The 57671-nt window shown below is 57.4% G+C and carries 47 protein-coding genes and 1 pseudogene (1 of these 48 running past the window's edge); 33 read left to right on the top strand and 15 right to left on the bottom strand.

Features of this window, described 5'->3' with window-relative positions:
• Together HZS81_RS14840 and HZS81_RS14835 are read right to left on the bottom strand one after the other, a co-directional pair.
• Positions 1–339, bottom strand: partial view of a PRC-barrel domain-containing protein gene (locus tag HZS81_RS14840; RefSeq protein ID WP_179931292.1) — the 5' portion only. The gene continues 294 nt to the left of window position 1, outside the view; only the first 339 of its 633 coding nucleotides appear in the window; the start codon lies at positions 337–339; the stop codon falls past the left edge of the window.
• 156 nt (positions 340–495) lie between these two features.
• Positions 496–1242, bottom strand: a complete 747-nt coding sequence (locus HZS81_RS14835; RefSeq protein ID WP_179931291.1) for a PRC-barrel domain-containing protein — start codon at positions 1240–1242, stop codon at positions 496–498.
• A gap of 554 nt (positions 1243–1796) precedes the next feature.
• Between HZS81_RS14835 and HZS81_RS14830 the strand changes: the two genes are divergently transcribed.
• The gene (locus tag HZS81_RS14830; protein WP_179931290.1) at positions 1797–2354 is read left to right on the top strand and encodes a DUF305 domain-containing protein; all 558 of its coding nucleotides are present in this window, start codon (positions 1797–1799) and stop codon (positions 2352–2354) included.
• Positions 2355–2443: 89 nt separating this feature from the next.
• Here the strand turns inward: HZS81_RS14830 and HZS81_RS14825 are convergent, their stop codons facing one another.
• From HZS81_RS14825 to HZS81_RS14815, 3 genes are all read right to left on the bottom strand, one after another.
• Positions 2444–2710, bottom strand: coding sequence for a GlsB/YeaQ/YmgE family stress response membrane protein (locus HZS81_RS14825; RefSeq protein WP_179931289.1), 267 nt, complete (start codon positions 2708–2710; stop codon positions 2444–2446).
• 170 nt (positions 2711–2880) lie between these two features.
• A complete protein-coding gene (locus HZS81_RS14820; RefSeq protein ID WP_179931288.1) occupies positions 2881–3069 on the bottom strand; it encodes a CsbD family protein in 189 nt (62 codons plus the stop codon).
• 307 nt (positions 3070–3376) lie between these two features.
• Positions 3377–4687 (bottom strand): DUF2254 family protein, encoded by a 1311-nt coding sequence (locus tag HZS81_RS14815; protein ID WP_179931287.1) that lies wholly within the window; start codon positions 4685–4687, stop codon positions 3377–3379.
• A gap of 205 nt (positions 4688–4892) precedes the next feature.
• Here HZS81_RS14815 and HZS81_RS14810 point away from each other — a divergent pair, with 205 nt between their 5' ends.
• Genes HZS81_RS14810 through HZS81_RS14800 form a run of 3 tightly spaced genes read left to right on the top strand, consistent with a single transcriptional unit; the run spans position 4893 to position 9165 of the window.
• Entirely contained in the window at positions 4893–7247 is a 2355-nt protein-coding gene (locus HZS81_RS14810) for a catalase (protein WP_206679564.1), read from the top strand.
• 30 nt (positions 7248–7277) lie between these two features.
• Positions 7278–7832 (top strand): DUF421 domain-containing protein, encoded by a 555-nt coding sequence (locus tag HZS81_RS14805; protein WP_179931286.1) that lies wholly within the window; start codon positions 7278–7280, stop codon positions 7830–7832.
• A gap of 19 nt (positions 7833–7851) precedes the next feature.
• Positions 7852–9165, top strand: a complete 1314-nt coding sequence (locus HZS81_RS14800) for a DUF2254 domain-containing protein (protein ID WP_241697524.1) — start codon at positions 7852–7854, stop codon at positions 9163–9165.
• Positions 9166–9185: 20 nt separating this feature from the next.
• Here HZS81_RS14800 and HZS81_RS14795 read toward each other — a convergent pair whose 3' ends face one another.
• Both HZS81_RS14795 and HZS81_RS14790 read right to left on the bottom strand, forming a co-directional pair.
• On the bottom strand, positions 9186–10541 hold the full coding sequence (locus HZS81_RS14795) for a diguanylate cyclase domain-containing protein (protein ID WP_241697523.1): 1356 nt from the start codon (positions 10539–10541) through the stop codon (positions 9186–9188).
• Between the two features lie 56 nt (positions 10542–10597).
• Positions 10598–11662 carry an endonuclease/exonuclease/phosphatase family protein gene (locus HZS81_RS14790; protein WP_179931285.1) on the bottom strand — a complete coding sequence of 355 codons (1065 nt, stop codon included), beginning with the start codon at positions 11660–11662 and terminating at the stop codon, positions 10598–10600.
• Positions 11663–11938: 276 nt separating this feature from the next.
• Between HZS81_RS14790 and HZS81_RS14785 the strand changes: the two genes are divergently transcribed.
• From HZS81_RS14785 to HZS81_RS18100, 4 genes are all read left to right on the top strand, one after another.
• Positions 11939–12097 (top strand): YqaE/Pmp3 family membrane protein, encoded by a 159-nt coding sequence (locus HZS81_RS14785; protein ID WP_179931284.1) that lies wholly within the window; start codon positions 11939–11941, stop codon positions 12095–12097.
• A gap of 125 nt (positions 12098–12222) precedes the next feature.
• Positions 12223–13344, top strand: coding sequence for an AI-2E family transporter (locus tag HZS81_RS14780; protein WP_179931283.1), 1122 nt, complete (start codon positions 12223–12225; stop codon positions 13342–13344).
• 166 nt (positions 13345–13510) lie between these two features.
• Positions 13511–13933: a PRC-barrel domain-containing protein gene (locus HZS81_RS14775; protein WP_179931282.1), complete on the top strand. Its 423-nt coding sequence runs from the start codon at positions 13511–13513 to the stop codon at positions 13931–13933.
• A gap of 273 nt (positions 13934–14206) precedes the next feature.
• The gene (locus tag HZS81_RS18100; RefSeq protein ID WP_338401867.1) at positions 14207–14398 is read left to right on the top strand and encodes an MgtC/SapB family protein; all 192 of its coding nucleotides are present in this window, start codon (positions 14207–14209) and stop codon (positions 14396–14398) included.
• Between the two features lie 102 nt (positions 14399–14500).
• Here HZS81_RS18100 and HZS81_RS14765 read toward each other — a convergent pair whose 3' ends face one another.
• Positions 14501–16075: a GAF domain-containing sensor histidine kinase gene (locus HZS81_RS14765; RefSeq protein ID WP_179931281.1), complete on the bottom strand. Its 1575-nt coding sequence runs from the start codon at positions 16073–16075 to the stop codon at positions 14501–14503.
• A gap of 296 nt (positions 16076–16371) precedes the next feature.
• On the opposite strand from HZS81_RS14765, the gene HZS81_RS14760 reads away from it, so the two are divergent.
• From HZS81_RS14760 to HZS81_RS14730, 7 genes are read left to right on the top strand one after another with little or no spacing between them, the layout of a single operon-like run.
• Positions 16372–18966 (top strand): hypothetical protein, encoded by a 2595-nt coding sequence (locus HZS81_RS14760; RefSeq protein WP_179931280.1) that lies wholly within the window; start codon positions 16372–16374, stop codon positions 18964–18966.
• The gene (locus HZS81_RS14755; protein ID WP_179931279.1) at positions 18959–19345 is read left to right on the top strand and encodes a response regulator; all 387 of its coding nucleotides are present in this window, start codon (positions 18959–18961) and stop codon (positions 19343–19345) included. Before HZS81_RS14760 ends, HZS81_RS14755 begins: the two co-directional genes overlap by 8 nt.
• Complete coding sequence (locus HZS81_RS14750; protein ID WP_179931278.1) at positions 19342–22557, top strand: poly-gamma-glutamate biosynthesis protein PgsC/CapC; 3216 nt, start codon at positions 19342–19344, stop codon at positions 22555–22557. The genes HZS81_RS14755 and HZS81_RS14750 overlap by 4 nt, the downstream gene beginning before the upstream one ends.
• Positions 22554–25013 carry a hypothetical protein gene (locus tag HZS81_RS14745; RefSeq protein ID WP_179931277.1) on the top strand — a complete coding sequence of 820 codons (2460 nt, stop codon included), beginning with the start codon at positions 22554–22556 and terminating at the stop codon, positions 25011–25013. Before HZS81_RS14750 ends, HZS81_RS14745 begins: the two co-directional genes overlap by 4 nt.
• Positions 25010–25897, top strand: a complete 888-nt coding sequence (locus HZS81_RS14740) for a hypothetical protein (protein ID WP_179931276.1) — start codon at positions 25010–25012, stop codon at positions 25895–25897. The genes HZS81_RS14745 and HZS81_RS14740 overlap by 4 nt, the downstream gene beginning before the upstream one ends.
• Complete coding sequence (locus tag HZS81_RS14735) at positions 25894–31125, top strand: hypothetical protein (protein WP_179931275.1); 5232 nt, start codon at positions 25894–25896, stop codon at positions 31123–31125. Before HZS81_RS14740 ends, HZS81_RS14735 begins: the two co-directional genes overlap by 4 nt.
• The gene (locus HZS81_RS14730) at positions 31122–35297 is read left to right on the top strand and encodes a HEAT repeat domain-containing protein (RefSeq protein ID WP_179931274.1); all 4176 of its coding nucleotides are present in this window, start codon (positions 31122–31124) and stop codon (positions 35295–35297) included. The genes HZS81_RS14735 and HZS81_RS14730 overlap by 4 nt, the downstream gene beginning before the upstream one ends.
• Before the next feature lie 54 nt (positions 35298–35351).
• Here HZS81_RS14730 and HZS81_RS14725 read toward each other — a convergent pair whose 3' ends face one another.
• A complete protein-coding gene (locus HZS81_RS14725; protein ID WP_179931273.1) occupies positions 35352–35777 on the bottom strand; it encodes an OsmC family protein in 426 nt (141 codons plus the stop codon).
• 198 nt (positions 35778–35975) lie between these two features.
• Here HZS81_RS14725 and HZS81_RS14720 point away from each other — a divergent pair, with 198 nt between their 5' ends.
• The 3 genes from HZS81_RS14720 to HZS81_RS18250 all read left to right on the top strand — a co-directional run bounded on the left by HZS81_RS14720 (position 35976) and on the right by HZS81_RS18250 (position 38463).
• The gene (locus HZS81_RS14720; RefSeq protein WP_179931272.1) at positions 35976–36785 is read left to right on the top strand and encodes an alpha/beta fold hydrolase; all 810 of its coding nucleotides are present in this window, start codon (positions 35976–35978) and stop codon (positions 36783–36785) included.
• 74 nt (positions 36786–36859) lie between these two features.
• A complete protein-coding gene (locus tag HZS81_RS14715) occupies positions 36860–37348 on the top strand; it encodes a hypothetical protein (protein WP_179931271.1) in 489 nt (162 codons plus the stop codon).
• Positions 37345–38463: a diguanylate cyclase domain-containing protein gene (locus HZS81_RS18250; RefSeq protein WP_179931270.1), complete on the top strand. Its 1119-nt coding sequence runs from the start codon at positions 37345–37347 to the stop codon at positions 38461–38463. The genes HZS81_RS14715 and HZS81_RS18250 overlap by 4 nt, the downstream gene beginning before the upstream one ends.
• Here the strand turns inward: HZS81_RS18250 and HZS81_RS14705 are convergent.
• On the bottom strand, positions 38396–40762 hold the full coding sequence (locus tag HZS81_RS14705; RefSeq protein WP_179931269.1) for an ATP-dependent DNA helicase: 2367 nt from the start codon (positions 40760–40762) through the stop codon (positions 38396–38398). The genes HZS81_RS18250 and HZS81_RS14705 overlap by 68 nt on opposite strands.
• Positions 40759–42435: a VRR-NUC domain-containing protein gene (locus HZS81_RS14700; RefSeq protein ID WP_179931268.1), complete on the bottom strand. Its 1677-nt coding sequence runs from the start codon at positions 42433–42435 to the stop codon at positions 40759–40761. Before HZS81_RS14700 ends, HZS81_RS14705 begins: the two co-directional genes overlap by 4 nt.
• 93 nt (positions 42436–42528) lie before the next feature.
• On the opposite strand from HZS81_RS14700, the gene HZS81_RS14695 reads away from it, so the two are divergent.
• The 9 genes from HZS81_RS14695 to HZS81_RS14655 all read left to right on the top strand — a co-directional run bounded on the left by HZS81_RS14695 (position 42529) and on the right by HZS81_RS14655 (position 49498).
• Positions 42529–42942: a DUF2170 family protein gene (locus HZS81_RS14695; protein ID WP_179931267.1), complete on the top strand. Its 414-nt coding sequence runs from the start codon at positions 42529–42531 to the stop codon at positions 42940–42942.
• Between the two features lie 19 nt (positions 42943–42961).
• Entirely contained in the window at positions 42962–43666 is a 705-nt protein-coding gene (locus HZS81_RS14690) for a PspA/IM30 family protein (protein WP_179931266.1), read from the top strand.
• Positions 43667–43722: 56 nt separating this feature from the next.
• Positions 43723–44778, top strand: a complete 1056-nt coding sequence (locus HZS81_RS14685; protein WP_179931265.1) for an ion channel — start codon at positions 43723–43725, stop codon at positions 44776–44778.
• A gap of 10 nt (positions 44779–44788) precedes the next feature.
• On the top strand, positions 44789–45535 hold the full coding sequence (locus HZS81_RS14680) for a DUF2491 family protein (RefSeq protein ID WP_179931264.1): 747 nt from the start codon (positions 44789–44791) through the stop codon (positions 45533–45535).
• Positions 45536–45569: 34 nt separating this feature from the next.
• Positions 45570–45992, top strand: a complete 423-nt coding sequence (locus HZS81_RS14675; RefSeq protein ID WP_179931263.1) for a DUF350 domain-containing protein — start codon at positions 45570–45572, stop codon at positions 45990–45992.
• A 9-nt stretch (positions 45993–46001) separates the two neighbouring features.
• The gene (locus tag HZS81_RS14670) at positions 46002–46640 is read left to right on the top strand and encodes a DUF1190 domain-containing protein (RefSeq protein WP_179931262.1); all 639 of its coding nucleotides are present in this window, start codon (positions 46002–46004) and stop codon (positions 46638–46640) included.
• Positions 46641–46707: 67 nt separating this feature from the next.
• On the top strand, positions 46708–47880 hold the full coding sequence (locus HZS81_RS14665) for a glutathionylspermidine synthase family protein (RefSeq protein ID WP_179931261.1): 1173 nt from the start codon (positions 46708–46710) through the stop codon (positions 47878–47880).
• 218 nt (positions 47881–48098) lie between these two features.
• Positions 48099–49184 (top strand): DUF4236 domain-containing protein, encoded by a 1086-nt coding sequence (locus HZS81_RS14660; RefSeq protein ID WP_179931260.1) that lies wholly within the window; start codon positions 48099–48101, stop codon positions 49182–49184.
• Between the two features lie 173 nt (positions 49185–49357).
• Positions 49358–49498 (top strand): hypothetical protein, encoded by a 141-nt coding sequence (locus HZS81_RS14655; RefSeq protein ID WP_179931259.1) that lies wholly within the window; start codon positions 49358–49360, stop codon positions 49496–49498.
• A 387-nt stretch (positions 49499–49885) separates the two neighbouring features.
• Here HZS81_RS14655 and HZS81_RS18195 read toward each other — a convergent pair whose 3' ends face one another.
• The 3 genes from HZS81_RS18195 to HZS81_RS14645 form a co-directional block, all read right to left on the bottom strand.
• Positions 49886–50008: a hypothetical protein gene (locus HZS81_RS18195; RefSeq protein ID WP_277815003.1), complete on the bottom strand. Its 123-nt coding sequence runs from the start codon at positions 50006–50008 to the stop codon at positions 49886–49888.
• Between the two features lie 101 nt (positions 50009–50109).
• Entirely contained in the window at positions 50110–50571 is a 462-nt protein-coding gene (locus tag HZS81_RS14650; protein WP_179931258.1) for a GNAT family N-acetyltransferase, read from the bottom strand.
• 126 nt (positions 50572–50697) lie between these two features.
• A complete protein-coding gene (locus tag HZS81_RS14645; RefSeq protein WP_179931257.1) occupies positions 50698–51633 on the bottom strand; it encodes a LysR family transcriptional regulator in 936 nt (311 codons plus the stop codon).
• 109 nt (positions 51634–51742) lie between these two features.
• Between HZS81_RS14645 and HZS81_RS14640 the strand changes: the two genes are divergently transcribed.
• The 6 genes from HZS81_RS14640 (at position 51743) to HZS81_RS14615 (ending at position 57556) form a co-directional block, all read left to right on the top strand.
• Positions 51743–53110, top strand: coding sequence for an aminotransferase family protein (locus HZS81_RS14640; protein ID WP_179931256.1), 1368 nt, complete (start codon positions 51743–51745; stop codon positions 53108–53110).
• A 5-nt stretch (positions 53111–53115) separates the two neighbouring features.
• The gene (locus HZS81_RS14635; protein ID WP_179931255.1) at positions 53116–53817 is read left to right on the top strand and encodes a CoA transferase subunit A; all 702 of its coding nucleotides are present in this window, start codon (positions 53116–53118) and stop codon (positions 53815–53817) included.
• Positions 53807–54460: a 3-oxoacid CoA-transferase subunit B gene (locus tag HZS81_RS14630; protein WP_179931254.1), complete on the top strand. Its 654-nt coding sequence runs from the start codon at positions 53807–53809 to the stop codon at positions 54458–54460. Before HZS81_RS14635 ends, HZS81_RS14630 begins: the two co-directional genes overlap by 11 nt.
• A complete protein-coding gene (locus HZS81_RS14625; RefSeq protein ID WP_241697522.1) occupies positions 54460–55677 on the top strand; it encodes an ArgE/DapE family deacylase in 1218 nt (405 codons plus the stop codon). Before HZS81_RS14630 ends, HZS81_RS14625 begins: the two co-directional genes overlap by 1 nt.
• Before the next feature lie 61 nt (positions 55678–55738).
• On the top strand, positions 55739–56929 hold the full coding sequence (locus HZS81_RS14620; RefSeq protein WP_179931253.1) for an acetyl-CoA C-acyltransferase: 1191 nt from the start codon (positions 55739–55741) through the stop codon (positions 56927–56929).
• A 297-nt stretch (positions 56930–57226) separates the two neighbouring features.
• A complete protein-coding gene (locus HZS81_RS14615) occupies positions 57227–57556 on the top strand; it encodes a Na+/H+ antiporter NhaC family protein (RefSeq protein ID WP_241697521.1) in 330 nt (109 codons plus the stop codon).
• A 2-nt stretch (positions 57557–57558) separates the two neighbouring features.
• On the opposite strand, the pseudogene HZS81_RS18090 reads toward HZS81_RS14615, so the two are convergent.
• Positions 57559–57671: pseudogene (locus HZS81_RS18090) on the bottom strand (IS30 family transposase); the annotation flags it as partial.

The raw sequence follows: 57671 nt of genomic DNA, 5'->3' as shown, positions 1-57671 counted from the left end.
AAATGCCGAAGGCTGGTGTCCAATGGACAGCAGGACATCGCTAGGCTCGAAGAGCTTAACCGGCCACTCGACGGTACGGAAACCGCGTTCCACCGCGTTGCCGTTGGAGTAGATCACCAGCGACTGAAGATTGCCTTGATCGTCGAGTATCACGTCGGTGACTTCGCCGACCTCAGTGTTCTCGCCTGCAATTACGTCATCCCCCAACAATTGGGTTATCGTCCAATTCGATGCGGAGTCGCTGCGTTGATTCTGCCAGTCACTCAGATTTTCAGGCGCTGCCATTGCTGTGAAGGGCAGAGCAGCACAGAGCGGGATTAAGCGGTTTAGGCATGTCATAACGGTTTTCTCCAACACTCAAGATTTTAAAATGTTTGAGGTATGGCTGGCCGAGTTTGTCTCATTCCTAATACCCGTAAGGGGAGACCGTGTCTCCCCTTACCAGAACACTAAGTGAGTTGCGCTCGGTTACCTTATGCACTCAAGCTTAGCCATTTAATCCCACAAGCCATCGTACTCGTCGTAGTCAAAGGCAGTTGCATCGTCCAGATCTGCCTCATCATAGGGAAGCGTGTACGTGCTGTAGCTAGGATCCCAACCCGTATCGAACCCATGGAAAGGGTAGGCATAGGGTTCGCCACCGTATGAGCTGTCGGCTTCAATTACGACTGCCTGGATTTCCCCATCTTCTTTAAACAGTACGTTATCTACGTAGCCATAGCCGTTACCTTCTCCGACACTTGCGTAGTCATCCAATAGGTCGGTAAGTTTCCAGATTCTCGTACCGGTGTTGGCGTCATCGTCTATTTGGGATATGTAGGAAAGGTCTGTTTTCGTCACATACTCTTCGTCAAATAGACCATAGTCATCGGCATTGTCTTCATGAACGGGAATCGAAACACCGTCCTCGTTAACGTCAACCTCTTCCCATGGGACTAGAACGTGCGTATCACCAATGTCCCATAAACCACCAACCTGGGCGATAACGGCAACGATTTCGTTCTTATCATTCAGAAGTATATTCTCGACGCTACCAATTTCTTCATCATCGGCACCGAAAACTTCTGTATCCATCAAGCTTTCAGCGGTCATGCCACCTTCTTCATAGAGGGTGTCATAATTCCATTCGCTAATAGCAGTTACATTACCTTTACCTTTATTTTCTTCGGCTTGAGCTTGTGTCGCTACCGTGGCAGAGGCAATTGCTAGGGCTAAAATAGAAGCGGATTGTGAAAGTCTCATATAGTTTCCTCTCTCCTTGCGCATTTTCCTGTATCAGGATATTGCGAAATATCTAGTGAGATGATGGCATCGCAGTCCGTGCGGCACATGGTGCAACTTCGTGTATAGGCGGTTCCTTCGCCTCACCCACATTGAGCATATGCACTCATTGCCTTCGCATCTGTGCGTTGTCGCACATGACGTGGCTTGCTGCTTCCTGGTCGAACGATAAACCCATTGAACTGTGTCACCCCCCACAGCTACCTGATTGTTAGTCACTGTGGCCTGGACAGCAGGGTGGTTCATATTTATTTCCCTACTTAAACCATCTCATTTTTGCTCTGTGCCCCGGCGCACAGAGCACTCCGGGAAATGTTGTTATAAATAATGATGAAGTTGTTTAACTGGGGATAGTGAGATTAATTAAATTCATAGAAAAGGTCGCTGACCACAATAGAGAAGCAAGACGGATTTTCTTTTAATCATTTTAAAAGAAAATCAACAAGCGACGCACATTAGATTCTCTTTGTCTTTTAACACAGGAATCAAACTATATAAACGAAGGAGAACCAACAATGGAACAACAAAAGCAGATGATGGGAATGGGCTGGGGCCGATTTGCGGCGATGATCGCGACATCGACTTTCATTATGTTTTTCTTGATGTATCAGCTTGTCTATTCATTCGATCACGCAATGCTCAGCTTAAACCGTCTGACCGCTTCATTGGTGATGGGGTGCGTCATGACTGTCGTGATGCTGGCCTTTATGTGGTCTATGTACAAAGGGATGGGAACCAAGATCGCGGTGCTTGTTTTGGCCTTATTGTTCGCCGTGATTTTGCTGTTCGTGAATAGATCTCAGGTGCTAATCGGGGATGTCAATTTCATGAAGTCTATGATTCCCCACCACTCGATTGCCATCAACAACTCACGAAGGGCGTCCATCAGCGATCCACGCGTTCGCGAGCTTGCGGATCAGATCATTGCAGCTCAGGTCCGCGAAATAGCTGAAATGAAACTGCTCCTAAATGATATTGCACAAAATGGAGAACAGGGTGAGGAAAATCTTCCTCCTCGTTCCACCAAGATAACGCCTGAAATGGAACGCAAGATCGAAAAGGTAGTGCAATGAAAGCAGTGCAATGATTGAGCTTTACCACGCAACAGGCCGCCACGCATTTTTACTGCGTGGCGGGCGGGATATGGTTCAGTGCGAAGAGTTCAGTGTGAAGATTTGCGTTGGAAGAAGCTTAGGATGGCGAGCAATATTATCGCGCCGATCAGTGACACGATGAAGCTCATGACGGAGATGCCCTCGTTGATGGAGCCCGCGCCGAGTATCGGCCCGATCAGGAATCCGCCAATCAGTGCGCCGACAATGCCGACTACAACGTTGAGAATGATGCCTTGCTGGCCACTGGTGCCCATGATCTTACTGGCGATCCAGCCGACCAAGCCACCCATGATAAGCCATATGATAATGCCCATAATGTCTGCCTCTAGATAGGTTTGACGCACGCTTGGCGTCAACACATGAAGTGTAGGGCAATTGTTTAATGGTCACCGTGCGATACCGCACAGTGACATTAGGGCAACCACACAAGGCGCTTTCGCCAGTTAACGGCTTACCCTCTGCGATTGAAACATTGAGTTCAATCCTATTGCTTTTCCTCCTTGCTATCCTTGGGATCGCCATTGACGTCGCTTAATACGGCGCCAGCTTTGCCGCCATGTTTCTCGGCTTTACCCTTGTATTCCGTACTTTTATCACCGGTCGCCTTGCCGGCTACTTCCTTAGCCTTTCCCTTCGCCTCGTTGGCACGGCTTTCGACTTGATCCTTATTCATACGTTGATCTCCAGGTAATGATTTCGCTTGGGTTCTGCCTATTGCGGTGGACTCATAGCATGAACTCATGCAAAGGCAGGGTGATGTTTACAAGCTAGTTGAAGCTCAAGCTCTGGTCTGTGCGTTATCTAACGTATGCGAAGTTCTATGTTTTAGCGGATTGGATGGTTGTCGATAAGCTCGAGCATGGTTTCGCGATACTGAGTCAATGATATCGTCAATGACATCCCAGCCGTGAAGAGGCAAACAGCTCGGTCAATGGATGTGTGCGGCGTTCGATTTAAATCCATCGGCGACTCCTCAACCTTCATGTATGACGTATGTGTCCGTTAGCGTCACCGTTGACGATGAGCTCGGCTTCGCGCTCAAGCCGCCGGCGGTCTTGAGCCAGCATCCCGTTGGCCTCCGCCAGCGCCAGAATCATCTCCACCTGACTCTCGACTTCAGCGACGACCGCGGACGCTTCACGTTCCACGGCGACCTCTCGGATTCGATGTAGCGTATGCATCAGGTGCCGGGCCGCTTCTGGGTCCTGTGAGGCCTGTTCCCGCAGTCGCTCCATGCACAGCTGCACCAGATCGGCGACATCCCAGCCGACCTCGTCGTAGACACAGCGGCCATCTTTGTCCTTGTCGTGCAGCCGCGGCAGCCCCTGGATGATGATTTCCTCAAGCACGGCTTCGAGATGGACCATGACCTCATGGGCCGTTGAGGTGTCCGCGCGTGCCTGCAGCGCGAACGTGCCGACATCCACCAGCTGGCTCACGGCGAACGCGAGGTCCATATCAGGACTGCGGGTACGGGCGATGTTGAACGCTTTTGCCACGGCTTGAAAGTCGGCGTCTCCATCGGCCCCTAAGGAGGAAATGATCGCGACAGGGCGGCGGGAGGTAACAAACTCGCCAATTCGGCAGCGTAGATGAACAACCCCGCCGGGCGGCAGCGCCTTGCGCATCCGGTCGGTGTCGATGCGGGTAATCCAGCCAGTCCCTGTGGCGAGGACCGTCCGCGGTGTTGTTAGCGGTGGCGGCACCTCGGTGAGTTCGACCCGTACCTCGGGGTGGCGATCAAGCACTTGGAGGGCATCTTCTGCAAGCCGGCTGATCAGCTCCGGGAGCGACAGGCTTCGCGTTGCGTGCTGAATCGCGAGCAGTACCCCCGCCATCGCGGCGAGCGCAATCACCACTACCAGCACCGTACTGACCAGGGGAGCGGGTGCCTGTTCCTCGGTAGGCATCCTCAACAGGATGGCGAGCACGGCCACAACACCCGCCGACATGGAGGCGAGTAGATTGCGCTGAAAACGGTCGTCCAGAAAGATCAACAGCGTCCGGGGCGAAAAGTGCGCGGCCATGAGACCCACCACGACGGTGCGCATCCACAGACCGAACACCGCGACCGTGATCAGACCACTGGTTACCGCCCCTAGCAGGACCCGCGCGTCAACAACGGTGCCGAGGTCCACCGGCGGAGGCCACAGCCAAGTAATATCCACGGCCAATGCCGCTAGTCCCACGCCCAAGCCGGCGATCATGGCCACACCCATCGCCATCGTGATCTCGCCCAAGCGGAGATTGGTCAAGCGGGGCCGGGGCCTGCCGCGGGTTGTCTCACTCATGCTGTTACCTCCTAGTTTGACTGAGCGGTGCGTTTTTCAGTCAGCGTCACCCGTCGGCGGATGCCGCGTCGGTGCGCTATCGCACTAAGCATGAACGTTCGTTACCGAACAGACAGCGCTTACCCGCAGCGTGAAGATCCACCAAGGCTATCGGTACGAGCAGTCTCTCGATTGTCCACATTCCCCGCATCCTCGGAGAAACATCATGGCTACAGAAAAGAAAGTGCTCAGAACCAACGACGTCGTCGCGAAGCAAGGCCTTGCCAGCGATGATTTCGTCGCTGCGATGCCCCATAACCGGACCAAGGCGCTTGAGCACGGTCACGACAACGCCGTGGCGCCACCGGCCGGGGAGACAGTGAAGCCGGGCTCCAGTGAGTTGACGGCCAGCACGACGACTGAGGAACCCGGGACGGCAAAAACCGGCGGTCCAGCGCAGCTCGGCACGAACGAAACCATCGCGCCGCTCGACCAATTCAAAGTCGATCCCAGCGACCAACCGCTGACGACCAATCAGGGGGTTCGTATTGCCGATAATCAGAACACCCTGAAAGCCGGGCTGCGTGGGCCATCGTTACTTGAAGATTTCATTCTGCGGGAAAAAATCACTCACTTTGATCACGAACGCATCCCCGAGCGCATCGTCCATGCCCGCGGTTCAGCCGCGCACGGGTACTTTGAAGCTTATGACGCGCTGACCCAATACACTCGGGCGGCCCCATTCGCTGAGAAAGGTAAAATAACGCCCTTGTTTGCGCGCTTCTCCACCGTGGCTGGCGAACGCGGCTCGAAAGACACCGCCCGCGACGCCCGTGGCTTTGCGGTGAAGTTCTATACCGATGAAGGCAACTGGGATCTGGTCGGCAATAACATACCGGTGTTCTTTATTCAGGATGCGATGAAGTTTCCCGATCTTGTCCACGCCCTCAAACCGGAGCCGCATCACGGTATGCCGCAAGCGGCGTCTGCCCATGACACCTTCTGGGATTTCGTGTCGCTCATGCCGGAATCCACTCACATGCTGATGTGGGTAATGTCGGATCGCGGTATACCGCGCAGCTATCGGATGATGCAGGGCTTTGGCGTGCATACCTTCCGCTTGGTCAACGAACAGGGCGAATCGGTATTCTGCAAGTTCCACTGGACGCCGCTGCAGGGCACGTATTCACTGGTCTGGGACGAAGCGGTGAAGATATCCGGCGCGGATCCGGATTTTCATCGGCGGGATCTATGGGAAGCCATCGAAGCCGGTGAATTCCCCGAATGGGAGCTGGGGCTGCAGATATTCACCGAGGAACAGGCCGAGAGCTTCAGCTTTGATGTGCTCGACTCGACCAAAATCGTGCCGGAGGAATTGGTGCCGGTCACGCCGGTCGGGCGCATGGTGCTGAACCGCAACCCGGACAATTTCTTTGCGGAAACCGAGCAGGTCGCATTCTGCACGGCCCACGTCGTACCCGGTATCGATTTCTCCAACGACCCTTTGCTTGCCGGTCGTATCCACTCCTATTCCGATACCCAGATCACGCGACTCGGTGGCCCCAATTTCCACGAAATCCCCATCAACACGTCGCTTGCGCCGGTACAGAACAACCAACGCGACGGTTTGCATCGTCAGGCGGTGCATCGCGGGCGTGTTGCCTACGAACCGAATTCGCTGGCGGGTGGCTGCCCATTCCAAGGCGGCGCCAGCCAAACCGGACCCAGCGGATTCGTGTCTTTTCCCGATACCAATGCCGAAGACAAAGTCCGTGGCAAGCCGGAAAAATTTGCCGAGCACTATGCCCAAGCCACCCTGTTCTTCAATAGTCAGTCGGCGGTCGAACAAGCGCATATTGTGGCCGGGTTCCGCTTCGAGCTGAGCAAGGTCGGCGTGCCCGCTATCCGTGAGCGAATGTTGTCCTCGCTGGTGAACGTGTCACCGGACCTGGCCGCCAAGGTCGCGGACGGTTTGGGTATGGCAGTGCCCGCTGCTATGCCGAAGGCAATGGAGAACCCCGAGCCCGCTGAAGTGAACCAATCCCCGGCCTTGTCGATGATGTCGCTACCGGGCGAAGGCGGTGTTCGAACACGCCAGATTGCCGTATTGGTCGAGGACGGCGTTCACTATGCGTCGCTTGCCAGTCTTCATAGTGCGCTGACCAATGCGGGGGCCGTGGTGCATTTCGTGGGGCCAAAGGTAGGCTTATTTGCCGGCGTCGGTGATTCTGGCGATAAAACTGGCGAGGAAATAGAAGCGGACAAATCGATGGAAAATGCGCCGGGGTTTTTGTTCGATGCGCTCGTCATACCCGATGGCAGTGAGGCGGTCCAGACGCTGGTGGATAACGGCGACCCAATGGAGTTCGTCAAAGATCAGTTCAAGCACTGCAAAACGATTCTTGCGCTGGGTGCCGGGCGGAAGCTGCTGGAAATGGCGGGCATCGACTCAGCCGCGGGGCAAGACCCTGGCATTTTGATGGCGGATAGCGCCGATGCGGCCGGAATCGCGCCCACCTTCATCGATGCCGTGGCGGCGCATCGCCATTCCTCCCGTGAAATAGACCCACCAGCTAAATGATGCTGCCCGGCTGTCGGTAGGAGTAAACAGATGCTGTTTAGTGGATGGGATAGTTTGTTCCGCACCCTGGTAGTCGGGGTGCTGGCTTACGTGGCTCTCGTGGTGTTCCTTCGTATGTCGGGGAAACGGACACTCTCCAAGATGAACGCCTTCGATCTGGTTGTGACCGTCGCTCTTGGCTCAACCTTGGCGACCATCCTGCTGGCCAAGGATGTCGCTTTGGCCGAAGGGCTGTTGGCTTTCGCCTTGCTTATCGGCTTGCAGTTCGCTGTCACCTGGTCGAGTGTTCGGGTACGTTGGGTGCGGCGGCTGGCGACGGGCGAGCCGCAGATGTTGCTATACTGTGGCAAGTTTCTTTCCGCACCTCTGGTGAAAGCGAGGGTGACCGAAGACGAAATACGGGCAGCGGTCCGCTCGACCGGGATCGACTCGTTGGAAAAAGTGCGCGCAGTCGTCCTAGAGACCGATGGCTCGTTCAGCGTCGTCTTGTCGGGAGAAAAGGGAAGTAAAGAGGGGGGTAACGGTTCCAGTCTGGTCGGCGTTGACGGCCCCGGGGATGTCCGCAAGTCGGCCTCAGAATCCTGAGTCTAACCGCAGAGGAGAAATGATGGCCCAAACAAAACGGTTCACCATGGACAGGCTGCGCTTTTTTTTCAGTCGGATTAAAGAGCGCTTGTGGGTTAAGCCGCTGGTCCTTTGCGTGCTGTCTATTGGTGGTACCTTTATCGCCTTGTTGGCTGACAATTTGGGGCTTTCCACGGTGGTGCCTGAGATCACCCTGGAATCTGTCGAGTCCCTGTTGTCCATCATGGCGTCCAGCATGCTGGTGATTGCGACCTTTGCGGTAGGTTCCATGGTGGCCGCTTATGCATCCGCCAGCGCCGGTGCGACACCGCGTTCCATCCCCCTGGTTATTGCCGATGACGTCACCCAGAACGCTTTGTCTGCGTTTATCGGCGCGTTCATCTTCAGTATTGTTTCCCTGATAACCGTCCAGAATGACCTGTTTGACGCTGCTGGCCGGTTTGCCATCTTCGTGCTAACCCTGTTGGTGTTCGCCATTGTTGTCATCACGTTCGTTCGCTGGGTAGACAGAATTGCCCGGCTGGGCAGGGTGGTGAATACCATTGAGAAAGCAGAAAAGGCCGCCGGTGACGCTCTGGATCGTCGTCGACACGCGCCCACACTCGGCGCTATGAAAGCCTCCCCGCAACAGGTCTTCGGCAAGGGAATACCCGTCTGTTCTTCAACAGTGGGTTATATCCAGCGTATTGATCTGGAGACGTTACAAGCTCACGCTGAAGCACTCAATTGCCACGTGGTGGTGACAGCACTCCCCGGCGCGTTTGTTAGCCAATGCCGCCCGCTGCTTCGTATTGAAGGGGGCTATGAAGGGGATTTTGAACAGAGAAGTGAGGAGGACGAGTCGTCCAATCTGGACGCCTTTTCCAGCGCCTTCACGATTCGCTCAAGCCGCACCTTTGAAGATGATCCCCGCTTCGGGGTTCTAGCGTTATCCGAGATTGCCGACAAGGCGCTGTCGCCTGGTATCAATGACCCGGGAACCGCGATCAATGTCATTAGTACAATGGTACGACTATTTACGCTTTGGCAATCGCCAGTTGAAAAGGACACCTTACAGGCGGTCACTTATGACCGGGTATCGGTTCCGGAACTGGTGACCGACGACTTGTTCGACGATGCCTTTACGGCCATTGCCCGTGACGGAGCAAATATGGTTGAAGTATCCATTCGCCTGCAGAAAGCGCTTTGGGCGTTGGCCGAAACAGGCGACAGTGCGATGGCTGCCGCCGCCAAAAAACATTCACGGATGGCTCTGGCACGCTCGGAACGGGTGATGGTAATTGAGGACGATATCGATGCGGTGCGCAGAGAGGCCGCGTTTTCGTCGGCCTAAGTCCTTAATGAACATTCGGTTCAGAGAGAATGTGCGTCCACCTTTTCGGATGTGTCGTAAAAGCACATCCGGTTTGAACCGGACTTTTTGGCATTGTACATGGCGTGATCCGCGGCTTGCAGTAGAACCGGAGAAGAGGATGCATCCTCGGGGTAGAACGAGATCCCGATACTCACGGAAATCTGGATAGGCTGTTGCGAGGTTTGAAAGGACACTGCGAGCGCATCAATAATATTCTGAGCGACAAGCTCAACATCCTTACGTCGATTTGCCGCGGTGAGAATCACGGTAAATTCATCGCCACCCAGACGGGCAACCGTGTCGTCCTCGCGAACCCGATCAACAAGACGTTCTGCTACCTCACACAGCAGATGATCGCCAGCTTCATGGCCGAGCGAATCATTGACTTCCTTGAAGCCATCAAGGTCCAGGAAAAGCAGGGCAAGCGGCACGCCACTGCGTTTTGCATGTTTCACTTCCTGTTCCAGGCGGTCCAGGAACAGACGTCGATTTGGTAGTCCGGTCAAAGGGTCATGATGGGCGTTGTGCCATGCTTTTTCTTCGGCGAGCGCTCGTTCGGTAACATCCCGGAAAATGCAGACCGTCGCTTCCGTGTGTTGATGCTCATCAAGCACGGGCGCCAGCAGATATTCGAACCTTTCACCCTGTTTAGAAGCAAAGGTGTGAATCAAATTGCCGCGATAGGTGGACTGGTCAGCCATTACTTTTTCATGGTTGCGCTGAAAATCCGAAGCGAACGAAAACCCGAGGTCAAAGCTGGATTTTCCGATGATCGCCTCGGGCGCAAGAGCGAAAAGATCGGCCGTGGCCTGGTTGGCATAAATAAACCGACCTTCTAGATTGAGAACACAAATCGGGTCGGGCGATGCCACCAGAACGGCGCTGAACAACCGAGTTTCCACCTCTTTTACGGTCGCATATTGCTCTAGCGATTCCGCGACGGCTTGGTCGATGGCTTCATGGAAACGGGTAAGGTCGTCAAGCTGCGGGCCGGAAACCGTTGGGTACGCTTTCGTCCAGAGTGACACCACGCTCGCACGCAGGGCTCGGAACTCGGAAATGGTCTCCATGACACTGAAGCCGCTGGTTTGGCGTTCGCCACCGTGCACTTCTGCCCAGGATTCCCCACCATCTTCGGATCCACGTCCTTTCGATTTAGCGGCCTGTTCTGAGTCACTTTGGTGTGAATCGATATCGTCGGCAATCACCAGAAGCATGTCCTTGGCGTGGTCGCGCAGCCCAGTCGTGCCCATATGGCTGGCATGATGGAGGGTTTTGGCAAATTTTTCCCAGTTCTCAAGAATCGGCTCTATATTTTCCCGAATAAAATCCGCTAATCGCATATTTGCCTGCATTGTTTAGCTCTGAATAAGAGCAGAAAAGATCAAGAAAGACGTTCCTCCTGACAGAGTCATTCGTCTGCTTGCTGCTTACCATCTTCTATCTTCTCATCGACCTGCTCGCCTTCCGCCCGGTTGGTATCGGGTTCCACCTGGTCGGCTTTTGCTCCTGTCTCAAGGCTCAGCTCGATGAACATGGGAAAATGATCCGATCCCCAGGCGGGGCCTCTTTCCATGCGGACAAGCTTGAAATGATCAGAGTGGAAGACGTGATCGAGCGGCCAGCGCATGAGTGGATTCTTGGCGTTGAAGGAGTTGTACATTCCCCGCCCAACACGCGGGTCGAGCAGACCACTGGTTTTCTGAAACAGGGACGTGGTTTGGGACCAGGCGACATCGTTGAAATCCCCGGCAATAATGGTGGGCCCTTCGCGCGTCTCAACTTCCCGGCCCACAATGAGCAGCTCCGCATCGCGTTCCGTCGTCTCGGTCGCAAACATTGGGTTGGGAGGGTCGGGGTGAACGAAATGCATAAATACCCGGTCGCCGGAAGGCAATATCACCTGCATGTGCATCGATGGCATGCTGTCTTCGAGAATAAACCGGATGTCGGGATTGATTAGCTCCAGGCGACTGTACAGAAGCATCCCATAGGTGTTGTCGAGCGGATGTTTGAGCGTGTGCGGATACTCATTTTCCAGTGTTCTGAGCGCTTTTTCCCACCACCGGTCGGTCTCCACGGTCAGGATCATGTCTGGATTATACTTGCGCACGATACCCAGGAGCGCCTTTGACTCCTGGTTTTCCATCAACACGTTTGCCACGAGCAGGCTAATATTGGCGTCATCCGAGTCAGATTCAGTCGTTAGCACCTGCTTGGGCATCAGCACCGTGTAAGGCAGCATCTTGACGACTTGATATCCCACGGCCAATACCAATAGCGCGAGAACGGCGGATTCGTAGGGGCGTTGCGTGTCCCAGTAATAGAGGTAGAAGCAAAGAATGACAATACCGGCGGTAGCGATCTGCGCTCTGGGAAAATCCAGCACGCGAATCCACCACTGGTTGAAACGCAGTAGCGGAAGGAGCGTAGCAATCACCAACATCAGGGCCAGTGCGACCAGAACAATACTCATAGCATTTGAAAGGGCTTCCCGAGCCCGCCACCTTTTCCATTTTTCGACGCGCCGGGCGTCAATAGTTGGAGTATAGGCACGTTTCTCAATATTCACTGTGCGCTAGCGCACGCTGTTTGAGGAAGAAAAACCACGATCAGAGCTGTGCGATGGCGTCTACTACCGTATTTTTTCCGGCCGAGTGTGCGATGCCGCACGGAGCCTTCGGGCCATACGGTGCAGAATGCGGAGTCTCTCGCCCGTTGGGGCATCCTATTCTATCCAGGAGTATGACCATTGGATCTGTTACGCATCATCATCGCGATCCTTCTGCCACCGCTCGGCGTCTTCTTGCAGGTAGGCATCGGAATGCATTTTTGGATCAACATTTTGCTTACGCTGTTCGGATATGTGCCCGGCATCGTTCACGCCGTGTGGATCATCGCTAGGCGATAAATAGAACACGCGATGGAAAAAGACGAATCCGTGTTCTACACAGATAATGAGAAGTACTCTGCGGAACTTGCCTGAGTTTGAGCACGATGGAACCCCCTTGCTTACCTAGAGGGTGAAGGAAGCCCATGAGCATCGAAAAGAGAACGCCTTTCGACTTTACACCCGGCGAGCAACGGCTGTTCCGTTACACCATTGTCGCCCTCAGCGCCGTCACCCTGTTGGGCACGATTGTATTTATCATCTGGGTTCTTGGGCACATCATCGCTGCCCTAAACGCCCTGGTTTTCCCTCTGGCGATTGCCGGCGTGCTGGCCCTGGTGCTTTACCCGGTTGTAGACCTATTCGAGCGATTCTTGCGCATGAACCGGCTCGCCGCCGTGATCACGCTTTTTTTGGTCCTGTTCGGCCTATTTATCACGGTGATGGTACTGGTCTTGCCCACAGCCGTAGGTCAGGGCAGAGATTTTTTTGAGTCTGTGCCGAAGATAGCGGCGGATGGACACGAAATCTTGTCGTTCCGGTTTCCAATAGTGTTGCCGATGTTGGAAGATTTCATGTCCGACATAAAGATCCAGTCGATGCTTCCCGATGCGGAGCAAGCCACTAGCCGTGCCATCGGATACATCAGTTTTCTAATGGGGCTTGCTTTTGTCCCCCTGTACCTCTTCTTTGCACTGCTTTCCGGCAACCGCATGAGGGAGTCCGCCAAGGGTGCGCTGTTTCTGTTTACGTACGAAACGCAGAAAGAGGTGATATACCTGAGTCAGGTGTTTGTCGATTACGTTACCGCGTTCTTTCGCGGACAGCTGATTATCGGACTGACCATGGGTGTCATCATGGCGGTTGGTTTTACCCTCATCGGGCTTGAGGCTGCGATTTACTTCGGCCTCGCGTTGGGGTTGCTCAACATCGTGCCGTATCTGGGCTTTATTGTCGGCGTTGTCACCGTCGTACCCATTGCCTATTTCCAGCCCGACGGGGGCGGTCAGCTCGTTTTGCTATTGCTGGCAGTCATCGCTGCCACGCAGCTGGTGGAAAGCGTGGTGCTTACGCCCAAGATCATGGCTGATCGCTCGGGCCTGCATCCCGCTGTGGTTGTGATCTCCATCCTATTCTGGGGCACCGTACTGGGTGGAGTTATTGGCATGATCCTCGCCGTTCCTCTGACAGCCTTCCTCGTCACCCTCGGGGCGCACGTGAAAAACAGTATGCGCACTAAGTTGGGGTCTAATGAAATCGATTGGTAGATAGTCAGCGCGTTATTTTCACCCGTCGTCTCGTCAAGTGTGTGGTACCGCACGGACAAATAGTTCGTTTATACCCAAGATGATATGGCATTTCCGCGATTCGGGAATGGCACTCTAGGCCCACACAAGGGTTTGGCAAACTGCGTAAAGCAGAGGAGATATAACGATGAAGAAGCTCAAGACATTTATCCTTTCCGCCGCTATTGCGCCAGCATTTGCACTCAGCACAACGGCAATGGCGGAGAACGATGACGCCATGAAGGAAAACGGCGAACAGCTGATGAGCAGTAAGCCCACCGGTGCGTTCTACGCCGACGATGTTATTGGCGAGGCTATCAAGCATCGTAGCTCAGAAGAGATGATTGGCGAGGTACAAGACCTGATCATCGGCGAAGATGGCCGTATCATCGGTGTCGTGGTAAAGACCAGTGGCTTTCTTGGGCTCGGCGGACAAGAAGCCGGGATAAACTGGGAACACATTGAGCGGACCATGGAAGATGACGAAGCCGTGCTCTACACGGAGATTGAGGAGGAAGCGCTGCGTGAAGCACCCGAGTTCGAGCGCGACGAAGACGAATCTGATTCGTAAAGCCTAACCCCATCATCAACGGGGGCACATTGTGCCCCCGTTTTCTTTTAGCCCATCCCCCGGGGTATGCACCTAGGCCTTATTCAGACTCTCATTTTTAGCGCCGAATGCCGCATGACAAACACAACAGGAAAAAGCGATGGAGTTGATTGCTAATACCATCATGTCTGAGTTTTCGGATTTTAACCCACAGTAAACGGGAATCCCGGATTCAAAAATGAGTCGCGTTATTCAAGGAGTGATTGCCGGTATTGGCTTTTTTGTGCGGGCACCATTATCACCGGCAAAGATGAACAAGGTGCCACAGGGCTTACCACAGCGGCGGGTATTTGGTTTACTGCCGCCATCGGGATAGCCATTGGCTTGGGGCGCGAGCAGACGGCGCTGTTATGTACAGTTCTCGCCTGGGTAGTGCTTTACGTGGTGCCTTTTTTTACCCAATCAATACGCAAAAAAATTCCATGACGCGGGACTCTACATTTAATTGAGGGGGAAAGTCGTACGCAACGCGAGCCGCTAACCTCGCCACACTCACTGTTGTGCGAGGGGGCGGCTAACAGAGCCAGGCTAAGCACGGTCTTTTTCTAGAGTTTCCTGCATCTGTAAGTCCACGTGGAAGGCAGTACCCATGTGGATTTTTGAGTCGACATGCACGTGACCCTGCATGCCTTCTACATAGGCTTTCACGAGAGCAAGCCCGAGCCCCGTGCCGGGCCTTTTTTTGTCGCTATTCTGTGCTTGGCTGAACTTCTCGAAGAGGTAGGGTCTGAACGCCTCCGGAATACCGGGGCCGCGATCAATAACGCTGATTCGCACCCGGTTTTCACCGTCATCGCTTTCCTCAAGACGATGGGCCTCGACTCTGACATGCTCACCGGCGGGAGAGAACTTTATCGCGTTGGATAAAAGGTTGGTTAGCACCTGCTGCAAGCGGTCGGGGTCTGCCAAGACCGACCCAGGGGGTACTTCACCCAGCTTAAGGCCTACACCGTGCTTGTGGGCGAAGCCCTGGTTAGTGGAGACGGACTCGTTGAGAAACTCGGCGAGATTAAGCGGCTTTAGTGTGAAGTCGACTTTGCCTAGCTCCGCCTTTTCGAGGTCGAGAAACTCCGTAACCAGTCTTACCAGCCGCTGGCTATTGCGCTGAGCAAGGGTCGCCATCTCGGACACCGGCTCCGGTACAGGCCCCGCCATGCCCGAAGTGATCACCGACAGGGCACCGTCGATAGAGCCCAGGGGCGTGCGCAGCTCATGGCTCACCGTGGAGATAAGCTCCCGCTGGGCGCGTTCGATTGCTTTGCGCTCGCTGATGTCGCGGACCACGCTTGCGAACACCGGCACGCCGGTCTTGATAATTTGAAGGCGGATCTCCACCGGATACAACATGCCTCCCTTGCGCCGGCGCATCTGCTCACTGATCACGACCTCTTTTTCCCCTTGGCGCAGTGGCTTTAGCAGTGCCTCAAGGCTTTCCCGGTTAAGCTCCGGCATCATGTCCAGTGGGGTGGCTTCTTTGAGGGCTTCCATGTCGGTATCGAGTTCTTCCAAGGCGCTGGCGTTGGCGTAGACATAACGCAGGCTCTCCATGTCGAATAGCGCTACTTCTTCCGACATAGCGTCAAGCACTGAGCCCAACCAGGCGAACTTGGCTTCTTGCCGACGCGTCTTGAGCAGCGTTTCGACTAGCTGGGCCAAGGCTTCGATGGACTCTTTCTGCTCTGGTTCCAGCTCACGGGGTTTGCGGTCCATCACGCAGAGGGTGCCTAGGGCCTCTCCGGTGGCACTGTGGATGGGCTTGCCAGCATAAAAACGGGCATGAAAATCGCTTTCAACGTAAGGGTTGTCGTGAAAGCGGGGGTCTTGGGTGGCGTCGGGCACTTGCATGATGCCTTCGCTAAGGATGGTATGGCCGCAAAAGCTCTCCTCGCGAGCGGATTCTTGGAGATCCATGCCGTAGGTGGACTTGAACCACTGGCGGCGGGAATCGAGCAGTGCGATGAAGGCATAAGGAGTGTCGCAGATCTTCGCCGCCAGGGTCGTGATGGCATCGAACACCGGCTCGCTGGGTGTATCGAGAATGTAATGATCGGCAAGGCTGGAAAGCCGTGCAGCTTCATTGGCAGGCAGGCGAGGCGTTTGCATCACAGGTCCCTTTCTATTGGCAGCTCATCGGTTATGACCACGCTTCAAGGGCGTCGGTATCGATGTGACTCTAACGCAGGCGTTGTCGTTTACCCAATATGCAAATGACTTTGCGATGATGAGATAGGTAAACAAGCGTTGACCATGAAGTTAAACTCAAATTCATACTAGTGTATATTTTGAGTTTATTAGCCTCGTTTATAGCAAGTGAGCGCTATCAGCTTCTCAACCCGGTTACTTCTATGCTTCTGGTGCCATTGAACCGCTGGCGTTTTGCTGGCCCTTGGATTGCCCTAATGACTCTTGTGGCCATCTGGTTGGCAAGTGCCCTGGGTGTTTTCCAGCTGCCTAATGCCTGGATGCACTGGCAGTTCCATCGCCTCAACCTAGGGGATAGGCCCACGCCTCAGGTACTTTTGGTGGAGGCCGATTTCGAGCAGCGGCAACAGACAGAGTGGCTTGAGCTTATTAAGCAACTTGAGCAATTCGAGCCTGCAAACATCGGCCTTCTACACGAGCCTGCTGAGCTAACACAAACACACCTTGAACGGCTGCGTGAGGCAGGCGTGGTGATTGGCCAGACGGCCGCTCAGGCATCCGGCGACAACCGGGTGCTGACGCTTCCGCCTTCCCAAGCCTTGGATAGCTTGGGCTTGCATCGGTCCAGCTTCGTCGACGACGGCGAGCGTTACCTCAGCACCGAGGCGGCGGTGGTGAGCCGGGCAGAGGGTACAGCAGTTGCCGAGGAACCTTTTCTGATCGATTTCCGCCCGGGGATGAATTACCTGCCGGTAATACAAGCCGAGCGGGTGCTGCGTGGTGATCTCACGCGGGATCTGGTCGGCGGTCGCGTGGTCCTGGTGGGGCGCAGCATCGACCCGACCAATCCGCCGCTGCTCACGCCTTTGCCGCAAGAAGCCAATGTGTCACGACTGGTATACGCCGGCTATGCGGTGGATACCCTATTGCGGGGCCAGCCGCTTAGCGGCACGACCTGGTGGCAGAACCTGCTGCTCTCCCTTGGCGTGTTGGGTGTCTCGGTGCTGCTCTATTTTCGTCTGGGCGTAAAGCGCTCGCTCGGGGTTTCGTTGGGGGGCGGCCTGCTCTTGCTAATCTCGGGCTGGCTAAGCCTTCACTTTCTAAGCATCGTTTTGCCGGTAGCGGAGCTGATCGCCTTTCATTTGCTGCTCTGGTATTTGCTCTCCCGTCGCGAGCAGCGGCTTGAGTCGGCGACTGTGCGTAAGCTTTTACGTGCCAGCAGCCGCCGCCTGCATGATCGCTTACTACCCTCTGACTTCAACTCAAGCCAAGACCCCTGGGGGCAGATCATCCTGCTTACCACGCAGATTTTGAATCTTGATCGGGCCATTCTTCTGGAGCGCCAGGGCAGCGCCAAGCATCTGCGTGAGATAAAGGCTTACCGCTGCTCCATCGACGACATCGACGAGCGCCGACGCGACTTCGAGCGGACTCCCTATTCCACTGCGCTGGAAGAGGGTGGCCCCATCGTGCTGTCCAAGACCTTTTTGAGGAATCCTGAACCAGGCAGCCGGCAATTTATCGTGCCGCTTGAGTTTAACGGGCAGCTGTTGGGCTTTTTAATCGGTGAGATGGCTGAAGAAACCCTTGAGAATAATCCTCTCTTTCTCACGCTGCTGCGGGATTTCAGCAGCCAGATCGGCGAGCTTCTCTATCAGCGCCAGCTGTGGCAGGCGCGCCAACGCAGCGAGGCCAGTCAGTGGAAGCGGCTGATGCGTCTCGATTCGGTCGAGTCCGAATACGACTCCCTGAGCGAGGTATCGCAGCTGTTCGAACGGCGCCTAGCGCTTTTGGAAAATGTCTTCAACTCGCTCCATACCAGTACCATACTCTACGACCTCTTTGGCCAGGTGATGCAGGTCAATCGCAAGATGGAGGCGTTGGTACGGCGCTCGGGGCTTTCCGTGTTCAGCATGACTGCCGCCGATGCCATCGCGACCCTCGGCGGTATGCCGCTTTCCACCGCGCGGGAACATCTCCAGCACATGGTGTTGACCGACGAGAGCCTGACGTTCGCGGCCAACTTGCCCGGCGTGGAAGGCGCTTTCTCGCTCAACGTACGGCCTTTAAAGGGCGCCGAGGAGGAGACGTCGAGCCAAACCGTGACGCCTTTCCGGATCCATGGTTTTTTGCTTGAGTTGGTGGATGTCACCCATCTGGTTCGCCTTGAGCGCTTGAAAGACGAACTCGGCAACAAAATCAGCGCTGAGTTGCGCAACCAGTTGGAGGCGGCACTTTTAGCCGCCGAGTTGGGGCGTCAGGATGATGTGGCGACAACTGACAAGGTGGCATTCGGTGAGCTTGTCGAGCGTAAGCTGCAGCAGATGTCGCATACCTTGACCCTCTCCCAGAATATTCTCAACGCCGTCCAGGACATCAGCCGGCTGTCGGACTTTCCGGTCAACGTCACCGCGCTGGCGGAAGATATGGCCCGGCGTTGGGAGCCACGTCTTGCCACTCGTGAGCTCGCCTTCGAACTCGAAAGGCCCCCCTTCAATGCCTTTGTGCGGGTGGATGTGACCCAAATCGAGAACACCCTGGACGCCGTTGTCACCGTGCTCGCCGATGACGCAAGCCCTGGCGGCGTGATACGCCTGAACCTCGAAGAAAAGCACGAAGACAATACGTTCTGGACGACCTTCATTTTTGAGAATACCGGCTATGGTATGCCGGAAGAACGGTTGCAGGCCGCCATGACCGATTCGGCCCGCGCTACCACGCCTGCCATGCACCGGCTGCAGCAGGCCGCAAACCAGGTGACTCTATGGGGCGGAGAGCTGAAGGCGACCACCGCCATCGGCGAAGGAATACGTTTTGAAATACGACTACCAGGGTTTTCATTAGATGACTAACACGCAAACGACCACTAAGCGTATTTTACTCGTCGACGATGATGCCGACGTGGCACAGCTTCTCGGCTTCGTGCTGCGCCGGGCGGGCTTCGAGGTGAAACATGCACCAAGCGCCAAAAAAGCCATGGAAGTGGTGATCAATGCGCCACCGTCCGACCTTTTTATTCTGGATCTGTGGATGCCGGAACTCGACGGCGAATACCTGCTGCGCTGGCTCAGAGACGAGCAGAAGATCGAAAATCCCATTCTCATGCTCACCGGCACCGTGCGTCCGGGGCTTGAAGAGGAACTCAAGGCCGCCGGCGCCGATGCCGTGGCGCACAAGCCCCTTGATATCCAGGCGCTCGATGCCCTGGTGCGGGGGCTTCTGGGAGAATGAACTGGGATCTGCTGCCTTTCCACATCTTTCCCGAGGGCAGTCTTGCCAGCTCTGTCATTACCACTGTCTGGGTGGGCGTGGCAGTGGTGGCTTTCTTCAACCTGCGTTTTGGTTGGAGCCTGGCCGGGCTGGTGGTGCCCGGCTATCTAGTGCCGCTGTTATTGATCAAGCCCTGGAGCGTGGCCGTGATCATCGGCGAGGGCATGGTCACTTATCTTCTCGTTCAGGCTTTTTCGCTGCTTGGCGCACGCTATCTGGGCCTGGCCGATTTCTTCGGCCGCGACCGCTTTTTTGCTCTGGTACTCACCAGCGTCATCGTTCGGGTGGTTTTCGATGCCTACTGGCTGCCGGGGCTCGGGGCCTTTCTTGATGCGAATTTCGGCCTGGAGTTCGACTACGCCAACAATCTGCACAGCTTCGGCCTGATTATCGTCGCGCTGATCGCCAACAACTTCTGGAAGCCAGGCATTGTGCGCGGCACCTTCTGGCTGCTGGTGACCCTGGCCGCGACTTTCGCGCTGGTGCGTTTCGGCCTGATGGAGCTGACCAACTTCTCGGTCTCCAACCTGAACTACCTCTACGAGGACGTGGCAAGCTCGATTCTGGCCAGTCCCAAGGCCTATATCATTCTGCTGACCACGGCCTTTATCGCCTCGCGCATGAATTTGCACTATGCCTGGGAATTCAACGGCATCCTGATCCCCTCGCTGCTGGCGCTGCAGTGGTACCAGCCGACCAAACTCTTGCTCACCTTCGCCGAGGTGGCGGTGATCTTGACCGCGGTGCATCTGCTGCTCAAGCTGCCCTTTTTCGGCAACATCAACCTCTCCGGGGCGCGCAAGCTGTTCTTTTTCTTCAGCGTCGGTTTTGTCTACAAGCTCCTGCTGGGTTACGGCTTTCAGTTTTTCGCGCCCTGGGTCAAGGTCACCGACTTCTTCGCCTTTGGCTATCTCATCTCGACGCTGCTCGCGCTCAAGATTCACGACAAGGACATCGGCATTCGCGTCACCCGCGCCACCCTGCAGACGTCGCTCACGGCCGTGGTGGTAGCAAGTTTCGTGGGCTTTGCCCTGAGCTTCATTCCCGCGCGGTTGATCGAGGAGGGCGCCGATACCCAGGCGCTGGTGGCGCCACCGGAAACCCAGGCAACGCTCGACGATGTGCTGTTGCGCCAGCGGGTGGTGGACTACGGTGTGGTCGGGCGGGAAAACCTGCCGCAACCCAGCGGCGTTGAGCTCGCCCGCTTTCAGGCGGCACTGTTAGCGCTCAAGCGCTACCAGACGGAAGGCGATAACGACCAGCTCGAGCAGGCCCAGCGGGGGCTAAGTGAACTCGATTACGCCATTTCCCGGGTCGAGGAGCGCTACCTGGTTCTGAGCGAGGTGGGCGCGCCGAGGGGCTGGGGCACCTTTATTATCGATACCCGCCCGGAAAGCCGGCTGGTGGTCGAGGTACCCGCGGCCATCGATGAGCGCGGCATCACCGAAGCGGGACTTTCGCTTTTTCGTGATCAACAGGCTGCGGCCCTTGCCGTGAGCAGCGTGCGCCTGCGCGAAAGCACCGCCGGCAGTATCGACGTGACGCGCAACCCCGGCAGCTTCTTTCATCAATTTCATCAGACGTTCGGCCCTCGCAATGCCCTGCAGGTGCGCTTGATTACCCGCAGCGCCGCCCGTGAGCTGCTGGGTGGGCGTGCGCCCAAGACATCGAGTCTGCTTGCCTTGCCAAGCCAACTGCGGGTGAAACAGGCCTTGCCCGAGGATCTAAAACTGCAGTCGCTTGAACGGCTTCTGGGTGGGTTGACCCTGCGCTGGGAGGCGCCCGATATTCCCAATGTGCAGCGCGAGCGCACACGCTCGGGCTTTGCCGAGCTCTACCTCAATCCCGATGCGTTGCGACCGCTCCTTGCCCGCAGCCACCGTCAAGAGGAGGCATCGCCCCCTCTAGCAAGCCATGAAGGGGCGTTAAGCGATTACCTGCTGGAAAGAACCGCGCTGATCCGCGAGGCGGGTGGCGGTGTTTTTCGGCCACCCAGCCTCGATGAACTGCTGTTTCTCGATCTCGAAGTGCTGAGCCCACTTCTTGAGCTTGCCATCAGCGCCGCTCAGAGCGGATGGACCGAAGACGCGTTGAGTGAGCTTCGCTACCTCAATGACTTGGCCCGAGGGCTTGGCTATCGCATCACCCGCTTTCATGATCGCTCCCGCGGCCACCGCTACCTGATCCTAGAAAACACCCGGGACGCCACGCCTACTCAGCCCTGGGGCACCGTGGTGATCGCCACCAACGGGGCGGCGTCCCAGCTTGTCCAGGTGCCGCGCCCACGCTTTGAACGCAATACACTGGAGGCCGGCACCCAGCTATTTCAAACCCTCGAAGCGGGCGCGCTGCTGATCGCGGGTAGCCACCCCTTCCTCGACCCGGCGGGGAATTCTGACGTGCTGAACCCGCGCAATCAGCGCAGCGTGTTCAATCTGATGCATCAGGTTTTCGTGCGTGAAGCGGAGGGCGCGCCGCTGCTCGTCACCCAAGTGAGGGGCATGGGAGAGCGAGAGGACATCCAAGCGCAGAGCCTTTTGGCGTTCGCGGATGGCTTGCGTCCGGACGCCGCGCCACTGCCGCTGCGCGAGCGGCTGCGCCGGTCACTGGAAAACATGGGCCTTGCCCCCGAGGAAGTGCTCGGTGACGAGTCGACCGCCGGTTATGAAGTGGGCAGCAGTGCTCAGACGCGCTATCTGGCCGCTGCCCGCAATACGGATTTTGCCACTGTCTGGATTGCGCCTTCGGTTCGGCGCGCCTTCGCGTTGCCCGCTGATGATCGTCAGCAGCAGCTGCAGTTTCAGGCCCTGGAAATCGACACGCTCGATGCCCCTCTTACTGAGCAGGTCGAGCGGTATGGCCTGTCAAAAGCGCCGCTGCCAGAAAGCGTGGCGTCGCTTCTCGAGCATTACGTGGCGACTGCCAATATCGTGGCGCTGCGCATACTCCAGCACCGTGGGTATCGCCTTGCCCGTGTGCTGGATCCCGATTCCCGCCAGGCCTTTTTGCTAGTAACGAAAGCCGATGACGCCCGCTCCATTCTGGCCATCGCCAATCTGAACCCTCTAAGTGAGGCGGTCACTGAACTGTCGCCAAATACACCACGGGCCGGGGAAGTCGAGGACTTCATTGACCAGCGGGCCTTTCTACTGCGCGCGGGAGGCGAGCAATGAGAATCCTCGGCCGCCTGCTGCTATTACTGCTGTTCGTTATCGTGGCAGCGTTTCTCTACCAGCCTCTGCGTTCGCTGTTTCAGGTGCCGCCGCCGGCGCCCGCCGTGATCCAGCAGCTTGACCTGCACGCGCGCTCCTCAACGGTCTACTTCTTGCCCGAGCAGGAGTGGCTAACCTTTCCCATCATCAGCCAAGCCCCGCGACTACGCGTGCTCACCCACGCCGGGGCAAATCCCGAGGCTGAAAAGGACGTTCCGCTGCGCTACGTCCTTGAATACGAGCTCTTGGACGGCAATCGCGACCCCCTGCATGAGGGAAGCTATACCCAGGAGACTCGCCTACCTCAGCCGCTTATCAAGGACGGCGTGCCGGTGCCGCGCAACCTCTACACTGACAAAGCGCTTGCCGTGGCCGCCGGTCAATCCTTCAACGTACAGCTGGATGCGCTGCCTCAGACGGCCTATGTTCGCTTGCGTCTGAAGCCGCTTGTACCGCCGCTCGAGAACGTCGCCGTGCGCGTTTACTACGAGGAGCGCATGAGCGAGCGGCAAGCCTCGGTTGCCTGGGAGCGGCTGAGCCAAGCCCAGAAGGAGCGGCTGTCACAGGGGGCTATCTACCCGCCGGAGCTGCTGACGCGCCAGGAGCGCTTGAACCTGCTGGAGCGCCAGTGGCAGCCGGTGGGCCCACTCGGCACCAACCCTGCCCAAGGTATACTGTTCAGCATCCAGGGCGCCGACGCTTACATCGACCCGAGCCTGATGCCCCGCTCGCCAGGGCTGTATGCCGGGCCGGATCGCCGCGGCTTGCTGCCCATTGAGACAGAAGGGCGATACCGCCTCCAATTCACGCCCCTTTTCGATGAAGGCCTGGAACCCGAACTCTCGCTGCGCCATGTCACCGAGCAGTTCGAGGCGCCGCGTGAGGAGCGGGTGACCCTTTCAGGCGAGCCGCTCTCAAGCGAGCAAGTTCTCTCGCCGGGGCTCCTGGTGGTCACGCCGAATCAGCCGGGTATGCTCGATATCTGGCCGGTCGAGGAGCCCGAGCAGAGCGCGCTGCCCGAGCCACGCTTTCTGCGCGCTTGGGCTGTGCAGCCGGGGCTTGCCGCGGTATTTCAATTGCTGCCCGGGGAGGAAGTGGGTACGTCTCTGCGCCTGGATCTTCGCGCCCACGGCGGTGGTGAACCCCTGCCGACTGAAAAGAATATCCAGGCCGAGTACCGGCTGCTGGAAGCGCAAGGCGGAGTTGTCGATCGAGGAAGGCTTGAGGCCGATGTCGTGCCCTCGATGATCGACCGGGTGGCAGACACCCAGCCCGTGGCGGATCTTTCCGACCCGGCAAGCTTCTATTTGCGCCTGCCGCCCGAGGCCGTTCGTCTTGAGGTCTCAAGCCAGCAGCCACTGCTCGCCAACGCCTATACCCGGCCCGACAACCTGCCGCACCGCACGCGCGTACCGGTGGACTACTACGCTTGGCGAGGCGACGAGGCGGGCCAGCCGAGCTGGTTTATTTTGCAGCCGCCCAAGACGCAATCGCCGGCAACCAACGTAGCACCATCGAAAGAGCCGGCGCCGGCGCCGGAGACAAGTCAAGTGCTGCACGTTCAGTCGCGCCCACCTGAACGTGACCCGGAGCTTCTCGCCGGGCGCTATCAGTGGGCGGCCCTCGATCCTCAGTTAGCCGCACGCGGTGCCCGTATCCTGGTGCCTCTGCGCGGGGAGGAGCGCCTGCGCCCGAGAGGGCTCCCGGCTTACTTCCAGCCCCTGGAGCAGGGCAGTCAGCGCGTGGAAATCGCCGCGCCCGGGGTAACGCGAAGCCTTTCGCCGCAGCTTGTTTATCTGCGCGAAGCGTCTGCTCCCTTCCGCTTAACGCTGCGCATCGACGGCAGGACGGTCCGCCACGAGCTGATTGGCAGGCGCGGTGAGGTAGGCTTGCCGCCGCTCTCGCCGGGCCAGCATGAGGTGGTACTTGATGCCAGCACCTCGGGTACCTGGCTGATGAACTACCGCTACCCGGATGAGTCGGGTTACCTGCGCCGCATGGCCTTCCGGCTTCAAGAGGAAACGCTGCGCTATCCTGTCGATAAACGTGAAGATGGCCAGCTGGTTGGCGCGCGTTTTTACTCGCTTGGCGACGCCGGCGAGGCGAGCACGGTGCGGGTGCGCATCACTCCTGAGGCGCTGAACCCAGGGCCGACGCAGGAGTGGACGCATCTTGAGCGGCTCTATCAGGTGACGCCCACCGCCGAGGAGGCCGGGGTCGGCTATGTGCTCGACCAGCAGCGCGAGCGGCTCGCCCATGGCCAGCCGATCCTGATCGATTTGGGCAGTGATCTTCCCGATGGTCCTGTGACGGTGGAGTTTTCGCTGCAGAGCGGAGCGCCGGGCTATATCGTTTTCCACGAAGTGCTGCCGGGCGAGCACGAGCGAACGCGCAGTTTTCGCGAGGAGGGTGAATGAAAAGAGTCAATGTAATGAAAAAAACCTTGCTCATGGCGGCGGCAACGCTGGTGGTGCCCGGCACGCTGACGCTGGCCTCTGCCAAGGCGAGCCTTGAGACACTGCTTGAGGAGGCGCGCAGCGCAGAGTACGTTGTGCCCCCCGCGAACAGCATCCTCCAAGCCCAGGAGGGCTTCCGGCAGTGGCTCGCTAAGGATGACCGCCGCGAAGGAGGGCGCAACTTTAAGGCCCTGGGCTATGAGGCGGTTGCCCTGTCGCAGTCGGAAACCGTTGCCTTGACCGAAAAGAAAGACGCGCGCCGAGGGCGGGGGCTCTTCGCTGCGCGTATGGAGGGCGGCTCACCGTTGCTGATCCAGGCGCCGCATCAGTATTTCGACCTGCGTACCGGCACGCTCGCGCGCCAGCTCTTTCTGGAAAGTGATGCCCTGGCCGCGGCATGGAACACGACCCATCGCTATGAAAGCGATGACACTGACCTAGTGCACATTGCCGATAGCTACCTTCACGCCCTGAGCCGCGCCTTTGCCGATATACATCCAGAAGGGCGGATACTCCAGCTGCACGGTTACAGCCGTGCCAAGCGTGATAGCCGCGCCGGGCGTGAGGCTCAAGCCATCTTAAGCGACGGCACGAGTTATCCGCCTAAGTCGCTAGTGCAACTGACCGCGTGTTTGTCCGACCGACTCGACATCCGCGCACTGCTTTATCCCAGGGATGTTCGTGAACTCGGCGCCACCACCAATACGTTGGCTGCCGACTTGCGCCGTCGCAACTTCGATGGCTTTGTGCATCTGGAGCTTGACGCCGATCTGCGCAAACGTCTGATCAGGGACGCGGATGCCCGACATACCCTCATCCAGTGCGTGACGGAGACTGCCCCATGAGATGGCTTGCGGTGATCGTGGCCGCTGCGCTGCCCTTGAGTGCGGCCGGTGAAAATCAGCCCGATGTGTATCCTTACACGTCGGATCCGCTGGCCGAGCGCGAGCGCGCCCATCAGGCACCACGACTGATATGGGAGCAAGCCAAGCGGCTGGATCACACAAGAGATAGCCGAGTGAGTCTCGATGCCGGCGAAACGGCGACCTTTTCACTTGCCGCGCAAGGCCATCTGCGTCTGCAATTGGATGACGACCAGACACCGCCGCTGCTATGGCTCTCCCGCGACGGTGAGCTCTGGTGGCAGGCGCCTTGGACGCCCAGCAGTGAGGGTGGTGAGTGGCTTCATGTGAAGGTCAAGCCATCGCCTCTATTGGTACGCCTGGAGGCTGAGTCGGCGATTCATGGCCGGCTTTTCGTCGCCGAACTCGACCCCGTGGATGCGCCAGATACCTATCAGGAAACCCACGCGACGCAAGCGTTTGAGCACGTCCAGCATATTGATGATGATGGCGAGCGGCGTGATGTTCAGCGCCTGGAACAGGATGACGTGATCGCGCTGGAGTTGGAAGGCCCCCGGGTACTCGCCGTGGCCAGCCGGCCGGCCGACGTTGCAGAACAGCAGCAGTACGCCTTGAGCTGGCGCCTGAATGAAGGGTCCTGGCGGCGTCTCAGCGTTGAGCGTACTCAATTGAGCACCCTCTACCAAGAGGCAGGCGCCTCCCGGTTTCACGGCGGCATGGACCGCCGCTATATGGCGATTCCTGAGGGAGAGCACCGACTGGCACTCAAGGCCTCGTTGCCACTTTTTGTCCGCGTTGAACAGGCTGAGGCGGACTACTTTCTCGATTTCAACGAGCCCGAGCCGACGACGTCCGAGCTTACTCAAGGGCTTATCGCGCAGCCCCTGCGCGCCGATGGCAGAACACTGGAAGAAGTGGAGACACTTAGCCAGTCGAATCACCTCGAGGGTGCCGCCGACATTGCCCTGGGCTTTCTTGAACAAAGCCCTCTTGCACAGGAGGCATCCCTGTTCCCTGGCGCCCGGCCCCAGACGGCGAGCCAAGCCCTTGCCGGTGAGATCGAGCGCGGCCAACGCTTCTTTCGTAACCTCTTCCCCGATGCTGGCGTTCATGCGGCGAGTGCGCCCCTTGCCATGAACATGGCCTGGTTTGCCACCACCAGCCCGCTGAACCTTGAGATTGATGAGCATTACTACCTGGGGGAGGGCGTGCTTGAACGGCTGGGTCGTGGCCTTTTTGTCGAGTTGAACCAGGAACCGTTGCGTTACCCCTTGCCTGAGCGGGCCGGGCCTTCCCGGCTGCGCCTTTCCGTGGCGCGGTTGGCGCCCCAAGATGCCGAGCTTTGGGTGCAGTACGACGATGCACCGGCTCAGCGGCTTAGGCTCTCGGAGCCTGCCAAGGGCGCTTCACTCCCCACGCCTGAGGATGCTGTTCTTTCACAGCGAAAAGCGCCGGGGCAGGCATTGGTGCACCCCACTCTGGGCGGTGACTTTACTGCAAACCGGGAGCCTGGCCACTACTGGCCGGCGGCCAGCGTCGAGCTCCCCCTGCCGGCTGATATTGATGCGGTGCGTGTCTGGAGTGACGCGCCGCTTTCCGTCGCGCTTCAGTACCGGGCAAGTCAGCCCTTTGATGCTGGCGAGAGTGCTTACCGTGCACTGCTGGAGCAGGCGCCCAGCGGCGGGGTTGCCCGCCTGCACCGAGCGCTTGAAACGGCACCGAACCCGGCATCAAGGCCACTTCCCCTCGACCCGACGCCTGAGCAGGCCCTGGAGAATCAGTGGTACCCGATGCTGCGCTACCTTCATGCCGCTCAGGCGGCTTATTTGGATGACATGAAGTCGGAAGGCCCGAACCCGACCGTTAGCCATCTCAATGACCGCCTGAAAAAAGCCCGAGCAGAGGTAGAGCGCAAGGACTGGATCGGCGTGCTGGAAGCGCTTGGTCGAGCTGGCTACGGGCAACACCCGGAGGCTTATCGGCTATCGCAGCAGGCCCTTGAAAAACTTGGCGAGCACTATCTGGCCCATCGCCAGCGTTTGGCCTCGGCGGTATTTGCGCGTGATGCCGTCACAAGGCGCCTGGCGACCGATGATATGTTGACGGAGTACGCCAAGACCCAGAACTGGGGCAGACAGGTGCGTCTGCTGGCCGCGCGTTTTCTGCGCGAAGGCGATAAAGCGCTTCTCGATCCCTTGGGTGAGGCGCTGCATCGCGCCGGGGACGCCCTTTGGGCAACTCAGCTAGGTTGGTTGCTCGCCCATGAAGGGGCCACCCCTAACTGGCTGCCGGAGGCGGCCGAGTCGGCGGGCTGGCAAGCGAGCGCGGACAGCGTCGAACAAGCCGCTTTAAAGCAGGCGCTGCGTCGGGGCGATCTCGCCGCCCGTGAGGGCGATACCGCTCAGACCATGAAGCATTGGCAAAAAGCGGGGGAGATAGGCCGCGCCCGGAGAGAGCGAATGCGCGCGGGTGAATCCATCGCTCGTGCCCTTGAAAGCCCGAACCGAGCGCAGCGCCTGGCAGGGGTAGAGCGCTGGCTTGACTGGTCGTTGTCGTCAGAGCAAACCTTCGACTGGGTCTCGCTGGATAGCCGCCTCGAGCGCGCTCGCGGCTTCTCGACCCTGTTCAGCGAAGTCACGCAAAAGCCCCTTGCGTTGCCACACGCAAGCCGCGATGCACCGGTAGAAGTTGAGGTGGTAGGGCCAGCCGTGTTGCGTGTGCAGCTGCGGCAGGTCGCGCCGGATACCCGTGAAGCGGGAGAGCTTGACTGGCTTTCCGCGGAGCTTGTCGATGTCGCGGGCAAGACGACCACGCTCAAAGCGCCGATTCTCAGTCGCGCGGAAAACCCTTATCTCCAGGCCATCCATCAAGGCACCGCCACGGCCACCGGCGATGACACCTTGGTGGCGGTGCCCCCCGGCCTTCACCGTGTCCGTGTTAGGCCTCAACAACACGAATACCTGACCCAGATGTGGCAGTGGCAGCCGGTCCACCCTTGGGCGGTATTGCCGCCGGTGACGCCCCTGGCCTTGAAGGACCTGCTGCACGCGTCTCCTGGAAGGGAAAATTTCCTTTCCTCCCCGGTGCCCGACTACTTTCAGGTGCGCGACGGTGAGCTTGAGCCGCTGGCGGTTAGGCCGTCGGCGCAGCTTTATAGCCGCGAGCTTGCTTACCTGGATGCAGTCAGCCTCAAAAGTACGCTTGAGGCCCTCGACTTTCCTGATCAGACTGATGTTCAAGAAGGGAGTGGCGGAGCGGAAAGCTGGCCGACAGGGAGCCATGCCGTTCAGGTCGATAACATCGTGACGAGTACCGGTGTGCCCGAATCGCCTGAAAAGGCCCATGCCCTCGCTGTGGCACTGCTCTGGCAGCTTGAGCAGAACCCTGAATCAAGAGATTCGGTAAGTGCACGCCTGGCGCAGTTGGCCGAGGTGCATTCCGAGAAGCCGGCCATTCGCCAACTGGCCGATAGGCTGCTTCAAGGGTATCGCTGGGAGCGCATCAGCAGCAGCTTTGAGAGTGCTGGGGTACGCCAGCTGCCTTTGGAAGAATCGATGCATTCGCCTTTTAGGCGCGTGCGTCAGGCCTTGATGCCGGAATTGTCTGTAGACGCGATGCTCTTGAGTGGCAGAGGCACAGAAGGCGTGGAGCTTTTCACGCCCGAGCCCTTAACGGTTGAATTACGCCTCGCTCAGCGGGTTTTGCCCCACGAAGCGCGTATTCCTGCGGCGGTGATGATTCAGCTTGATGAGCAGGCTCCGCAGCGGGTACTTCTCTCGGAAAGAGAGACCATTGAGCGGATTAGGCTGGAGCCGGGAGAGCACGCCCTGCGGCTGTGGCTTGAAGACCCCCGACAGCAGCAGTTCGTTACTGCCCGGCTTGCCCGTACTGGGAGCGGGGAGCCGCTGCTGGAAGATGAAACGCGCACCTACCACATTGCCGCCCCCGGCCTGCCGGCGAGTTTCTACGTCAAAGGCCCTGCCTGGGTGCGGGTGGATGAGTGGCCGCCGCGCAACGGCTCGACATCCTATCGTTTCGTGGCGCCGGGCTGGCAGACCCTGACCTTCGAGGCGAGAGGCGACGAGGATCGCTACTTTCGGCTGCATGCGTTGCGCCCGTCGCCCGAGGCCGAGTTGCCGCTTGAGCCGGGCGTGATCAAGGCAAGCCTTGCCGTTCCCGCTCGGGGACCCTCGCCGCCGACGGAACCGGCGGCGCCGGTCGCCTGGAAGCTGGAGGATCATCACTCGCCCGGTGCCGGACTGGAGAGTTGGGGCGGCTACCTGAGCTTAGTGGAGCGCATCGACGGTACCGAAGACGATGTAGCGCCGATCCAAGGAACAAGCGCGGTCGAGGCCGGCGTTAGCTACCGTTTTCGTCAGCCCGATAGACGGCTTTTTAGTCGCAGCGATCTGCTTATGCGCCAGCTTGAGAGCAGCCACGAAATAGTGGGTGCCAGGCAGTGGGTGGATTTCTACCCCGACGAAAGTGACTGGCGGTTCGGCTTCTTCGGCGAAGCCTATCTTCAGCCCGGCCGGGTGGATGGCATCGATGGTGACAATCACTGGTCGGCGCGGCTGCAGGGAAGTATCGAGAGGACCTACCGCCTGACGCCGCGGCTTCAGCACGAGCCGAGTATGACCTTGAACCAGCGCTGGTTGAGCTTGGATTCGGTGCCCCTGGCCGACTTATCCGACATAGACCCCGATGTGTACTCGCCCTACAAGGACGATCACCAGCGAAGTCTGGTGCTTTCCGACCGCCTCACTTGGTCGCCCCATCTGGATCAGCGGGTCTATCTCGAGGGGGCGCTGGTGAGCAATGAATCCCTCAACCCCTTTGACCCTGATTATGGGGAAGTCTCCACAGCGGCCAGACAGCTTTTCGGTTCCGTTGCCGGAGAGGTGGGTGTGCGTTGGCGGCGTTATTTCAAAGACGATGACCGGGGTGATAGCCTCGATCATAAGCGGGTCTTTGTGGGCGCCAATCTGTTGCGCTTTGACAGCGGTGCCAATGCCCTGACCCTGCGCGCGGAGGGCGACTACGATATTGACCGTAGCGACCTAGGCTTCCGACTGAGAATCGGCTTTGAAGCCAACGAGGGCCGCCTGAGCCCGGCCAGGCGCCCAGATGAACTCGACTTTCTGCCGCTGCGTCGTGCCCAGCAGCGAGCGCGTGTTGACACCAACCGTCTGGATCCGGTTTACCCATGAAGCGTAACGCCAATGTGCCACTTGAAGATGTGTTGACCGAAGGTCTCTCCGCGCCTTGGCAGCGGGTGAGCCGGCGCCAGATTGCCGCCATCCTGGCCTTTTTGCATAAGAGCGGGCGTCGCCTGCCGAAGGATGACGCGGATGCCCGCTACCGGGTGCTGCTTGATACGCTGCTGGACTGGATCGAGGTGCAGCGCCGTGACATCGCTAGGCTGCATGCCAACCACCATGAGTTCACGGCGCGCCTCGCCAGCGCCCGCTCGGAAGATGAGATTCGCGGACACGTACTCGATTATGCCCGCACCCTGGGCGCGGGGCGGCGCCAGCTCATGGGAGATCGCCAAGCCTTCGGGCGCTGGTTCGGACCCGATGCGGTCAGCGAACGCTACCAGAAGCAGTTCGCCGATTGCGAACGCCACCTAAGCTTCAGCCTGGAGCGGCTGGGGGTGCTGGGCGCACGCTACATGGGCGCGGAGAGCGTGACGCCGGAAGAGGGCATTCAGCGCTGGCGAAAGCTTGATCTTGAGGGCGGGATCGGTGAGCTGCTTGCTTACGAGGGGGATCTGCGCGTTCGCCTCGCCGCTTTTCATGGCCTGGCGCGCGTTGCCCGTGACCTACCGCCGGAAGGTCGGGGACGCTATCTGGGCGATAGTACCCTGACCTATAGCTACCGCCTGGCCATGGATCCCCGCCAGCCGGTATGGCTCCAGACCGAGGCGTTGTCGCTTCTGAGCGTGATGGGTTATCCCGCGGTGGTGGATATCATCGCGCGCCGCCTGACTCGCGTTGTCGAGGGCGACGACTTCTTCGTGCGCCAGCATGCGGTGCAGGTGCTGGGTGATCACAGCGATGACGCGAGATTCGAGACCCTGCTCGAAACGGCCATGAATGACCCGAGCCCTACGGTGCGCCAGGCGCTGATAGACCTTCTGATCAAGCGGCGCCCGACGTCGCTCGAGCAGCACCTGTCGACGCTTGCCCTGGAGGACAGCGCTAGAGAAGTGCGCGGTTATGCCATCCACGCCTTGATTCGGCTGGTCGAGAGCGACGCTTCTTTTGTTGATTTCAGCCGCGAGCTTGCCGAGCGCGGCGCTCGCCATGAACATCTGCCCATCACTCTGCGGCTCTATTGCCACCTCATGCCGGCCATCGCCGCCGTCTTGCTCGAGAAGGAAGAGGAAGCAGCGCTTGAAAGGTGGGCGGAAACCGGTTTTACGCTTCTCACCAGACTGCATACTCAGGCAGACGATCTACGCGTAAGGCGCTGGGCGGCCCAGGCGCGGGAAACGCTGTGGTGCATGGCGGACCCCGAGGCGCGTGATTTGCACGAGCAGCTTCGCACTCGGCTCAAAAAGTCGCCGGTACGCAAGCAGCTGCGTCTTAAGGTGTCTGAGCAGGCGGACGATGATCGCTTGGGTCGCGTACTCAGCGCGCTCACTCAGGATGATTTTGGCCTGGATGCCAGTCGCGCATCAGGAAAGCTTGCGTTTCGGCGCTGGGAGCGCTTTCGCTTTCGGCTCTGGCGGGCCTGGTACGAGCTGATGCACTCTTCGCCGGACAAACGCCAGGCGGGCCATCACACCATCGGGCGGGTCTACTACGGCCTCTTTCAGGTCCCCTCGGCACGGATGTCGGAGCTCAGCCCCACCAAGGTGCCTGGTGAACCCCTGCACATGAGCGACGAGGATGGCTGGCGGCCCTACCTGCCGCTGGTGGATCAGGTAATCTCCAGCCTCGACCAATCCTGGCCGACCCGGCCGATGAAGCTCTACACCAGCGAAGGCGTTACCGAAATTACCCCGCCTGGCGGGCTTGTCGCCCGGCTGCGCGCGCGACTCAAGCTCACCTTCCGCTTTGCCCATTACGCCAGGCTACGCAACTGGGAGGCCGACAGCGGTGGGGCAGCGAATGGCTACATGACCGCACTTCAGTCGCTGGGCTTCACGGTCGGCTTTCGCACCCATACCGATCCCGATGCCAAGCCGCTACCCGAAGATCCGGCGGTGCGGCGCTTCTTTCCCGCACTTGCCTTTCCGCCATTGCTGGTGGGTTGGTGGCAGGATTACACTGGCTACTTTGTGTCGGTTTATCAGAACACGCTGCGCCAGCTGAGCTTCTTTCTGGCCGGTATGCTGGCGCTGTTCGTCGGGCGGCATGTCTATGTCAACCTGACCACCCGTCGTGCTCGCAACAAGCTGCCGCTTGTGATCGGTGGCTGGGGCACCCGGGGCAAGTCGGGCACCGAACGTCTCAAGGCCGCACTTTTTAATGGCATGGGCTTTCATGTGATTTCGAAGACCACCGGCTGTGAGGCGATGTTTTTGCACGGCTACAGCCACCGCGATCTCCAGGAGATGTTCCTGTTTCGGCCCTACGATAAGGCCACGATCTGGGAGCAGGCGGATCTGGTGAAGCTGTCCAAAAAGCTCGACGCGGATGTGTTTCTCTGGGAGTGCATGGGGCTCACGCCCTCCTACGTGCGTATCCTCCAGAAGCAGTGGATGCGCGACGACATCTCCACCATCACCAATACCTACCCCGACCATGAGGATATCCAGGGCCCCGCGGGCATCAATATCCCCATTGTGATGACCGAGTTCATCCCCAAGAACTCGACGCTGATCACTAGCGAAGCGGAAATGCTGCCGATCCTGCAGCAGGCCTCGCAAAAACTCGGCACCGAGTGCCATAGCGTCAGTTGGATTGAGTCAGAACTGCTGCCCGGCGATACGCTGTCGCGCTTTCCTTATGAAGAGCACCCCACCAATATCGCCCTGGTGCTGCGCATGGCCGACGAGTTCGATATTCCCCATCTGTTCGCGCTCAAGGCCATGGCCGATCACGTGGTTCTTGATCTCGGCGTGCTCAAGGTCTATCCGCTGGCCCATGCACGAGGACGCTGGCTGCAGTTCACCAACGGCATGTCCGCCAACGAGCGCCTGGGGGCGCTGGGCAACTGGAACCGGCTGGGCTTCGACAAGCAGGACCCGGAAGCCGAACCCGGCGTCTGGATCTCGACGGTGATCAATAACCGTGCTGATCGGGTGGCGCGTTCAAGGGTATTCGCCGACATCTTGGTCAACGACATCAGCGCCGATCGTCACTTTCTCATCGGCACCAACCTCGAGGGCCTGATGGGCTATATCGAGGAGTCCTGGGCGGTGCGCCGCGAAGAAACCACGCTCTGGCCGCGCTCCCAGGAGAACCCCGACCCCTCGGTGGAGTGGCATCGCCTGGCCCGCCAGATGCGAATTTGTGTTACCGAAGAGGCGGTGCTCGGCAGGCTTGCGGCCATGCTCGAGGGGCTGGGAGTCGAACATGACCCCCAGGCGCTGTTGAAACACCTCGCCGACCCCAGAGAGTATCTAAAAACGCTCACCCAAGAAGGCAACCCGGGGAAGGCATCGCTTTCCCGCCATCTCGAGACGATGCTTGCCCAGCATCAGGCTTACTATCGGGAGTGGCAGGCATTTTGTGAACTCGATGGTCGTATAGCCAAGCACCCAACACCGTCCGATTCACTCGATGAGCAGGCGCGCGAGTTGCTCTGGACTTGGTTCCGCTCGCGTATCGAGATCGTGCGCTCACCCTTCGTCACTGGTGAGCAGCTGGTCAACCTGATTTGCGATCAAACCCCGCCCGGCTACACCAACCGCATCCTCGGCATGCAGAACATCAAGGGCCCGGGGCTTGATTGGGTCTACCGTTGGCAGGCCTGGGACAAAATTCACGCCGCCGGCGAGATGATCCTGAACGGCAATCGCGGCGAGGCCACCCGGGGCTTGCAGTTCTTGGCGAGTTTCCAGGAGTACGGGCTGCTCTCGGCGGAGTACATGCAGGAGCTGCTGAGCCGTGCGCGGGAGCTGCCGGTGGCCCAGAGCGAGAGCTTCCAGGCGGAGTTGCGCTTGATCGCCGCCAATCTCGAGGACAAAAACAGGCCCGAGGAAGAGGAAGAGGGCCCGTCACTCAGCGAATCCTCGGGCGGGTTCTGGATGACGCTCGTAAGCTGGGTGGAGAAGTTTCTCGACGTGGGTGACGCCGTGCGCCGCCGGCGTAAGGCCGATCAAATCTATCGCGACATGGTGTCAAAGCGCATCAGCACCGCCCGCGCCGCCGAGGAGCTTCAGTACCTGACCAAACGCCAGAAGGGCGGCTGGTTGGTTAGGCGGTGAAAGCAAAAGGCCGCCCGAAGGCGGCCTAAAGTAACGTTCACGTTACGGTTGCGATCAGTTTTCTAGAACGGCTTCCAGCGTGATCTCGGCATTCAAGAGTTTTGAGATCGGGCAATTTTGCTTGGCATCATTGGCCGCTTTTTCGAATGCGGCGTTATCGGCACCTGGCACGTTGCCGCGGGTGATCAGATGCACTGCGGTCACGGAGAGCGTCTCCGGGTCCAGCGTTACGGTAGCTTCGGTGTCGATGCTGCTCGCCTTATGGCCGGCTTTTTCTAACTCCGACGAAAACGCCATGGAGAAGCAGCCTGCGTGAGCGGCCCCGATTAACTCCTCTGGATTGGTGCCTTGAGCACCTTCAAAGCGCTTACGAAAATCGTAGGCGACATCATTTAGGGTACCACTGGCGGTAGATAAGCTGCCGCCACCATCTTTTAGGCCGCCTTTCCATTGGGCAGTTGCCGAATTGGTAATCGTCATAAAAGCTCCTGGTCAATTGGGGTTTAGTACTGCTAAGTTTAGTGTATTGATGCTGATATTTATCATGCTGCGACAGAGGCGCCATTGTAAAGACAAGCGACGTCGCAAAGGCAATTGACTAGCAGCGTAGCCTACTATCGCGTTTTTTTCTTCGTCCGGCCTTTGCGTGAAAGCAGGAAGTGTGACAAGGAGAGCCAGATGAACGCAAGTGAGATCATCAAGCGCAACAATGTAACGATTATTGGCGAGGGCTCGAAGACACTCATGCTGGCGCACGGCTTCGGCTGCGACCAGCAAATGTGGCGCTTTCTTGCGCCTAGGCTTGCCAGTGACTACCGTTTGTTGCTGTTTGACTATGTGGGTTCGGGTGGCTCCGATATCACGGCCTTCGATGCAGATCGCTATGCCAGCGTCGATGGCTATGCTCAGGATGTCATTGAGATCATCGATGCTCTAGAGCTTAAGAACATCAACATGGTGGGGCACTCGGTGAGCAGCAACATCAGCCTGATAGCAAGCCAGGCAAGACCTGATCTGTTCGACCGCCTGATTTTTATCTGCCCTACACCGCGCTTTTTGAATAGCCCGCCGGACTACTTCGGCGGCTTTGATCAAGAAGACATTCAGGATCTCATCGATCTCATGGATATGAGTTATATGGGGTTTGCCAATAAGTTAGCCCCCATGGTGGCAGGTGAGGACATTAATTCCACCTTATCCCAAGAACTTTCGACAAGCTTCTGCGCCATCGACCCCAAGGCCGCCAAGGCCTTTGCTGAGGCTACTTTTTTTGCCGACTGCCGCAATCTGCTGCCCTTGAACAGGCATCAGAGCCTCATCATCCAGAGTCGTTTCGATGCCTTGGCCCCCGAGCATGTAGGGGAATACATGCACGAAACCATGCCGCAAAGCACGCTCCGCGTCATTGAGGCTGTCGGCCACTGCCTGCACATGTCACACCCGAGAGAGGTCTACGCGGCCATTCAAGACTTCATGATCGAGGCTTAAGTTAAAAAAATTGCACAGCGTGGCTGAATTCCACGACTGAAGGCGTGGCTTAGGAAAAAGGGGGAGGGAGGGACATGGAAACAAGATGGCAAGCAATGTCAGCGAGAGTGGGAGTATGTGTATGGTTCTTGCTGGCTATTAGTCAGGCACAAGGCCAGAGCTGGCCTGAGAGTATCGAGATCGAACAGGGCGGAAAAACCACGACAATGTTGATGGATGAGTTGCGCGAACAAGCCGACGTCACCTTTCGCTTTTACGATCCCTATCTTGGCCGTGAAGTCGATATCCGCGGTTTTGAGCTAGACGACTGGGCGCGAGGCACCTTCGACAACGAGGTCGAAGCGCTGACACTCACGGCTATGGACGGTTTCAAGGTCGAATTCGACAAGCTTCCTGGGGAGAACTGGATTCTGGTAACGCATCATGATGGTGAGGAAATCGGGTTGCGTGACAAGGGGCCGCTGCGTTTGGTGGAGCGCGACTACGGGGAGCGTGATACTGAGAACCTGCGTTTGTTTAATAACTGGATTTGGATGATCACGCATATCGAGGGGGCGCCGTGATTCATCGACTGTGGGAAAAGCGCAGTGGCTGGTTATGGCTGAGCCTCGCCAGCTTCTCCACCGTGGTGTTGTTGGTTATCTACGATATGCGCCTATTGACACCGCAGGTCGACCGTTACTTCAGTCAGCACGATAATGTGACCGGACACCAATTGGCGACTCGCTCACGCGTTTTCTTACACGACACGCTGGAAGAATTGCTGAAGGAGTCGCCCTCTCCTGAGGCGGCTTCATTGTCATTGGAAGTCGCCTATGGTTTTCTGGACATCAACATCTATCGTGAACGCTATGCGTGCACTGAGTCCTCCCTGGCAGTGCTTGATAGCTTGCAAAGACAGCTCATGCGGGCGCCTTCTGCCGAAATAGAGCGGGTAACGCGTTCTCTTCTCCCCGTCCTTGAGTGCTTAACCGATATTGAGATCGGTCAGCGGGTGCAACGCAGCCAGACGGTCAACGGGTTCGTCGACAAGGCGCGCGATCACCAGGCGCTGCTTTTTTTCGGCACTCTAATTGTCTACCTACTGGGGCTGCTTTTCTGGTGGTTCCACGAAAAGCAACGGCGTGCCACTGAAAAGGCCTCACGGGAAAGCTTGCGTTGGATGACGAAGGCGCTGCAAGATCCGCTTACTGGGGTTGGCAACCGCAATGCCCTGCACCAACATATCGCCGAGCAGCCTGATGAAACCATGGGGTTGCTGTTGATCGACATCGATCATTTTAAGCCCTATAACGACTGTCTCGGGCATCCTGAAGGAGATCGACTGCTGCGCCAGTTGGTGGGCTTGATTGACCTCTCCATGGCGGGGGAAGCAAAACTCTACCGTATGGGGGGTGATGAATTCGCGGTGCTACTGAGCTGTCGCTCGCGTGATGTACTAAGACAACGTTGCGTCGCCTTGGTCGACGCCGTTCACCGCCAGGCATTCAATCACCCTTCCTCACCCATAGGGCCGATTGTGACGCTTAGCGTAGGCGGCGTGTGGTTTTGCCCGTCAGACATGGCGTTGGAGCAAGCCTATGCCGCTGCCGATGCGGCGCTATATCGAGTCAAGCAAGCCGGTCGCGATGGTTGGGAGGTGGATTACCCGACGACGCCCGTCCCATGTTCTGTGTAGGCTCAGGGACGTCGAACCACCACCGGGGTAGTAGCTGTTGTACTTGCGGGCTTTTATAACGGTCATCCATCAGCTCAACCACCCCGGTATCTTCGGGTGTGCGAATCAAACGCCCAGCGGCCTGAATCACCTTGCGAATACCAGGATAAAGATAGGTATAGGCGTATCCTTGACCAAACCGAGCCTGAAGCCTTTTGGCTAGCTGTTCGTGGAGGTCGTCGTAGGGCGGAAGCCCCAGTGTGGCGATGAACACCCCGATTAATGCATCCCCGGGAAGATCGATCCCTTCTGAGAAAACCCCACCGAGCACCGCAAACCCGACCACGCCGCGCTCGGTACGAAATCGCTCAATAAATGCAAGCCGGGCCTGTTCGGTCATGTTGGGTGATTGGGCCATGACCGGAATATCTGGGCAGTATGAGGTTAGCTCACCGAGCAGCTGCTCTAGATAAGCAAAGCTACTGAGATAGACCAGATAATTGCCCGGTGCCGCGCTGTATTGGTTTGCTATCCGCTGGGTGATCGGGTGAAGCGAACGCTGGCGATCCTTAAAACGGGTGCTGATGTCGATGATCCGCGGGTCAAGTTGGGCGGCGGTAAACGGGCTGGGGATGGACTCCCAGCAGGTCATCGTCGGCAAACCGAGCAGATCCTGATAGTAACGGGCGGGGGTTAGCGTTGCCGAGAAGAGGACGCTAGATTGTGCCGCCTGAAAGCGCTCAGCTAGAAAATCCGCCGGTATCAGGTTCTGTATCGACAGGCTTGCTGCGAATGACCGGTATTTTCGCTTTCCTTCCGCCGGTTTCACATCAAGGGTACATAGCGAATGATCACCGAATAGCTCCATGAGCTTCATGAAACGAAGGGTATCGAACAGCAATGCTTGCAGTTCTGGGATGACGGGATGCTCCGTCATGTAATCGGTCAAGTCGCCAACCAGACGCTGCAGCGCCCCGTTAAGTTCGGTGGGGACGGCCGGAAGGTGCCGCTTTATCGTCTGTTGGTTGGGCAGGGTACTCGTCTCCACGTGGTGATCAATCAGTTGGCGCCATGCCCGTTGGACCGCGCGAAAGGTATTGCTGAGGGCCTTGGGCGCCGTGCGGGCGACATCACGAAACTGCCACTGACGTAATTCGCCCGAGTACATGCCACGGGCTCGGTCAATCAGATTGTGCCCCTCATCTATAAGTGGCACCACGCGCCAGTCGTTTTGTCGGGTGAGTCCATACAGAATGGCTTGTTGATCAAAGTAGTGGTTTACGTCACCGACGATCACGTCAGACCAACGTGCCATCTCCTGGGCAAGGTAGTACGGGCAGATTGAATGATCTAAGGCCAATGCCCGCAGGCGCGTACGATCTAGCCAGCGGGTCTCAGCAGCGGCTTGTCGAGCGGCGGGCAAGCGGTCAAAGAACCCTTCAGCCAAGGGGCAGTCATCGCCGTGGCAGACACGATCCGGATGCTCACACGCCTTATTGCGTGCCGTCAGTTCCAGCACTCTGAGCGGCAAAGTCTCACCTTCGCCTGCGGGTGGACGAAGCTTTTGCAGGCTATCGAGAATCAGTTGCCGCCCGGTTGTTCGCGCAGTAAGCAAAAACAGCTTGTCGAGCTGGCGCCTCGGCATGGCCATCAGGGCCGGGTAGGTAACGCCAAGGGTTTTGCCGATCCCGGTCGGGGCCTCAAGCAGCAACGCACGGTCGGTGCAAATCCCTTTGTAAACGGTTTCACTGAGCGAGCGCTGATGGGGGCGAAAATCCGAAAAAGGGAACGCCAGAGTCATTAACGCCTGATCACGCAGCTGGCGATGCTCGGATTCCTGTTGATGCCAGTCGCGGTAGCGAAGGCACAGTGCCGTCAAAAATCCATGCAATTGCCCGCGTTCCCAAACTTCCTCGAAGGGGCTTTCCTGATCCTTGGCGATATCGTAATACACCAACCGAAGCGTAACGCTGGCAAGGTCATCACGCTGGCAGAGCAGGGCGCCGTACACTTTAAGCTGAGCCCAATGTAGGCGCCGTTGTCCGGGGCCGACACGGGCAAGGTCACCGCGATGGGTTTTTATTTCTTCCAGTAACGCCGTTGGTTGTCCTGGCAGGTAGCCATCGGCGCGGCCACGCAGTTGAATCTCTAAACACTCGCCTTCCAGCAAGTATTCGGGCTGATAGCCTTGGGGCCGCCGAGATTGCAACGTTTTGTGGCCTTTGATCCCCTCAGCCGAGGTAGGCGAAGGGGTGTAGCGGTGTTCGAGGCCTCCTTCGCGGGCGGCAAACTCGCATAATGATTGAACGGCGACTTTCACGAATCTGCCTCACTCCAGCGTACGTGCAAGACACTGACGGGCATGTGGTGTGCCAACATGGCTTGCATCCATAGCCGTTGAGCGTCTTGCAGGCGGTCGCCGGGCCCTTTGACCTCGATGAGCCGGTAGCTAGCGGCATTGTGATTTAACGCAATCAGATCCGGTAGCCCCCGGCGGTGGTGTCGAAGGTCCAGTAGCAGGTGGCGAAATACAGCCTCGAGGTGGGCGGCGGGAATAATCCCCAATGCGCTCTTAACCAATTCAAACGTCAGGCTAGGCCAATAGATCAGCGAACAACTGATACCCCGTTTTTGTTCGAGCCGCTTAAGGATGGTGGTTTGGTAACGCCCGGTACGTAGCTGATCGAAGGCCTCATCAATCAGCGTTGTTCGCGCATCGGCAAAACCGGGCCGGAACAAATCGGCGGGGCCTGACTGGAAAGGGTTAAAGAAAGCGCCGCGCACGGGGGCATATAGGGCCGGCCAGAAGAGCAAGGCAAAGAGGCCGGTAAATAGGTGGTTTTCGACATGAAATAGCTGCGTGTCCCCATCTGACAGCGCTTCGATAACGGCGCGTTCTACCCGGTGATAGGCTGGCTTGACCAAGGTCAGTGTTTCGAGGGGAACCTCTAACGGTTTAGGCGCGAGATAACCCAGCCCTGCCTTGCGTGCGGAACGCTTAAGAATACGTTGCAGTCCGATACGGACTTCGGGTTGAGAAACCTGCTCATGGGCCTCTGTTGCCAACGCGAAGACGTGCTCGGCCGGTTCGTGTTTTTCAAACAGTCGTAGGGTGCGTAACTGTGCCTCTCGGTGCTGACTCTGCTGGTATAAGTTTAGCGCCAGTTCAATGTGTTGTTGGCGCTCGGCTTCACGCCCGATCTGAAACAGCACTTTCTGGCGACGGTAGTTGATCCAGTCACACTCGATGGGCTCGGGCAGGGCCTGGCAGACCTCTTCGATGGATTCCCCTAACGTCACTCGGTCTCGCAGCTGCTGCAGATCAAGATATAAGTCTACCTCGGCACGGCGCTGGAACGGACGCGATGCAGGTGTGAGCGAGACGGGCTCGAAATGCTGAAGGCCAAGCTCGGTCAGCACAAATTCTGACCAACTCTGGTAGAGATTGCCAAAGAACATCAGGCGCAACCGGTCAAACAACGTCGTGCAGTTGAGTTCCACTACTTCAAAAGGGGCATCGGGCCACCAGTCCCTCAATTGCTTGGGCGCTTTTTCAGCAAAATGATCGAGCAAACGTCCGAGTGCATCCGATTTGCGGCAGGAAGCCGCCAACGTGTGTTCAGGCAAAAGCTGGTTAACCAGTAGCCGGCATTCCTCGCGCCGGCAAAGATCACCGAGCGCTTGTATGGATAGCGCTGGCTTATCATCAACCAATCCCGTGGCGACCAGTTGCCGTATGGCGCTGTCACGCTCGGGGACTTCGCTATAGTTGAGGCTACCTTGGCGGAACAGGCTGCCTTTGCGCATCACCATGCGGATCAACAATGCTTGCGCCGGTTCCTCAAGCGCCAATACCTCCTCTAGTTGCTGGATCTCGTCTGAAAGCAGCAGGTCAGCGTACTGTTTTAGGCATAGCTGAATCACCTGCTGTGCATTGCGCAGGTAGTAAAGCGGATCATCCAGGGAAGTGGTGGCGATAGCGGCAATATTCATGATGAGATTGTACCGCATCTAGACGGGGTGAATCTGGTATTGTGGGGGCTGGAGAATTTGAATCCTGTTTTAACACCGAAACGAGGAGTCCGCGTGAGCCTTCATGATAAGCTCCATCAGGTACAGCAAAGCGTCGAGTCAGGCGCTATTGCATGGCCGACGCACATCGTCGAGCTGGCGTCCGAAAACGATTCGCTGGTGTTCACCATGCCCGATCATGGTGAGCTTACCGTGACCGTCACTTGTGGCGAAGACGAATGGCTGGTAATGACAGAGGTCGCGCCGGTATCGGCGGTGAAAGACGTCGCTGCCTTTAACCACACACTTCTGCGTTTAGGTATGGCGCTGCCGCTGGTGAGCATTGGTATTGGCCAGCTGGGCGAGAGGGAATCCTACGTTGTGTACGGTCAGCTCTTTGCTGACTGTAAGTTTGAAGCATTGAGCGCTGAAATCGAAGCGTGCGCCAATGCCGCGCTCGAAGTTGCCGATCTCATCGATAGCGAATAATTTTTTCAGGAAACCCTTCATGCTACTACGCAAAATGATGACTGCTCTTCGCGGCAGAGCCACCGAAACCGGCGAGGCTATCGTGGACAATCAAGCCATTCGCATCATGGAACAAGAGCTCCGCGACGCCAAGCGTGACCTTGACGCGGCCAACGACGAACTCACCGCGATTATGGCCAAACGTAACCTGGGCGTGAACGAAACTCAGGAAATTGCCAGCAAGATTACCGAGTACGAAAAAAGCGCCATGGCCGCCCTGGATAAAGGCGAGAACGCGCTGGCCGAAGAAGTCGCCGGGGAGATTGCCCGCCTGGAAGGCGAGTGCAATATCGCCCAGGCCAATGTTGAGCAGTACGACAGCACCATCACAACGCTCAAATCGAGCATTAGCAAATCCAAAGCCGAGATTCGTCGCGTCGAGCAACAGATGTCGCACGTCAAAGCGACCGAAGCCGCCCACAAAGCCCAAGCCGCTGTGGCCTCGCGTCATGCGGGGCATAATGCCAGCATGAACTCTGCGGTGGCATCACTGGATCGCATCAAAGAAAAGCAAAAGCTGCAGGCCGAAAAGCTCAAAGTCGGTGAAGAGCTTGCCAACCAGGATTCCGGTGCGGATCTGGAAAGCCGCTTATCAAAAGCGGGCATCGGGGGGGGCGCCAGCAACTCGGGCAGCGATGTGCTCGCTCGCCTTAAAGCCAAACAATCAGGTGGTACTGACGCCTAACCACGCTTTCTCGCGCCGGCCGTTCGGTCGGCGCAGGGTGACCGAAAGAGATCTCCATGCCCGTTATTCAGCAGTTACTTCGCACCCTTAAAGCCTCAACGCTCAATGTCACGTGGACATTTTTGCTGTTCGTGATGCTGGCTCACTTGGGCACCACCTGGGCGCTTTATACCCTCGCCGGGGAACCGGTCGCGGAGTCATTAAGTGATTGGTTTTATTATTATATTGTGACATCCAGCACCGTTGGGTTCGGGGATTTCAGCCCTGAAACGGTGCCGGGCAAGTGGATCACGGCGCTCTATTTAATCCCCGGCGGCATTGCGTTATTTGCCGCGCTGATTGGCAAGGCCACGGTCACAATTTCTGATTTTTGGAGACTGCAAATGCAAGGGAAAGGCGACTTCCGCCATCTGTCCGGGCATACCCTGGTGATCGGTTGGCACGGAGAAACCACCGAGCGCATCTTGGATATTCTAAAAGAAGATGAAGCGCTCCCCGATGACGTGGTGCTCTGCGTGACGAAGGAAATGAGCAATCCACGGCCGGCCGATTTGAAATTCGTCAAAGGCGAGAGTTTCTCTAATGCCGAGTTGCTTAAGCGCGCGGGTATTGAAAGCGCCAGCCGCATCATTATTTACGACACCAGCGACGAACGGGTCGCCACGGTCGCGTTGAGTGCATACAGTCTCAAGACAGCGAACGCCCATATCGTGGCGCACTGCAATAACCCCGATACCGCCGTGATGTTACGCCGTACCTTGCCAGGCATTGAGTGTACCGAAACGCTGGCGTTGGAAATGCTGGTGCGTTCGGCGTCGGACGCGGGGATTTCGCGGGTCGTGAATGAGCTGTTGGCCGTTGATCGCGGCGCCACGCAATACCAGACCACGCTGAGCCATCCCCCCGCCAATGCCACTTTTGGCGATCTGTTCTGGAAGGCCAAAACCGCCTGCAATGTGACTGTTTTGGGACTGGCGAATGGGGAGGGCGACGACAGCATGCTCAACCCCTCTACCGACCGTCCGTTAAAAGATGGTGATATTGTCTATTACATGGCGGATACCCGGCTGACGGAGCGCCAGCTGGGTGATTTGCTGACCACGACAGGGTGAGGACACGATCATGTTGGAATCATTCAAAACGTTGCTTCGCTCACGCTCAGGGCGAGCCCAAGACAGGCATGCGGCTCACCTGCATGCACGCTCAAAAGGCCTGCCGGTGGGGATGACCCCAGAAGATTTTGCCGGCCTTCGCCTTGGCGGGATGGTAAGCCTCGATATGCTGGCGCTGAAAGCCTTTGATGGTTTGCGCTTTGATTCGTCATGGAGTGGCGAGCCGCAACACATTGCGGCTGTAGGCGTGGTTGAGCTTGGGCAGGGCGAGCAACTGGTGCGTTTTTATCTCGCTAACGATACGTGGATTCAAGCCTCCGTCGCCAACCAGCAGGTCTTTGAGTACAAGGTCTTCGATTTCTGGGAAGCGGCGGATTTGGCCGATGTCGAGTTTGATCGCCAAATTAACGCCCCTGAAGGAAAATCGCTGCCCAGTACCCTTGGCCATGTCGTGTTCGAGTTACCCGCTGAGTCAGGTGAGGCAAAACCTACCGTCTACGCGCGCGTTTGGGGTGACCCAGAGGCGTCTTGGTCGCCGCCGGTCATGCTGGAAGAACAGGTCGTGTCCAGCGGGGATACCAACACCAGCAGCTTTACCACCCATCACCATTGTATGCTGTACGAGCGCGAGGATGCGGGCTCAGACCGCTTTGAGTACATCCTGCTTAGCGCCGAGGCCAACCCGGTTGATGACACCTATCAGCGTGTGACCAGTTTAGGGGTCGATATCCGCGCCCTGGTCATCGACGCTCATTAACTTCAGTATCACTCTTTAATCTAAGGAATCGTCTATGGGACACCTGGGTTTATACCTGTCGGGCTTACCGGCCTTTTTCGCTTACCTCCTTACTGCCTCGCTGTTGCTTGTCGTCTTTATGATGGCGTACAGCCGTATTACCCCGCACCACGAATGGACACTGATTCGCGAGGGTAACGTCGCGGCTGCCTTGGCATACAGTGGCGCCACGCTTGGTTTTACGATTCCTCTCTACAGTGCGATGGTCAACTCCGTGTCGTATGTGGATTTTATCGCCTGGGGCATCATCGCGTTTTTCGTGCAAATCGTGACGTTTTTTGTGATCAAAGCCGTGCTCAAATCGCGCGGGGAAAGCTTGTCGTCGCACATCACCGAGGGGCATGTGGCTTACGGCCTGCTCGCTGGCACGATTGCGCTGGCCGTTGGCCTGCTCAATGCCGCATCCATGGTCTGGTAAGGAGGTTTTATGGCAAAGCAACACGACACCATCCTGCCACGCCGTAAGCGTAGCGCCCGTTTAACGTTGGCGCTTATGGGTGCTGGGGCGGCATCCATCCTCTCAGGGTGTGGTAATCCCGACTCCACGTTGGATGCGCCGGAACTCTCCAACGTCAACTTCACGGAGCCCGAGGCGTATCGGTCAGTCGAGGAATGCGTTAAGGATAACGTCTACACCCGCAACGCCTGTGAAGCCGCGTACAACGCCGCGCAGGAAAGCACCCCGCGCTTTGCCTCGGTGGAGGAGTGCGAGACCGAATATGGCGAAGGGAATTGCAACGTCACCAACGGCACTGACACTGACAACAGCGCCAGCAATAGCGGCGGTGGTAGCTGGGTTGGCCCCGCTCTAATGGGCTACATGGTTGGCAACATGATGGCCAATCGTAACCGCGATGGCGCACGCGTTCGCAGCGTTTATCACGAGCCTATCTACCGCACGCGTGAGAACCGTGGACAGTGGGGTGCCGCTACCTCACAAACACGCCAAGAAGTGACCCGGCGCAACACGGCAATTAGTAACAATGTGGCGAAAGCCAATACCCGCGCCACCCAGCGTTCCGGTTTTGGCTCGCGCTCCAGTGCGCGGGGCGGTTTCGGCTCCTAAAAGCGCGATCAGGCACTTACCTGCCGGGTAAGTGCCAGTTTCATGTATACCCGAAAAGGATATCTCCATGCTGCGTGTCGCCATTTCAGAGCGTCCTCACTGGCAAGCCTTGGCACACGATTTGGGGTTTCACTTTCATACGCTGGAAGGTGAGCGCTATTGGGTCGAGGACGCCTACTACCAGTTCACCTTGGAACAGGTAGAGCGCGACATCGAAGACCCGACCGAGGCGATCCACGAGCTTTGTATGGACGCGGTGGATCGCATCTGCGCCTCCGATGCGCTATTAAGAAAAATCGCCATCCCCGAGTTTATGTGGGATACCATTCGCCAATCCTGGTCGAGCGGCCAACCGCATGTGTACGGCCGTATCGATCTGGCTTATGACGGCAAAAATCCAGCCAAGTTTTTGGAATATAATGCGGATACCCCCACGTCCGTGTACGAAGCAGGGGTTTTCTCCTGGGTGTGGCTGGAGCAGTGCATCAACCAAGGCACGCTTCCGCGCCATGCCGATCAGTTTAATTCCATTCAGGAGCGTTTGATCGCGGCGTTCTCGCATATAAAGCAAGGATTACCGGAAGGGCGCCTGCACTTTGCCTCCATCAAAGATCACCTTGAGGATCGCGCCACGGTCGAGTATTTACAGGATTGTGCGGTGCAGGCCGGGTTAGAGGCACCGTTCGTCTTTATGGAAGATATCGGTTACCCGCCAGGCGCCGATCATCCGCGTTTCGTGGATCTCGAACACCGCCCGATTGACGCGATTTTCAAGCTCTACCCCTGGGAAGAAATGGCCGACGATCCCTTTGGCGAGTTTGTCCCATCGATGGATACCCTGTGGTTTGAGCCGCCCTGGAAGGCGATACTCAGCAACAAAGCGATTTTGCCGCTGCTATGGGAGTGGCACGAAGGCCACCCGAACCTGCTACCGGCGTATTTCGATCCGTCACCGGAGAAATCGGTCACAAAAGGATGGGTGCGTAAGCCGTTTTTCTCCCGTGAAGGCAGCAATATCTCGCTGGTTACGCCTGACGGTGCGGCGGAATCGGTTGGCGGGGCCTACGCGGATAGCCCGCGCATCCTGCAACAGTATCATCCCATGCCTCGCTTCAATGACCGCCATGCGCTGATTGGAAGCTGGGTAGTAGGCGACCGCGCCTGCGGGATGGGAATTCGGGAGGACAGCGGCCGTATCACCAAAGACACCAGCTGTTTCGTTCCCCATGCGATTATTTAACTGAGCGGCACCCATAAAATCGCAATATGCAGAGCTGACCTGCGCAGTTGGCCGAACATGTTAAACTCATGCGAGTCATCTCGGCGCCATTGGGAGGCTTTCGTGAAAAGCGTCAGGTCGTGTCGTTTGACGTAGAAACGTTGTGAGCCACGTGTGATAGCGCTAGACGGCATTGCAGCGCACATTTGTTTAGCGTCCGTTTGATACAAGGAGAGGGCATGGCCTTTCGATTTCAACGTCGTATTACGCTAGCCCCCGGCGTGCGTTTGAGTGCCAGTAAACGGGGCGTTGGTTTCTCAGAGGGGTCTCCTAGTGCCAGTATCAGCGTTGACCAAGGTGATGACACGCTCGCGTTCACGCTCAAAGTCGATAACAATGGCAATGTGCGCTACCTACGTGAAGACAGCACGCCTCTCACCGATGACGAAGTGCGTCTGATCCGCCGCCACGCCGAAGATGCCATCCGAGAGCGCTTGGAAGCGCTATGCGAAGAAGCAAACGCCGCGTTAGATTCGCTAGGTCAGCTGCACTGGGACACCCCTTTACCCGACATCCATGACTACGCGCCCCAACCTTTTACTGAAGCACCTCCGTTCCCGCCTAAACCAGTCCCCTTACGCTGGTGGCATCCGATATGGCCTGGTGCTAAGCAGCGTATCGAAACTGAGAATGCGCGCCGACAGGCCGTATTCGACGACGATTACCGCCAGTGGGAATGGCGCAAGGCGGAGTTTGATGCAGACGAGTTTGCCCGTCAGAAGCGCGAAGAGCAGGGCGTATTTAAAGACATGGCCGCGATGGAGCAAACATTGCGCGAGTGTTTGGAAGAAATCGATTGGCCACGGGAAACGCAGATCGATTTTGACCTTGGTACCGACGAGCGCACTATCGCTGTCGATATCGATTTGCCGGATGAAAGCGAGATGCCAAAACGCAAGTGGACGATGCCCGCCAAAGCGTTGAAGCTTACCCCCAAGCCGTTAAGCGCGACACGTCAACGTAAGCTCTATCGCGACCATGTCCACGGCATTGCCTTTCGTGTGTTGGGCGCCGTGTTTGCCAAGTTTTCTAACGTACAAGAAGCGCGTATCTCCGGGTATCGCCACGTTACCGATCCGGCAACCGGTGATGACCACGATCAATACCTCTATAGCATCAAAGCCACCCGCGATCAGTGGGCACGCATTCACTTTGATGAACTCAATCAAGTCGACCCGGTCACCGCCGTCGAGGCATTTGCCCTGCGTCGTGATATGACCAAGACCGGCATTTTCCGTGATGTGGCGCCATTTAAGCTGATTTAAAAGGCTTCCTGCCCCTATTTTGCTGATTTCTCAACACTGAGTTCGCCAACGCACAGTGAATGCGAGCCGTAAGGTTCATCCTCAGGGTGAGCGTGGCAAAAGGAATGCCTAAACAAGGACGTTGCGCTGTGCGCTGCAGGCGTGATTATTCAATTCTATAAAGGGTAATGTCCATGAAAACCACGAAACGTGAATCTAATTCATTCGATAACGTAAATTCAACTTCATTTGATGCTGAAGTCCTGGCGTTCTGGGGCGAACGGGCGCGGTTTCAACTGTCTTACATGGACGCAAATGCTGCCTATCTTGAATGATCCCCGGCGGCATGAAAGAAATCGTTAGTCTACTAATGAACACCACCCCTAATGCATCAGGGTAAATTTGTCTGGCGTATTAGGAGTGGTGATACCACGAAATATCGTACTCGAAGAATGGTGGCTACCAAGGATTCGAATCCTGGATCGATATGCCCCCAGGACGACATGATAGCTGACCAAGAGGCGTAACTAGGACGTGTTATGAAATCCATTTTCGCCCTAATGATGGGAACGATAGCTTTACTCTTGGCTGTCACTGCTCAGGATTTGCTTAGCGCGAGAATCTTATTTGCAGCCGTGGGCTTGGCCTTATACGCGGTGGCGTTGAGCCCGGGTGTTGATCAAGGCGGGCCGATAGCAACTTGGCACCGTAAGCCGAGTAAACTAGAGCTGGGCGAGTTCAGTGATCGACCCAGATGAGTTGGGCTGGATGAGCGAGAACGGCTTGCTCAAGCTGAATACAATAAAACGGCCACTTTGCTGATTAGCTAAGTGGCCGTTTTTCATTTAGCCCTCCTTGATTAATTAAATCCAATACCTTTATATTTCAACCGCTTACGTTAACGCCGCTTGATCAAACAACTGTTCTCTTTGATCATTGGGCGTACTCAATTGAGTATGATTCTCATAATTTCCATAGGGTGTTCATTGAGCCTGTAGTCTTCCACTTTCACCCAACCTATCCTTGCGTAGAAGGGACCCTTGTCTTGTGTGATTAAGTAGAGCGCATCGTGACCCTGCTGACGAAGCGCTTCTTTAGCATGGTCGATGAGTGCCTTGCCGATCATCTTACCGCGTTGGTCTTCTGCTACATAGATTCTTGATATCCATGGAGAATACTGTGGTCGGTCGGGAACATCGTGCGCTACCAAGCAGATGCCACCAACTAAGGTATCGCCATCCAGTGCGATAAAAGTGGACGGTAGGTTAGTGGTTGAGCAGTGCTTTTCCAGTCTTGCTTGCCGAGTTGTCTCATCAAGAGATCTATCCAAATGCGCCCATTCTGCCTGATGCCATGCGGCAAGCTTGGGAATGTATCGTGGTTCTAAGGCTTGAATCCTGATGCTCATATATTATCGACGACCTCTGCTTATCGGCGTTAGGACGCCACGAACCAGTAATTGCAAAGCTCCGGCGACATTTGCGCTCTCAACTAACATAAGCGCAATAGATTAATAAAACGACACAGAAGTGAATCAAGATTGTATTTTATCATCAAGACCGTAGTACCCCTCCGCCAGCAGTTTTTTAGCGCTGTCTCGCAAAAATGCCAGTACTTTGGATTGCTGCCATTCAGCGCGATAAACCAAGCCAAAGCTGAAGGAGATGCGCGGTGTAAAAGGCAATATCTTGACCCGATCCTCACGGGTTAACTGGTCATTGGCCGTGATCGGGTTGATTACCGCAATGCCCACTTCGTTAGCTACCAAGGACGTAATGGTGCCGATATTGGCTTCGGTCTTGCCTGCGATTCTCACGTCATGAGCCGTCACCAGCTCCAGCAGCGGGTTGGTGCTGATACTCGGCTGATTGCTGATCACCAGATGCTGGTCGCGTAGATCCTTGACATCCACCACCTGTCGCTCACAAAGCGGGTGCGTTTCGGGCACAAGACATACTGCATCGGTGGTCAGCAGCGTCTCGGTAAAAAGCTGCGGCGAGGTCGATGGCAGGGTGATAAAGCCAATATCGGCGTGACTGGACTCAACCGCACCTTGCACATCGTGACTCGACATCATGTCCAGACTGACGCTGACATGAGTATTCTCTGCCAGTAGCCTCGCCACCAGCTGCGGCACAAAACCAAAACTCAGCCCGGGTATGGCCGCAATACGTAGCCGTGATGTGCCAAATTCTTTCAAGGCCAGCACGCTATGGCGCAATTCTTCGATATTGCCCATCAGGCGCAGGATTTCGTCGTATAGCTCACGCGCTTCCGGGGTAGCAATCAGGCGGTTTTTTTCACGCAAAAAAAGCTGAATGCCGAGGTTTTCTTCCAATTGCGCTAGCGAGCGGCTAACCCCGGATTGCGTAATTCCCAAAAGCCGCGCAGTGCCCGAGGCACTCCCCACCTCAAACAAGGTTTTGAAGGTTACCAATGCTTTCAAAGAGTTAACAGTAACTTCAGGCATGACTTTTACTCATTGATATTCGAAAAACGATCATATATTGAAATATAGTAACAAGCCTACCTAGACTGCAAAGGAGATTTTTCACCAGACCATAAAAACGGAAACCTTGATGATCGACTCTCCGCTGTTCTACCAGACAGGCCCTGCCTTGCCGGAAGTCAGCCACGCTGATGGCGTCATGCTCTGGGATACCCAGGGCAAGGATTATCTGGATGGCTGCTCCGGGGCCATCTCTTGCAACCTTGGCCACGGCCGCCAGGATATCCGTGATGCCATGCTCGCCCAGATGGACAAGGTGGCCTTCACCTATCGCACCCAGTTTGAGAGTGCCCCCGCCGTCGCGCTAGGCCATCGACTGGTCGAGCTGTTTAACGATGAACTCGGCAAGGTGTTTTTCATCTCCAGCGGTTCCGAGGCGGTCGAGTCTGCTATCAAGCTGGCGCGGCAATACTTTTTTGCCTTGGGCAAGCCCCAGCGCCAGCGCTTTGTATCGCTACGCCCGTCTTACCACGGTAGCACCATGGGGGCGCTGGGCATGACCGGCTATCAACCCTTGGAAGCGCCTTTCACCAGCATGACCCACGCCTCCATCAAAGTGCCTGGGCCAGATTTTTATCGTCATCAGGATGACAATGACGATGCTCACGTCGACCGCGTACTGGCTGAAACCCGCGAGGCCATGGAAGCCGCCGGGCCTGAATCGCTGATTGGCTTTGTACTAGAGCCCATCGGCGGGGCCAGTACGGGGGCGCGGCTGTTGGGCAAGCGCTACCTGCAAGGTATCCGCGCCCTGTGCGATGAATTCGGTTGCCTGCTGATTGCCGATGAAGTGCTCACCGGCATAGGTCGTACAGGCACTTGGTTTGCCTGCCAGCATTACGATGTGGTGCCGGACATTTTGGTCACCGCCAAGGGGTTGGGCGCTGGCTACTACCCGATTGGCGCCATGCTCGCCCGTAACCACATTGTCGAGGCCGTGATGGCCAGCGGTGGCTTCCAACACGGTCATACCTATGCCGGTAACCCACTGGCCTGTGCCACCGGCTTGGCAGTGATCGAGGCCATTGCGCGCGAAAATTTGCTAGAAAATACCCGTCAGCGCGGCGCGCAACTAGAAGCTGGGCTGCGCAAGCTTGCCGAGCGCTACGACTGGGTCGGCCATGTGCGTGGCGCTGGCCTGTTGTGGGGCGTCGAACTGGTTGCTGATGGCGAATCGCGCCAGCCTTTCCCTGCCGAGCAGAACCGTTTCGCCCAAATTACGGCATTGGCCAAGCAGGAAGGCTTGTTGATCTACCCCCGCCGCACCCTGGATGGTATTGCCGGCGATCACTTTCTTGTCTGCCCGCCACTGACCATTCAGGCCCATGAAGTTGACACCCTGCTGGAGCGCCTGGAGCGCGCCATGGCGGGTTTTGATCAAACGCTTACTACGCCGCCGCCTTCTGCACTGCACGCACAACCCTCCAGGGAGAGCTGAACGCCATGACGTTGCTGAACCAGAAAGTCTGTGACATTGACGCGGCCATCGCCGAGATTCCTGATGGCGCGACCATCATGGTCGGTGGCTTTGGCTCGCCGGGCACGCCCTTTGCGTTGCTCGACGCGCTGCTCGCCAGCGGCCAGCGTAACCTGACGCTGATAAAAAACGATGCCAATGAACCCAGCATCGGGATTGGCAAGCTGATTGAGGCGGGCCGTGTTAAACGCCTGATTACCTCTCATCTAGGCCTGAACCGAACAGCCATTGAAGCCATGAATGCAGGTGAGATGGAGGTTACTTTTCATCCCCAGGGACTGTTAGCGGAAAAAATTCGCTGTGCAGGCGTTGGCCACGGTGGCTTTCTCACCGATATCGGGATAGGTACAGAAATAGCCGAAGGGCGCCGTGAAATCAATATAGAGGGTTGCACGTGGGCTATCGAACCTGCTCTGCATGCCGATGTTGCCCTGGTTCACGCCGAGCGTGCCGACCGCTATGGCAACCTGATCTATCGCGCCACGGCCAGCAATTTCAACCCCTTGATGGCCATGGCCGCTGAGCGGGTCATTGCGCAAACCTACCGCATCGACGAACCCGGTGACCTGCCTATCGACACCATTCATACCCCCTGCGCTTTTATCAGCCAAGTGGTGCAGGTCGACCGCGCGTCCAGCCAACAAGGAGTTCGCCCCCATGATCTCTGATCAGCAGCGTATGTTGACCCGTGCCGCCCGTGAAGTCATTGACGGACAGATCGTCAATCTAGGTATCGGGCTGCCGACACGGCTTTTCCATTACTTGCCCGACGACATGGATGTGTTGGTGCATTCCGAAAACGGCGTGCTGGGCTGTCGCCCACGCCACGAAGGCGAAGCGCCAGATATCGATATGATCGACTCCGGCGGCGCTTACATCACCACCCGTGCGGGCGCCAGCGTGTTCGATAGCGCCACGTCCTTTGCGATGATCCGCCGCAGTCGTGTCGATGTCACCTTTATGGGCGCCTTTGAGGTGGATCAAGAGGGCAATTTGGCCAACTGGAAAATCCCCGGCAAGTTTTCGCCGGGCATTGGCGGCGCTATGGAGCTGGCCCAGAAAGTGGCGCGGCTGGTGGTGCTGTGTTCGCACAATGACAAACACGGCAACCCCAAGATTCTCACCCGTTGCCAGTTACCCCTGACCGCCAGCCGCTGCGTGTCTCGCATTATCACCGAAAAAGCCGTTATGGACGTAACGCCCGAGGGGCTTGAAGTGGTGGAAATCGCCGAAGGGTTGAGCGTTGAGGCACTGCGCGAGGTCACCGACGCCACGCTGCTGATCAATGAATCACGCTTGGGGAGGTTCTAATGCTCGACGCGACCGAACAACGCATCATTGCCTGCTGCGAAGCCTTGATGGACGACACCCTGGAGCTGACCAGTGATCTGGTGCGGGGCTATAGCGTACTCGGCCAGGAGCAGGGGGCACTGGAGACCATGGAGCGCCACCTTGAACGCCTGGGCCTGCCGGTGACCCGTGTGCCATTGGATGCCCCAGGGTTTGATGAGCACCCTCATCGCGCCCCCACCGAGTGGTCCAGCGCGGGTCGCTACAATGTGATTTCAGACCTTAACCCCGGCGCGCAGGGCCCGCATCTGGTGTTCAACGGCCATCTCGATGTGGTGCCCGCCGAACCCACTGACATGTGGACACGCCCGCCTTGGGAGCCCTGGCAAAAAGATGGCTGGTTATATGGCCGCGGGGCCGGCGATATGAAAGCCGGTATTGCCGCCATGGTGATGGCGGTTGAGGCGGTGCGTAAGGCTGGCGTCGAGATCAACTTCCCGCTCACCCTGCAAACCGTGATTGAAGAAGAGTGTACTGGCAACGGCGCGCTGGCGTGCCTGCATCAGGGGTATAGCGGCGACTTTGTACTGATCCCGGAACCATTTGGCGCCCAGATCTATGCCGGGCAGGTAGGCGTACTGTGGTTCCGTATGCGCCTGGATGGCGTGCCTGCCCATGTGCTTGAACCATCCGCAGGGCGCAATGTGATTGAATCTCTGCAGCAATATTTACCAGCGCTGAAAGCGCTAGAAGCAGAGATGAACGATCTACCCCGGCCTGCGCTTTACGTTGACCATCCTCACCCGTTCAACCTTAGCGTTGGCCGGGTGGATGCAGGCAATTGGGCCTCCAGCGTGCCAGCCCACGCCATTCTCGAAGGGCGAGTTGGCTTCCCACCCGGCATGTCACCGGAGGATGCCATGCAGCGGGTCCGCGACACCCTGATGGCCCGACACGCCGAGATTGACGACGCCACGCCACCGCCCAAGGTGAGCTTCCACGGCTTTCGTTCAGAAGGGCATGTGGTCGATCTCGATACCCCAGGCATCCGGCTGCTATCGGAATGTCACGAAGCGCTACTGGGCGAACCGCCTGCCCATTATGTTTCCACCTGCACCACTGACCTACGGGCTTTCCACGTTTCCGGTGATATCAACGGTACCTGTTACGGCCCAATCGCCCAGCGCATTCACGGCGTGATGAGTGCGTCGACATCGGCTCAATCCGCCACGTGCTAACCACTTATGCCTTGTTCATCCATCGCTGGGCGCGCATGTCAGATAACCAGGAGACCCACTCATGAGAAACGTGTATCTCGCCGACTATGCGCGTAGCGCCTTCAGCCGCGCGCATCCCCGCAAACCCGAGGTCGATTCTTGGGCCGACACGCGCAGCGATGCCCTGCTGGCCAGTGTGATCGACGGCCTACTGGCACGCAGCGGTATCGACGGTGCGGCGGTGGAAGATTTGAGCATTGGCTGCGCTTTGCCGGTGAAAGAGCAGTGGGGCTTTGGCGGGCGTTACCCACTATGGCTTGCTGAGCGTTTAGGGCCACGGGGTCAGTCATGCGCGACCCGACAGATTGATCAGCAGTGTGGCTCCGGCCTTGCCGCGCTACGCAACACCGCACGGGAAATTCAGGCCGGTGCCGTCGACATTGGCATGGCCGGCGGGGTGGAAAATATGACCCGCGTGCCCATGGGCCCGGCACTGTTCAAAGAGGGAGTGCTGACCAGCCCACCGGATCTGCAAAAAGCTGATTGGCTGGCGCTGGACGTGGTGCTCAACATGGGGCTGACTGCCGAGCGGCTGGCTAAGACGGCGGGTATCTCTCGCGAGGCGATGGACGCCCTTGCTCTAAGCTCCCATCAGCGTGCCGCCAAAGCCGATGCGGCGGGCCATTTCGATGGCGAACGTTTAACCCTGAATAACTCGGCAGGCGAACCGGTCAGCGCGGACAGCAACATCCGCGCGGATACCAGCGCTGAGCGCCTTGCAGGGCTAGACCCGGTATTCATGGAGGGAGGCGTAGTGACGGCAGGCAACAGCTCCCCGCTGACCTCCGGTGCCGCCGCCACGCTACTGATATCGGAACCGGCCATGCGCCAGCACGGAATTAGCCCCTTAGCACGCGTTGTGGCCATCGCTGACTGCGGCGTCAAGCCGGAGGAGATGGGTGCCGGAGCCGCCGCTGCCATTCAGCGCGCGCTGAAACAGGCGCAGCTGACACCTCAAGACATCGCCGTATGGGAAATCAACGAAGCCTTCGCCGCTGTACCGCTGCATGCCATGGGTGAGCTTTCTCTTGATCCCGAAAACGTCAATATCTGGGGCGGCGCTATGGCGCTGGGGCACCCGCTAGGTGCGACCGGCATCCGCCTTGCTGGGACGCTTGGTCGAGTTTTACAAGCCCGCCAGCAGCGCTACGGCTGCGCGGCAGCCTGCATTGGCGGCGGGCAAGGAGTCGCCATTATTTTAGAACGCTGTTAGTTAGACCATCGGGCGCCTCAATAATTTGTGGCGCCTAGATCATACCGCTGGACGCAATAATAAAAATGGAGTCGCTTTTAACCAAGCGAACCTTACGCCACGTTCACCTTCGTTCGATCGCGCACAACAAAAAAATCAATGCTGTGCGCCATCACACGCCGACGCCCAATTGACGGTATTGCCGTGCGCGCTTGTGGTTTATTTCAAACAACGCACTCACGTCTTACCAGAAAAAGGGCAACTGAGCGCCGCGTTGGTAGCGGCAAAAAATACAAACTCCTAAATAAGGAGAATTACATGTCAACGATAAATACGAACGACGCGGACAAACGCCCTTCATTTATTGGGGCGCTTATCGGTATTGGCTTCTTATGCTTCATGATGTTTGCGCAGATCTTTCTGCTGGGCGAAGACTGGGTGACTCACATCTCTTTGATCTTTGCCATCGTGGTCTGTGCCATCATCGCGCTAGTATCTGGCTTCAGTTGGCAGGATATCCAGAAAGGTATTCTTTATGGCTGTGAGATTGCCATGTTGCCCATGCTGATCCTGATGATGGTGGGGGTATTGGTAGCCAGCTGGATTGCTTCCGGCACTATTCCTTCGCTGATTTATTACGGTTCCTGAATTCAACTAATAAGTGCAGCACCCGCGGTTTCTAGTGCTCCTGAATATTCTCCTAAGAACACCTGGGCTGGGGTTCGGTATCCCAGCCGCTTTCTGGGTCTATCGTTCAGCTTGT

The organism is Vreelandella salicampi, from assembly GCF_013415105.1.
Taxonomy (GTDB): domain Bacteria; phylum Pseudomonadota; class Gammaproteobacteria; order Pseudomonadales; family Halomonadaceae; genus Vreelandella; species Vreelandella salicampi.
This window is presented reverse-complemented; position numbering and strand designations above follow the sequence as displayed.

Coding starts and splice junctions, on each gene's coding strand:
- HZS81_RS14835 (WP_179931291.1), bottom strand. CDS start 1,242: ATGAGACTTTCACAATCCGCTTCTATTTTAGCCCTAGCAATTGCCTCT.
- HZS81_RS14830 (WP_179931290.1), top strand. CDS start 1,797: ATGGAACAACAAAAGCAGATGATGGGAATGGGCTGGGGCCGATTTGCG.
- HZS81_RS14825 (WP_179931289.1), bottom strand. CDS start 2,710: ATGGGCATTATCATATGGCTTATCATGGGTGGCTTGGTCGGCTGGATC.
- HZS81_RS14820 (WP_179931288.1), bottom strand. CDS start 3,069: ATGAATAAGGATCAAGTCGAAAGCCGTGCCAACGAGGCGAAGGGAAAG.
- HZS81_RS14815 (WP_179931287.1), bottom strand. CDS start 4,687: ATGAGTGAGACAACCCGCGGCAGGCCCCGGCCCCGCTTGACCAATCTC.
- HZS81_RS14810 (WP_206679564.1), top strand. CDS start 4,893: ATGGCTACAGAAAAGAAAGTGCTCAGAACCAACGACGTCGTCGCGAAG.
- HZS81_RS14805 (WP_179931286.1), top strand. CDS start 7,278: ATGCTGTTTAGTGGATGGGATAGTTTGTTCCGCACCCTGGTAGTCGGG.
- HZS81_RS14800 (WP_241697524.1), top strand. CDS start 7,852: ATGATGGCCCAAACAAAACGGTTCACCATGGACAGGCTGCGCTTTTTT.
- HZS81_RS14795 (WP_241697523.1), bottom strand. CDS start 10,541: ATGCAGGCAAATATGCGATTAGCGGATTTTATTCGGGAAAATATAGAG.
- HZS81_RS14790 (WP_179931285.1), bottom strand. CDS start 11,662: ATGAGTATTGTTCTGGTCGCACTGGCCCTGATGTTGGTGATTGCTACG.
- HZS81_RS14780 (WP_179931283.1), top strand. CDS start 12,223: ATGAGCATCGAAAAGAGAACGCCTTTCGACTTTACACCCGGCGAGCAA.
- HZS81_RS14775 (WP_179931282.1), top strand. CDS start 13,511: ATGAAGAAGCTCAAGACATTTATCCTTTCCGCCGCTATTGCGCCAGCA.
- HZS81_RS14765 (WP_179931281.1), bottom strand. CDS start 16,075: ATGCAAACGCCTCGCCTGCCTGCCAATGAAGCTGCACGGCTTTCCAGC.
- HZS81_RS14760 (WP_179931280.1), top strand. CDS start 16,372: ATGACTCTTGTGGCCATCTGGTTGGCAAGTGCCCTGGGTGTTTTCCAG.
- HZS81_RS14755 (WP_179931279.1), top strand. CDS start 18,959: ATGACTAACACGCAAACGACCACTAAGCGTATTTTACTCGTCGACGAT.
- HZS81_RS14750 (WP_179931278.1), top strand. CDS start 19,342: ATGAACTGGGATCTGCTGCCTTTCCACATCTTTCCCGAGGGCAGTCTT.
- HZS81_RS14745 (WP_179931277.1), top strand. CDS start 22,554: ATGAGAATCCTCGGCCGCCTGCTGCTATTACTGCTGTTCGTTATCGTG.
- HZS81_RS14740 (WP_179931276.1), top strand. CDS start 25,010: ATGAAAAGAGTCAATGTAATGAAAAAAACCTTGCTCATGGCGGCGGCA.
- HZS81_RS14735 (WP_179931275.1), top strand. CDS start 25,894: ATGAGATGGCTTGCGGTGATCGTGGCCGCTGCGCTGCCCTTGAGTGCG.
- HZS81_RS14730 (WP_179931274.1), top strand. CDS start 31,122: ATGAAGCGTAACGCCAATGTGCCACTTGAAGATGTGTTGACCGAAGGT.
- HZS81_RS14725 (WP_179931273.1), bottom strand. CDS start 35,777: ATGACGATTACCAATTCGGCAACTGCCCAATGGAAAGGCGGCCTAAAA.
- HZS81_RS14720 (WP_179931272.1), top strand. CDS start 35,976: ATGAACGCAAGTGAGATCATCAAGCGCAACAATGTAACGATTATTGGC.
- HZS81_RS14715 (WP_179931271.1), top strand. CDS start 36,860: ATGGAAACAAGATGGCAAGCAATGTCAGCGAGAGTGGGAGTATGTGTA.
- HZS81_RS14700 (WP_179931268.1), bottom strand. CDS start 42,435: ATGAATATTGCCGCTATCGCCACCACTTCCCTGGATGATCCGCTTTAC.
- HZS81_RS14690 (WP_179931266.1), top strand. CDS start 42,962: ATGCTACTACGCAAAATGATGACTGCTCTTCGCGGCAGAGCCACCGAA.
- HZS81_RS14685 (WP_179931265.1), top strand. CDS start 43,723: ATGCCCGTTATTCAGCAGTTACTTCGCACCCTTAAAGCCTCAACGCTC.
- HZS81_RS14680 (WP_179931264.1), top strand. CDS start 44,789: ATGTTGGAATCATTCAAAACGTTGCTTCGCTCACGCTCAGGGCGAGCC.
- HZS81_RS14675 (WP_179931263.1), top strand. CDS start 45,570: ATGGGACACCTGGGTTTATACCTGTCGGGCTTACCGGCCTTTTTCGCT.
- HZS81_RS14670 (WP_179931262.1), top strand. CDS start 46,002: ATGGCAAAGCAACACGACACCATCCTGCCACGCCGTAAGCGTAGCGCC.
- HZS81_RS14665 (WP_179931261.1), top strand. CDS start 46,708: ATGCTGCGTGTCGCCATTTCAGAGCGTCCTCACTGGCAAGCCTTGGCA.
- HZS81_RS14660 (WP_179931260.1), top strand. CDS start 48,099: ATGGCCTTTCGATTTCAACGTCGTATTACGCTAGCCCCCGGCGTGCGT.
- HZS81_RS14655 (WP_179931259.1), top strand. CDS start 49,358: ATGAAAACCACGAAACGTGAATCTAATTCATTCGATAACGTAAATTCA.
- HZS81_RS18195 (WP_277815003.1), bottom strand. CDS start 50,008: ATGAAAAACGGCCACTTAGCTAATCAGCAAAGTGGCCGTTTTATTGTA.
- HZS81_RS14650 (WP_179931258.1), bottom strand. CDS start 50,571: ATGAGCATCAGGATTCAAGCCTTAGAACCACGATACATTCCCAAGCTT.
- HZS81_RS14645 (WP_179931257.1), bottom strand. CDS start 51,633: ATGCCTGAAGTTACTGTTAACTCTTTGAAAGCATTGGTAACCTTCAAA.
- HZS81_RS14640 (WP_179931256.1), top strand. CDS start 51,743: ATGATCGACTCTCCGCTGTTCTACCAGACAGGCCCTGCCTTGCCGGAA.
- HZS81_RS14635 (WP_179931255.1), top strand. CDS start 53,116: ATGACGTTGCTGAACCAGAAAGTCTGTGACATTGACGCGGCCATCGCC.
- HZS81_RS14630 (WP_179931254.1), top strand. CDS start 53,807: ATGATCTCTGATCAGCAGCGTATGTTGACCCGTGCCGCCCGTGAAGTC.
- HZS81_RS14625 (WP_241697522.1), top strand. CDS start 54,460: ATGCTCGACGCGACCGAACAACGCATCATTGCCTGCTGCGAAGCCTTG.
- HZS81_RS14620 (WP_179931253.1), top strand. CDS start 55,739: ATGAGAAACGTGTATCTCGCCGACTATGCGCGTAGCGCCTTCAGCCGC.
- HZS81_RS14615 (WP_241697521.1), top strand. CDS start 57,227: ATGTCAACGATAAATACGAACGACGCGGACAAACGCCCTTCATTTATT.